We start from the raw sequence: 55,126 nt of genomic DNA on the forward strand, positions 1-55,126 counted from the left end.
AGGCCGGGGTATAAAATTGGCATTGAACATAGTGCACGCTGTTGAGTTCTCAAGAATCGGACACATCCCGCCTCCACACCAGAACGGTGCTTCACAACGAAAGTGATCGAAAATGTTGTTGCTTGCGTCATACGCGTCTTCTCGGTAGACTAGAAGAAGTTTCTTTCTCCCTGTCGCCGTGGCAACTTGTATAACTTAGCACATCCGCAGGCCGTGTCAAATCCGGCTTCTTCGCGATGCCGTCACGCTCGTAGGCGCTCCGACGTTGCTCGGTTCAGGACCTGAGTCCTGCGCCGGGCGGCGAAGTTGCTGGATCCGAGGGATCCTGCGAAGGCTTTACATCCGTGCGGCAGACCTGCTCCGAAAAGCTGTCTTGCCGAGTGGATGGTCCCGATTGAGGCCGGGACGTAGGAGCTGCTGCTCTTTCCGTTTCCCTGCGGCCTTTGTGGCGACTCGGAATAAGTTACGCAGCGATCGCGGTGCTGTCAAACGACGGGCCGAAATCGCACATCCCGGGCGTGTCGGGATCGGGGGTCCTCCCCGTCGGCGCCCGGTTCCGCGGGCGGATCCGGGGTCCGAGCCGGCTGCACCGGACCGAGGCGGGCACCCGCGCGCGGGATCCGACTCCACCGAGTGGAAGGACCCTCCCCGGAAACGACGAGGAGCGCGCGGCCCGGATCGCTCCGGTACCGCGCGCTCCTCGAGGGGATGCCGGGACTACGCCCCGATGCCGACCGCCTCGGGGGAGACGTCCGCACCGGGAGCCGAGGGCTCGAGCGCCTCGGCGACGCGCTGCGAGAGCGACGAGTCGACGTTCGCCCAGTACTGGAGCACGCGCTGCCGCAGCTCCGGACGGGTGACCTTCGACACGTGGCCGGCGATGTTCGCGACCAGGCGGGCGCGCGCGTCGTCGTCGAGGACCTCGCGGTAGAGCGTCCCCGCCTGACCGAAGTCGTCGTCCTCCCGGTGGAGGGTCGCCGCGGCGCGCGTCAGCTCGCCGTCGGTCTCCCAGCCGGCCGACTCCGCCGCCCGGGCGGGATCGGCGTGGGTGCCGCCCATCGTGTTCGGCGCGTAGACGGGCACCTCGGACTTCTGGAAGTCGAACCGCATGGGGCCGTCCTTCGAGTACGAGTGCACCGGCGACTTCGGCGCGTTCACCGGCAGCTGCGCGTGGTTGGTCCCCACGCGGTAGCGGTGCGCGTCGGCGTAGCTGAAGATGCGCGCGAGGAGCATCTTGTCGGGGCTTGCCGCGATCCCGGGCACGAAGTTCGAGGGGGCGAACGCCGCCTGCTCGATCTGCGCGAAGTAGTTCTCGGGGTTCCTGTCGAGCGTCATGGTGCCGACCTGGATCAGCGGGTAGTCCGCGTGGGGCCAGACCTTGGTGAGGTCGAACGGGTTGAACCGGTAGCTCTTCGCGTCCTCGTACGGCATGACCTGCACGGACAGCGTCCACGAGGGGAAGTCGCCGCGGTCGATCGCGGAGGACAGGTCGCGGATGTGGAAGTCCGCGTCCTCACCGGCGATCTGGTCGGCCTGCTCCTGGCTCAGGATCTCGACGCCCTGGTCGGTCTTGAAGTGGTACTTGACCCAGAAGCGCTCGCCGGCGGCGTTGATCCACTGGTAGGTGTGCGAGCCGAAGCCGTCCATGTGCCGCCACGAGGAGGGGAGGCCGCGGTCGCCCATGAGCCACGTGACCTGGTGGGCCGACTCGGGCGAGAGGGTCCAGAAGTCCCACTGCATGTCGTGGTCGCGCAGGTGGCTGCCGGGCAGGCGCTTCTGCGAGCGGATGAAGTCGGGGAACTTGATGCCGTCGCGGATGAAGAAGACGGGGGTGTTGTTGCCGACGAGGTCGTAGTTGCCCTCGCTCGTGTAGAACTTCAGCGCGAAGCCGCGGGGGTCGCGCCAGGTGTCGGGCGAGCCCTGCTCGCCGGCGACAGTGGAGAACCGCGCGAGCATCTCGGTCTCGACTCCGGGCTGGAAGAGCGCGGCACGCGTGTAGGCGCTGACGTCGGCGGTGGTGGTGAAGCGTCCGAAGGCTCCGCCGCCCTTGGCGTGGACGACCCGCTCCGGGATGCGCTCACGGTTGAACTGGGCCAGCTTCTCGACGAGGTAGTGGTCGTGGAGCGCGAGGGGTCCGTCGGCTCCGACGCTCAGGGAGTGGTCGTCGCGCGCGACCGGTGCTCCGGAGTTCGTGGTGGTGAATCGTTCCTCGGTCATGTTCCTCCTGTCGGCGAGGGGCACGGGGCCCGCCGCTGCGGTGTAGCGGATGTCGGTCAGTGGGCCAGGGCCAGGCAGTCGGGGCAGGTGCCCCAGAACGTGACGTCGGCGGTGTCCACGGCGAAGCCGCTCGCGGTCTGCGGATGCAGGCACGGCGCCTCCCCGACGACGCAGTCGACGTCGGCCACGGCCCCGCAGCGCCGGCACACCACGTGGTGGTGGTTGTCGCCGACCCGCAGCTCGAACCGGCGGGGATGGCCCTCCGGCTCGATGCGGCGGACGATCCCGGCGTCGGTGAACGCCGAGAGCACTCCGTAGACGGCCTGGGCCGAGGCCTCGGGGAGGCCCTCGCGCACTCGGGCCAGGACCGCGTCGACCCCGGAGTGCGGGTTCTCCTCGAGAGCGAGGAGCACCGCGCGCCGGGTGGCGGTGACCTTGAGCCCGCAGGCTCGGAGCCGCTCGTCCACTGTCGTCATGCCGAGGACACTACCCGAGTTGTCTTGAGCGGATCAAAACAACGGGCGGCGTGGCGCGCTCGTCCGGGTGAACGGCCGGGAACGCTCCGGCGGCCCCGCGGAGGCTCCGATCAGGCGACCGGACCCTCGACCAGCACGACCTGGGCGGAGCGGGCGGCGCCCGCGGAGTCGGTCCACGAGATCGTCACCGACTCCCCGGGCTCGCGCTGCGCGAGCGAGGCGGACAGCTGGTCGGCCGAGGCGACGGCGACCCCGTCGACCGCGGTGACGACGTCCCCCGCCTCGAGGCCCGCCTGCGCGGCCGGCCCGCCCTCGACGACTCCGCCGATCACGGCGCCGGACGCGGTGGTCGCGAGCGCGCGCGAAGTCGGCGACGCGGTGCCGGAGGAGAGGGAGACGCCGAGGAAGGCCGGGTAGCCGATCTCGACGGTGGCCGTGTCGGCGCCCGCGTCGATGGTGGTGACGATGTCCAGGGCCTTCGAGATCGGGATCGCGAAGCCGGTGATGTCGGCCGTCCCGCTGGAGGCGGCGGTGTCCATCCCCACGACGCGGCCGGCGGAGTCGACGAGCGGGCCGCCGGAGTCGCCGGAGACGATGTCGGCGTCGGTCTGGATCAGCCCGGTCAGCGTCTCGGCGGAGATCCCCGACTCGGAGCGGGTGGTGATCTGCTGATCGAGACCCGTGACCGTGCCGGTGGCGGCGACCAGGTCGCCCGTCCCTCCCGCGTTGCCGACGGCGGTCACGGTGTCGCCCACAGCGACCCCGTCCGTGTCGAGCGAGGCGGGGGTGAGGCCGGAGGCGTCCTCCAGCTGCAGGACGGCGACGTCGTTCGTCGCGTCGGTGCCGACGACGCGGGCGGTGTAGCTGCGGCCCGTCGACTCCACCGTGACCGAGATCGCGGTGGCGCCCTCGACGACGTGGTTGTTGGTGAGGATCATGCCGTCGGAGGTGAGGATCATGCCGGTGCCGGCCGAGCGGGCGCCCTGGTAGGTGAGCTCGGAGGTGATCGTGACCACCCCGGCGGTCTGCGCGGTGCTCGCGGCCACGGCGTCGGTCGCGCCGGTGGCCGGCTCGGAGGCGGAGGAGCCGCCCTGCGACGAGCCGAATTGCGTCGATCCGCCCCAGGAGGGGACGATCACGTACCCGCCGCCGAAGGATCCGCGCGAGCCGCCGGGGTAGACGATCGTGGCGGCGCCGGCCGAGGCGGAGGAGGCCGCCTCGGTGCGGCCGGCGGTGGCGACTCCGCCTGCTGTCACTCCGATCAGCACGGCGAGGCCGAGGCCGCCGGCGATCAGCGCCCGACGACGACGACGGCGGTCGTCCGCGCGCAGCGCGCGCACCTCGTCGGCGCCCGTCGCCTCGGTGATGGCGGGCTGGTCGGTGAGCTCTCGCTCGTCGGATTCGTGTCGCTCGTTCATGGTGTCGTCCTCGTGCCGGGGCCGCCCCTGACGGCGACCGGTTCCCATTCCACGCCCGGCCTCCCCGCGTCGCCTGGACGCTGCTTATGCGGTTCCTATGAGCGCTCGCCCCTCTGAATGGTTGTAGCGTCAACCAAAAGCGGGTAGCGTCTCCGCCGTGACCACCTCCTCCCCCGACCTGCTCGCTCCCGACACCGCGATGGGCGCGGTGACCCTCCGCGTCGCCGACCTCGACGGGATGATCGCCTACTACCGCGACGCCGTGACGCTCGAGCTGCTCTCGCACGACGGACCGGTCGCGGTGCTCGGCCGCGGCGGAGTGCCGGCCGTGATCCTCCAGCACGCGCCCGAGCTGGTGCACGCCTCGCCGCGCAGCGCCGGCCTCTTCCACACGGCGATCCTCTTCGAATCGGAGGCGGCGCTCGCCGCGGCCGTGTACAGCGTCGCGACCCGGCACCCCGGCTCCTTCACCGGCAGCTCCGACCACCTGGTCAGCAAGGCCTTCTACTTCGACGACCCCGAGCACAACGGCGTCGAGCTCTACTGGGACCGCGACCGCACGCAGTGGTCGTGGACGCACGGGCGGATCGAGATGAGCACGCTCTTCCTCGACCCGAACGCGTTCCTGCAGGAGCACCTCACCGAGGAGTCGATCGCGCAGCCGCGCCTCGGCGGCGCCTCCGTCGGCCACGTGCACCTGAGCGTGGGCGACGTCGCCACCGCGAAGGAGTTCTACGTCGACCGGCTCGGCTTCGAGACGACGATCGCGTACAGCGGGCAGGCGCTCTTCGTCTCGGCGGGCGGCTACCACCACCACATGGCGATGAACACCTGGAACTCGGCGGGCGCCGGACGCCGGCAGCAGGCCCTCGGCCTCGGACAGGTCGAGATCGTGGTGCCCGGCGCCGACGACCTCGGCGCGCTCGGCGAGCGGCTGGCCCGCTCCGGAGTCGCCACCCGCGACGACGGCCGCACCCTCGCCTTCGAGGACCCCTGGGCGAACGCGATCCGCGTCACGACCTCCTGAGCGCCGCCGACCGCGGGGACCCCCGCGGGTACGATGGTCGCGCGGAAGACCGCACTCCCCCGAGACTCCGGAGAACACGGTGCCCACGATCGTCGTTGAAGTCATGCCCAAGGCCGAGCTGCTCGACCCGCAGGGGAAGGCCGTCGCCGGCGCGCTCGCGCGGCTGGGCCACTCCGCCCTCCACGGCGTGCGGGTGGGCAAGCGCTTCGAGATCACCGTCGACGAGGTGACCGACGAGGTGCGCGCCTCGGTGCAGCGCATCGCCGACGAGATGCTCTCGAACTCGGTGATCGAGGACGTCGTCGGGATCCACTACCCGGCGGAGGCCGCCCGATGAGGATCGGCGTCATCACCTTCCCCGGCTCGCTCGACGACCGCGACGCCCAGCGCGCCGTCCGGTTCGCGGGTGCGGAGCCGGTCGCGCTGTGGCACGGCGACCACGACCTCGACGGCGTCGACGCGATCGTCCTGCCCGGCGGCTTCTCCTACGGCGACTACCTGCGCTGCGGCGCCATCGCCTCCCACTCCCCGATCATGCGCGAGGTCGTCGACGCGGCGAACGCCGGGACCCCGGTCCTCGGCATCTGCAACGGCTTCCAGATGCTCACCGAGGCGCACCTGCTGCCCGGCGGCCTGATCGCGAACGACATCGGATCCTTCGTCTGCCGCGACCAGCGCCTGATGGTCGCGAGCACCGAGACCGCCTGGACGAACGGCTTCGAGCCCGGCCAGGAGATCACGATCCCGCTGAAGAACGGCGAGGGCGGCTACATCGCCTCGGCCGACACGCTGCTCGAGCTCGAGGCGGAGGGACGCGTCGTCGTCCGCTACCTCGGCCACAACCCGAACGGCTCCATGAACGACATCGCCGGCATCAGCAACCGCCGCGGCAACGTGGTGGGGCTCATGCCGCACCCGGAGCACGCCGTCGAGGAGGGCTTCGGGCCCGACACGGCCGCCGCGATGCGCTCCGGAGTCGACGGACTGACCTTCTTCACGTCCGCGCTGCGCTCGCTGCTCGCCTCCGCCTGACGTATCCGGCCCGGGTCCTCCCGGGGCACGACGAGCGAGACCCCCGGCTCCAGCGGCCGGGGGTCTCGTTCGTCTCGAGCGGCCTGCGCGGCCGCCCGGCTCAGGCCGCGACGAGCTTCGCCAGGTACGTCGCGGGCTTGAGGGACAGGCGGGGCTCCGCCTGACGGAAGGCGTGAATGGCGGCCACCTGCTTCCTGGGCTCGATCCCGCGCTCGGCGAGGACGCCACGACCCCAGTCGACCGCTGACGCGACGGCCGCGGGGGTGGTCGATGCCCCGTCTCCGAAGAGGGAGACGAGCTCCTCGGTCGGGTCGGCGTGGTCTCCGAGGAGACCGCTGAGGGGAGATGCCATGGTGAGTTCCCTTCTCTCGTCGTGAGGTGCGCGACGCGGAAGACCGCACGCGTCCTCATCTTCGCCCGCGGGTCCGCGGACCGCCATGGGACGGACGTGCCGTTCTGAGCCGGCGGCCTCGTCCCGGAGGACTAGGACGTGCCTGGGTGGTGGTGCGCAGGAGTGTCTTGATTCTCTCAGGTTCGCGGTGGGCCCCTTGGCTAGGGTGGCAGCCGGTCGGGGGTCCCTCCGCCCGAGACGCTTCCGGGGGGTGGCAGAGATCCGACGAGACACGATCCGGGTGAGCCTCGTCGGCGACGAGATCGTAGTCGCCGGTCTGCAGCGCCTGATCGCCGCCGAGGAGGACCTCGAGCTCCTCGATCACGGCGACGGGCGAGCGGACGTGTGCGACGCCGACGTGGTCGTCGTCTCGATCGACGAGCCGAGCGGCGAGCCCGCGGTGCGGGGACTCGCCGGGAACGAGGCCTGCGCGGTGCTCGTCCTCTCGGCACTCGACGACGACGCGCTCGCGGCGCGCGTGCTCGCCGCCGGCGCCAGCGGCTACGTCCTCCGCGATTCGGGGGCCACCGCGGTCGTCAACGCGATCAGGGCGGTCGCGACCGGGAGCGTCCTCGTGCCCCGTCGGCTGGCCGGCCGCGGCGCACTCGCGCTCACGCTCGACGACCCGGCGGAGGACCGCGGGGCCGCCGAGCGGATCGAGCAGACCCTGGCCGTGCTGAGCGATCGGGAGCGCGACGTCGTCCGCCTGGTCGCGGACGGCCGCTCGAACGGCGAGATCGCGCAGGCCCTTCACCTCTCGGAATCGACGGTGAAGACCCACCTGTCGAACTCCTACGCCAAGCTCGAGATCTCCGGCCGCGTCGCCCTCGCTCTGCTGATCACCGACCTGCACCGCGGAGCCTGACCCGTGGGTCAGTACCCGCGCTGAGCGCGTCGCTCCTGGATCGTCTCGAGGCGCCGACCCGACTGGCGGCGGGCCATCGCGCCCAGGGCGCGCGGTGCCAGGATCATCCCGAGGACTCCCCAGGCGAGCGGGACGACGACCGCCAGGACGAGCCGCCCGCCCTCGAGCACGAACCCGGGCAGGAGGACCGCGCGGGCGAGCTCGCCCAGCCAGTAGACGGGGAAGACCGAGACGACGGCGCGGAGCCACTCGGGGAGGAGCTCGACCGGGAAGAAGACGCCCGAGACCAGCATCAGGCCGTAGGCGACCAGCGAGAGGGGCAGGACCGCGAAGGGCGAGGACACGAGGCTGCCGAGGGTCGCCCCGAGCGGGACGGTGCAGGCGAGGGTGAGCACCGCGAGTCCCGCCACTCCGATCCATCCCACCGGGTCGCGGGGCAGGACGCCTCCGATGACGAGGTCGGAGCTGATCAGGATGAGGACGAGCGCGACGAGGTTCGTGACGCTCAGCGCGATCAGCTTGCCCGAGAGGTAGGAGGCCATCCCGAACGGGAGGGTCTTGGCCCGCAGGACCGATCCGTCCTCCTGCTCCGTCACCAGCTCGCTCGCGATGCCGACCATGCCGCCGACGAACATCGACGCGGCGGCGAAGCCGGCCAGCACGGAGCGCACGCCGTCCGCGCCTCCGAACAGGTCCAGATCGAGGAAGCGGAAGACGAGGAACAGGACGACGGGAGGCACCAGGAAGGAGACGGCGGTCCAGCGGAGGAACCGGCGGCGGAGCTCGATCCTGGCCTGGACGGCGGCGACACGGGCGATGCCCCGGGCCGCGCGGGCGCGACTGCTCCGAGGCGCGGCGGACGTGGTCGTGGTGGCGGTGCTCACGGGCGGGTCTCCTTCTCGGTGGATGCGAGCTCGGGCGCGGCGTCGACGGCCTCCGAGCCGGCGACGATCGCGAGGTAGGCGTCCTCGAGGGAGGCGCGACGGACCTCGAGTCCGGAGAGGTCGACGCCCTGCGCCGACAGCCGGGCGAGCACCGGAGCCGGATCACCGACGTGCTCGGTGTGCAGGCCGCCGTCGGCGCGCCAGCGGACGGTGGTCCCGGAGGCGAAGCGGTCGCGGAGCTCCTCCGGGGAGCCGTCGGCCTCGACGGAGCCTCGGGCGAGGATGACGATCCGGTCGCACATCGCCTCGGCCTCGTGGAGGTCGTGCGTCGCCCAGAGGACGGTCGTCTCCGGCGTCAGAGCACGGATGAGCTCGTGGAAGGCGGCGCGGATCTCGGGATCGAACCCGGTGGTCGGCTCGTCGAGGAAGACCAGCTCCGGGCGCCCGATCAGCGCGGCGGCCACGTCGACGCGACGCCGCTGGCCCCCGGAGAGTGTCGCGAGGCGCCGGTCCGCGAGGTCCTCGAGCCCCACGGAGCGCAGCATCTCGCCGACGGGCAGCGCGACGCCCGGACGGGCGGCGTCGTGAGACGCGGCCACGAGCTCGAGGAGCTCGCGGACCCGCCAGGTCCCGTGATCGCGCCACGCCTGGAGGACGATCCCGATCCGGGAGCGCCAGACCGAGGGCGCGTCCAGAGGGTCGGCGTCCAGGACGCGGACGCGTCCGGCCGACGGGCGCCGGAATCCCTCGAGGATCTCGATCATGGTGCTCTTGCCCGCGCCGTTGGGGCCGAGCACGGCGATGCGCTGGCCCCGCTCGACGTCGAGCGTCACGCCCGCGAGGACGTCCTTGGCGCCGTAGCGCATGCGGAGACCCTCGACGCTGATGGCCGGCGAGTGCTGCGAGGTCTTCATGGTCACCTCCGGTGGGTAGTGGTCTGGGGGATGGAGTGGTCGACGGGCCTGCGGTCGAGCAGCCAGGCGAGGAACGCCAGATCGGTCGACGCGGGGAGGGAGCCGTGGGTCTCGTGGAAGTCCCACTGGTGCAGGGCGAAGCGCAGAGCGACCACGGCGTCGAGGAGGCTCGGATCGAGCGGCCCGCCGCCCGCCTCCGCGTAGCCGCGGTCGAAGGACTCCGCCGCTCGGGCGAAGGGCGCGTCGGACTCCCCCGCCGCGGCCGCGGCCAGCGAGAGCTCGGTGAGCTCGCCGCGGAGCCAGCCCGCATCGAGCTCGGGGGGCCCGAACCCGCTCTCCGGTCCGGCGACGACGACGACGTCTCCGCACGGGTCGACGAACACGGAGCCGAGGCCGAACGCCCCGTGCACGCGGACCCCCTCGGACGGGACGGCGTCGAGGAGCGACGCGAGCCGCGCGGAGCGGTCCGGACCGAGCGCGGTCGTGATCGCGCGGCCGACGGGCGACGAAGCGGCGTCGCGGAGGTCCTGCTCGAGACGGCGCAGCGGCAGGGGCACGGGTCCCGCGCCGCGCTCGCCGGCGTGCAGGGCCGCGAGCACGGCGCCGAGACGCTCGGCGGTCGCCGCGAACGCCTCGCGTCCCGAGGCCGGCGAGCCGGGGAGGAGATCCGCCGCGACGGGGCCCGCTGCTCCGATCCGCGCGGCCCATGTGCCGGAAGCGTCGAGCGCAGCGGGCACGACGGCGGCGTGCGCCGTCCGCACGGCCTCGGCGGGAGGCCGCCCGGCGGGGGCCGCGGCGTACTCGCGGCGGAGGAGGTACCCCTCGTCGAGCGCCTCGATGCTCTGGCGCCACACGCGGGTGCGGACGCTCCAGACGGTGCCGGCGCTCATGCGGCCTCCTGCTGCAGGAGCTCGCCGAGGGCCGCGGCCGCGACGGGGAAGAGCTGCGGGGGCGCTCCGACGCGCTCGGGCGCCGCGACGCTGACGCCGTCCATCGGAGGCAGGAGGACGGTGCGCGCGCGTGCCGACATCCGCTCGGCGTAGAGCGGCCAGCTCGGGCCGGACGTGAATCCGGGCGGTGCGGCGGCGGCCACGACGAGCGGGCTGACGGTGCCCTGGAGGGCGAGCAGCAGCGGGGAGTCGCACAGCCCCAGGCTGAGCCGCGAGAGGAAGTCCATCGAGGCCGGGTGCACGAGGTAGCCCTCGGCCCACTGCTCGAGCCCGACGTGGACGGGGTCGTCGTGCCGGTCGCCCCACTCGTCGATGATCGGCCGCTCGCCCGTCAGCGCCGTGACCGCCGAGACGCCGACGAAGGCCCGGGCGCGCGGAGTCAGCACGACTCGGAACCGGGTGCTCGGGCACACCTCCTGCATCCAGCCGATCCAGCTCGGGAGGAAGGCGGTGCCGAGCGCCCCGGTCGCGGCGATCACGATCCTGCGGTCCGCGAGACCGCTCAGGCGTCGGGCCTGCTCGTCGACGGCGCTCACGCGAGCACGTCCTCGGCACCGGCGAGGAACGAGTCGAGCGCCTCGGTGCGCGCCCGCTCCCGGGCGATGCGGCGTTCCGTGAGCACGGCGAGGACCTCCTCGAGATCCGCGAGGGCGGCCGCCTCGCCGTGCGATGCGAGGACCCCGAAGACGTTGACGACGACCTCGTCGGCACCGTCCGCGTGGAGGAGCTCGAGGCCGTCGGCGATCTCCTCGGGCGATCCGAAGAGGTAGACCCCCTGGTCGACGACGGCCCGCGCGGCGCCCCGACCGTCGTCGGGCAGGTCGATCCCGGCCCGGCGCAGCATGTCGCGGTAGTGCGGTGCGGCGAGATGCGCGTGGACGGCGGAGTCCACGAGCGAGACCGGATCGCGCCCCGGGCGCCGGACTCCCACGTGCACGACGGCCTCGAGGTGCGGGACGGGGCGCTCCGAGGAGGCGGCGCCGCGCGCCAGTGCGGGAGCGATCGAGTCGCGGATCCAGGAGCCCGGGGTGAGCCAGGTGATCGCGTGGGAGGCCGCGCGGCCCGCTGCCTCCGCCATCGCCGGCCGGAGCACTCCGAAGCCGAGCTGGACAGCGGCGGGCGAGTGCTCGGTGACCGCGAGGACCTGGCGGGCGAAGCGCTCCGTCTCGGCGACCGGGCGGGCGAGGGGCGCGCCGAGTGCCGACTCCTGGAAGCGCGCCCCGCCGGGGCCGATGCCGAGCACGACGGAGGCGCCGCTCAGGCGCGAGATCGACAGCGCCTGGCGTGCGAGCGCGCTCGGCGACCACAGCGGGTGGAGGGTGACGGCCGTCCCGAGGGGGATCGCGGCACCCCGTCCGGCGAGCGCCGCCATCATCGTGAGCGAGTCGACCGCATCGGAGTGGCCGAACCAGAGCCGGCCGCCGTGACGGCGGGCGAGGTCGGCGTAGGGGAGCACGCCGCCCAGCGTCGTGGGCATCTTGGGGTACATCACGCCGACGTCCATGGTCGGCTCCCTTCTTCCGGGGTCGGAACGAGCATCAGGGCCGGTGTCTCGAGGACAGCGCGGCAGAGGAGGAGGAACTGGCGGCGGACGAGGTCGGCGTCGACCGCGGGGGCGTGGCGCTCGAGCAGGCCCCAGGGGTCGCTCCCGTCGTGGCGGGCCGCGAAGCCGAGGTGCGCGGTGAGCGGGGAGTCCGCGTCGACGAGCCGGCGTCCCCGGGCGTACCGCAGTGCCCAGGCCACGACGCCGTCGTCCGGCGGCGACACCGACTGCTCCGTGAGGACGTCGCGGATCAGCCCGTCCGCCCGCTCCGCCGCGCCCGCGGCGACCGGCGCCTCCACCGCGAAGTACTCGCCCTGCGGCAGACGGGTCAGCGCACTGCCGGGGCTGTAGCTGAGCGCGTGGTCGTCCCGGAGGCGCCGGGCGAGGGGGCCGGCGGCGGTACCGCCCAGGATCAGCGCGGCGAGGGAGCGGGCGAGAGCCTCGCTCGCCTCGCTCGCGCCCGGGAGCGGAGCGAGGATCCGGACGAGGGAGGAGCGGATCCCGGGGACCGGGACAACGCCCGACTCCGTCACCGGTCCGGCCGTGCTCGGCGGCGGGGGCGGGTGGCCCTCGCACCGGCGGCCGGCCGCCTCGATCAGCTCCTCGAGCCTCTGCCCGAGATCGAGCGGCAGGAGGCCGGAGCCGGCGGAGAGGGCGACCGCGACCGGTCGGCGCGAGAACTCGCCCGGCGTCGGCGACTCGCCCGCATCGCCGAGCGCGAGCGCCAGGCCGAGCTCGCCGAGGGAGCGGGGCACAGCAGGGGTCTCGGGCGCGGGATCGGCGCCGACGAGCTCGCGCCAGCTCCCGAGGCGTCCGAGGAGGCGGTCCCAGTCCTCGGGGGTCGCCTCGGCGAGCGGGAGGATCGCGCTCACGCCGGAAGGACCCGGACGGACGTCGATCTCAGCGCTCGCCGGCTCGAGGGCGCGCCGGAGCAGGCTCGCGGCCCGCAGCCGGCCCTGCCAGGAGAGCGGTCCGGTCTCGACGACGAGCGCCACGACGGCGCCGCGCCCTCCGCCGAGGACGCGGAGTCCGTCGGCGTGGCGATCGAGCGCCTCCGGGGCGGGAGTCGTCGCCGTCACGCGGCCTCTCCTCCCCCGTGCTCCCAGACCAGGAAGCCCGGCTCGTCGCGGCGCAGGTGGTCGAAGGCCTCCGCCACGTCCACGGAGCGCACCGCCGTCAGCTCCGCCGCCGTGCGCCGTGTGTCGAGGCCGAAGAGCCTGTCGCGAGCCAGGAGGGAACTCGCCGTGGCGGTTCCGGAGAGCCTGCGCTGCAGGCTGTGGAGCTCGGCCCGCCGCCACGCGTCGAGCCGGTCGAGGTCCAGCCGGTCGGGGAGGGTGGTGGCCGGTCGGTCGGGCGCGGGCCCGGCGACGCTGGACGACCCGATGAGGAGGGCGGTCTCCGGGCCCTCGTGCACGCCGAAGAGCCCGGCGCGCCAGTGCGCTCCCGTGGACGCGGCGTCCACCGCCCGGGCGAGCACGGCCGCGACGGCGCGCTCGCGCTCGCGCGGACCGTGCTCCGGCAGGAGGCGCGTCTCGGCGGTCGCGGACATTCCGCGGGGCAGGACCCGCCGGCGCACCGTCCGGACCGCTCCGAGCCGCGATCTCCAGTCCGGAACGGGGCTCCGCGGGGACAGGAGCGCGACGACCGGGGCGACGACCTCCTCGACGAGGTGCGGGTCGAGCGCCGACGCGACACCGAGAGCGACCTCGCGCGTGGAGTGCAGACGGCGGAGGAAGCCCAGGAGCTCGTCCGGTGCGAGGACCGGAGTGGTGAAGGAGTCGTCGGTCCGCTGCCTCCCCCGTGTCGCCAGGGCGCCGTTCCACGGGAAGGTCGCGAGCGCGCCGTCCGTGCGCCGCTCCTCGATCTCGCGGGCGATCACCGAGCGCTCCCGCTCGATCGCCGCGACCGGCACCTCGGTCAGGGAGGCCCGGGCCAGCGCCACGTCGGCGGCCTCGCCGAGGACCGCCAGGGGGTCGTCCTCGACCGGGAGGACGACCGAGTACTCCGTGTGGAACGGGTAGCTCTGAGCGTTGCTGACTCCGCCGCGGTGCAGGACCGACTGCTCGGCGAGCCGGCCGGTCTCGAGGCGCGCCTCGCTGTAGAGGAGGTGCTCCGCCAGATGCGCCGCGCCCGCCTCGCCCGGTCGCTCGTCGACCGAGCCCGCGCCGACGGCGAGCGTGACGGCCACGCTCCGAGCTCCCGGGACCTCGGCGATCGAGGTCCGCGGTCCGCTGCTCCCGGCACTGGTCAGTGCGGATCCGATCATGGTCTCCTCCAGAGGTGGAGGGCCCGGGGACCGGAGCCCCCGGGCCCGGGTCGTCAGCAGCCCGCGGCGAGGGTGGTGGTGGTTCCGCCCGCGGTGACGCCGACCGAGACGAGCGCGCACTCGGGGGAGGACGCGGTCACGAAGACCGAGACGGCCGAGATCGGCGACGGAGTCGCGCCGGGAGCGGACTCGAGCGAGGTGGAGACGAGCTCCTCGGCGCTCGCGTAGCTCGCGAAGCCGGCGATGAGGGTCTGGTTCGAGGTCATGGCATGTCCTTCTTTCCGAGAGGTTCCGACGAGAGGTGGGGGTGCGGCGTCAGCAGCCCGCGTTGACCGTGGTTCCGACGACGGAGCCGCCGACGACGCTGATCGCCGTTCCGCAGGCGACCGTGGAGGCGGCGATGAAGCTGAGGACGCCCGGGGTCGCTGCCGGCGCCGCCTCGGTGATGCCGGAGAGGTCGGGCGCCTGGACCGCATAGGAGCGGTATCCCGCGATGAGGGATTCGGCTGTCGTGCTGCTCATGTCGTTCTCGCTTTCTGTGATCGTGTTTCCTGTGCCGTGTCGGCTCGACGTCCGCGTCGGCGGCCGTCGACCTGCTCGCTCAGCCCGGGAGCTGCGGCGAGTCGAGGTTCTCGTGCACCCGCAGGGGGTGGATGTTGGCCGCGAGGAGCGCCAGGCGGACGCGATCGGCGGTCGACTCCCCGCCGGGCTCGACGAGCGCCTTCGCGATGGTCTCGGCCCGGTGCTCGCCGAAGCTCAGGGTGCGCCGGGACCGGGCCGGATCGTCGGGCTCCCAGGCGTATCCGACTCCCGGAGCGAGGCGACCGGCGAGCACGGAGGCGCCCGCCCGGGGGTCGTCGCTCGCCAGCAGATCGGCGAACTCCCGCACGCGCCCCCAGGACTCCTGGGGGAGGTAGAGGACGATCGCGTCCGTGCGCGGATAGGCCTCGCTCGACGAGAGGATCTTCGCCCGAGCGGGCACGTGCGCCGACTCCAGCCGCTCCGTCAGCCGCCCCCACGCGTCGAGGGCGTCGTCGGCGTCGGCGGCGGCGCGGTAGAGGCGGAGCGGACGGGATCCGCTGCCCGCTCCCGCGCTCGAGGTGAAGAACGAGAAGCCCACCGAGAGGCGCGTCGCGAGGGAGTTGAGCGCGATGTGCGCCGTCGCCGACGTGCGGTCCAGGACGCGGGAGTCCGGGACGAACACGCGCAGTCCCTGATGCAGGACGACGACACCGTTGTACTGGGGCACCGTCTCGAGCAGCGGGACCCGGGCGGCCCTCGCCCGCCGCGCGGTCGCGGAGGCGATCCGCTCCTCCATGATCCGGTCCTCGCTGGTGAGGCTGCCGCCCGGGGCGTCGTCCCGCAGGCCGATCCCCGCGTGCGCGAACTGGTAGATGCGCCGAGCGAGGACCTGGCCGAGCTCGGACGCGGAGGCGGTCTCGATCTCCGTGCCGAAGGCGCGGGCCGAGCGCTGGTCGTCCCCGATCTCGATGCGCGAGAGGATCCAGGAGACCCCGCTCGCGAGCCCCTGCTCGGTCGCAGCGAGGGTCGGCGCGCTCATTCCGCCCCCAGCCCGAGGACGTCGGTGTACCGGGTGGCGTTGACGATCGCCTCGCGGCCGATCCCGGCGAGGGCTCGGTCCATCGCGGACATCCGCCCGTAGTAGGTGGCCGAGGCGAGAGCCCTGTCGAACAGCTGCCACCCGAGGAAACCGACCGCTCGCGCAGCGAAGCCCTCCTCCACGGCACGGGCGCGGGTGTACGCCCTCCAGAAGGTGCGGAGGGAGGGGACGGCCTCGTCGACCATGCGGCCGCCGTGGGCGATGATCGACGCGTCGGTCACCTCCTCGCCCTCGGCGACGATGGAGTGCACCAGACGGCGCGCCCGGTGGTAGAACAGCTCGCCGAGAAGGCCGCCGACGTCGCGAGCGGGGTCTCCGAGCCGGAAGTCCTCCCAGTCGAGCATCCAGCAGGTGGCGCCGTCGAGGAGGATCTGGTCGGAGCGCAGGTCCCCGTGGATCGGAGAGGCGTCGTCGCCGCTCGGCGCGGAGCGCACCAGCGCGTCCAGCCGGTCCCGGAGGACGGGGTCGCCCTGCAGGAGCCGCCACATCTCGAGCTGTCCCATCGTCGATCCCTCGAACAGGTCGATGGGCATCGCGTCGAGCCCGTGCGGAGGAAGCGACGGCGGCCGGTTCTCGACTCTGCTCGCGTCCGAGGGAGTCGCGCCGTGCACCGCGGCGAGCGCGCCGGCGACCAGCTCGAGCTCCTCCGAGCTCACGGTGCTCTCGCGCACCCGCTCGGCGAAGGTGCTCTCGGCGTCGACCACGGTCTGCGCCAGCACCAGTCCGGCGTCGTCACGGGCGAGGAGGTCCGGGGTGCGGAGGGGGAGCCCGGTGAGGTCCATCACGTCGTGGAAGGTGGTGACCCGCTGGTACCGGCCCGCGGCGCCGAGGCCGCGGACGGCCTTCACGAAGACGTCGTCGCCGTCGGAGAAACGGAGGCGGGCGTTGAGGTTGCGGCCCAGGAGCACCGGCGCGTCCTCGATCTCGTCCCGGGTCCGGCCGAGCCGGGCCAGGAGGGGAGCGATGCGGTCCAGCAGGTGCTTCTGCTCGGCGGACGCGATCACTCCGCGCTCCGTCGATAGGCGGAGATGAAGCGCTCGGACGCCGCGGTGACCGGAGCGCCCTGCCAGTCGGCCATGCGGCCGAGCGGCTCGAGGCCGGCGAGACGCGCGGCGGAGTCGAGCTCGGCGGGGAAGACGTAGCGCAGGACCTGCGTGTAGGTGCTCCGCTTCTCGCCGACGAAGACGAGGTTCTGCGAGACCAGCAGCTGGAGCGACGGCTCGACGGTGTACTGCTCGATGACGACGTCGCCGTCGCCCAGGTCCCTCAGCGACATCGCGGGTGCCGTCAGCCCGTGGTAGCGCGAGGGGGTGAAGCACTCGACGAGGAGCACGCCGCCCGGAGCGAGGCACCGGCGGGCGTTCCGGAGCACCGCGAGCTGCTGCTCGGCCGTGGTGGCGACGAGGAGCGTGTTGAGCAGCAGGGTGACGGCGTCGTACTCGCCCTCCAGCTCGTCGTCGATGAAGCTGGCGCGGCGCGCCGTGATGCGCTTCTCCGTGTCGCGCTCGGCGAGGAGCCGGAGCATGTCCGACGAGATCTCCACACCGGAGACGTCGAGGCCCGCTTCGGCCAGGGGCAGCGCCGCCCGGCCCGAGCCGATGCCGAACTCCATCACCCGAGGCCCGGGGGCGACGCGCTGGAGACAGGCGATGAGCTGTGCGATGTCGCCCAGGGCGTCCGGGTACATGCGGTCGTGCAGCTCCGCCACCAGACCCGTGTAGGTCCCGTTCCCCTCGGTCGCGGTCGTCACAGCGCCTCCTCCCCCGTCCGCGATCGGCCTCCCGGGGCGGGAGGCCCTCTCGCAGGACCACGACGCCCATGCTGCCGAGCGGCGCGCCTCCGCCGGATCGGCTCGGAGGACCGCGGTGCTGGATCGTCGGAGGACGAGGAGGTGGACGTCGGAGGACGAGGAGGTGGACGGCGGAGGACGAGGAGGTCGAGGTCCGGGACGATCCGGCCGAGTCCCGCCTGGACCGTGCTCGGCCGATCAGGCCGGCGGACAGGTCCTCACGGACGATGTCCTCCGCACCTGCGGAGGACATCGTCGACGGCCGGACGCCTCCCGCGACTCGGGCGGGGACGGACTCAGGGACCGGTGAGCACCTCGGGCTCGGGGGTCATCGAGATGGTGGGGATCGAGGCGGTGATCACGGTGCCGTCGGAGCGGCGGGTGCCCTCGATGTCGGACGTGGTCGGCGCTCCGTGCAGGCGGCGGCCCTGGTGCGTGAGCGGGACGCGCACGGGGCTGCCGGCGGCGACGTGCACGCGCTCGTCGCGGACGGTGATCGCGGCGGAGTCGCCGGTCTCGACCGTCAGCAGGACCTCGGTCTGCGTCACCTCGACGCGCACGCGCGTGCCGTGGAGGGTGATGCGGAAGGCGAGACGGTCCCAGTCGTCGGGCAGGCGCGGGTCGAGCGTGATCCGGCCGCCGTGGTCGCGCATCCCGCCGAAGCCGTAGACGAGGGCGCTCCAGACGCCGCCCGTCGAGGCGACGTGGATGCCGTCCGCGGTGTTGCGGTGCAGGTCCGCGAGGTCGACGAACAGCGCCGACAGGAAGTAGTGGCGGGCCAGGTCGCTGTAGCCGACCTCGGCGGCGATGATCGACTGCACGACGGCCGAGAGGGTCGAGTCGCCGGTGGTCAGCGCGTCGTAGTACTCGAAGTCGGCGCGCTTCTGCTCGGCGGTGAACTCGTTGCCCTGCAGCAGCAGCGCGAGCACGACGTCGGCCTGCTTGAGCACCTGGAAGCGGTAGATCACCAGCGGGTGGAAGTGCAGCAGCAGCGGGCGCTTGCTCGCGGGGGTGTTCTCGAGGTCCCACAGCTCCTTCTCGAGGAAGGCCGCGTCCTGCGGGTGGATGCCCGCCCGCGCGTCGAAGGGGATGTGCATCTTCTCGGCGGCGCGCGCCCACTCGAGCACCTCGCCCTCGTCGAGAGCGAGGCGGTCGGCCATCCGCTCGTACGCGGCGGGCTCGACGGCCTTCAGCAGCTCGACGGCCCGGGCGGCCGAGCGGAGGTTCGCCCGGGCCATGACGTTCGTGTACAGGTTGTCGTTGACGACGGTCGTGTACTCGTCCGGCCCCGTCACTCCGTGGATGTGGAAGTGGTCGTCGCCGTTGCTGCGCCAGAAGCCCAGATCGGCCCACATCCGCGCGGTCTCGACGAGGATGTCGATCGCTCCGCGGGCGAGGAAGTCGTCGTCGCCCGTGGCACCCACGTACTGCATGAGCGCGTAGGAGATGTCGGCGTCGATGTGGTACTGCGCGGTGCCGGCGGCGTAGTAGGCCGACGACTCCTGCCCGTTGATGGTGCGCCAGGGGAACAGCGCGCCGCGCTGGTTGAGCTCGGAGGCGCGCGAGCGGGCCGCCTCGAGCATGTTCTGCCGGAAGCGCAGGGCGTTCCGGGCGACGAGGGGCGCCGTGTAGCTGAGGAACGGGAGGACGTAGACCTCGGTGTCCCAGAAGTAGTGGCCGCCGTAGCCGGAGCCCGAGACGCCCTTGGCCGCGACTCCGCCGCCGTCGGTGCGGGCGGTGGACTGGGCGAGCTGGAAGAGGTTCCAGCGGGTGGCCTGCTGGATGGCAGGCTGGCCGTCCAGCTGCACGTCGGAGCGGGTCCAGAAGTCGTCGAGCCACTCGCGCTGCTTGACGAACTGCTCCTCGACCGGCGTCTCGCGGGCGCGGTCGAGCGTGCGGTCGCAGCGGTCGGCGAGCTCGCGCACGGGCACGCCGCGGGAGGTGTGGTAGGTCAGCGTCTTGACCAGGCGGACCGGCCGGCCGGCCTTGGCCTTCACGCGGTAGACGTGCTTGGCGAGGTCGTCGTCGATCTGGGAGGTCTGGTCCCACTCGTTCTCGGTCTCGAGCTGGTGCTCGGCGCCGCAGGCGACGGTCATCTGGGAGTTGGTGGTCCGGTAGCCGAGGAGGTAGCGGGTGCCGCTGACGCGCTTGAGGCGCGGCTGGAGCACGCGGTCCTCGAACGACTCCGCCTTGCGCGGGTCGAAGCCGGCGCCCTCGCTGCCGGAGGGGGCGTGGTACTCGTCCACGCCGTCCTGGCGGTTGAGGATCTGGCTCGAGATCAGCACGGACGCGTCGTGGTCGAGCATCTCGACCTCGTAGTCGAGGATCGCGAGGTGCCGGTCGGTGAACGAGACCAGGCGGCGCGAGCGGATCAGGACGCGCTTGCCGGAGGGGGTGCGCCACTCCAGCTCGCGGGTGAGCACGCCGTTCGCGAAGTCGAGGCGGCGCGAGTAGGCGAGGACGTCGGCCTCGCTCAGCACGAAGGGCTCGTCGTCGACGTAGAGGCGGATGATCTTGGCGTCCGGCACGTTGACGATGGTCTGGCCGACGCGGGCGAAGCCGAACGCCTCCTCCGCGTGGCGGATGGGCCAGGTCTCGTGGAACCCGTTGATGAAGGTGCCGTAGGCGTAGCCGTCGCGCCCCTCCTCCACGTTGCCGCGGAGGCCGAGGTAGCCGTTGCCGGTGGCGAAGAGCGTCTCGGTGCGGCCCTGCAGCTCGGAGGCGAACTCGGTCTCGACGAGGGCCCACTCGTCGATCGGGAAGCGGTTCCGGTCGAGCGGGTCGGAGGTGATGGGGTTCATGCGGCGTCCTCGGGGGCGGGAGCGGTGGGGAGGAAGGGGAGCAGCTCGGCCAGGTCGTCCACGACCAGGTCGGCGCCGTGCTCGAGCAGGGTGTCGGCCCCGACTCCGCGGTCGACGCCGACGACGAGGCCGAAGCCGCCCGCGCGGCCTGCCGCGACTCCGGAGTGCGCGTCCTCGAGGACGGCGCACTCGGCGGCCGGGAGGCCGAGGAGCTCGGCCGCGTAGAGGTAGGTGTCGGGCGCGGGCTTGCCGGCGATCGAGCGCTCGGCGGCGAGGAGCCCGTCCACGACGACCTCGAAGCGGTCGCGGAGGCCGGCCGCCTCGAGCACCGGCACGCCGTTGCGGGAGGAGGTGACGACGGCGACCTGCACGCCCGCGGCGATCGCGGCGTCGACGAAGCGGAGCGAGCCCGGGTAGGGAGCGACGCCGGTCTCGGCGAGGGTGCGGTTGAAGGCGTCGTTCTTGCGGTTGCCGAGCCCGCAGACGGTCTCGAGCGACGGGTCGTCCTCGGGCGCGCCCTCGGGGAGGGTGATGCCGCGCGAGGCGAGGAGCGCCCGGACGCCGTCGTACCGCGGGCGTCCGTCGATGTACCGGAAGTAGTCGGCGTCGGTGTAGCCCTCGGCGATCCCGCGCGAGGAGAGGTACTCCGTGAACAGCCGCGACCAGGCCTGCATGTGGACGTCGGCGGTCGGCGTGAGCACGCCGTCGAGGTCGAACAGGAGCGCGCGGACGCCGCGGAGGGCGGAGGCGTCGGGGCGCGTCGGGGATGCAGTCACGGCGGGGAGGACCTCTGATCGGGGGCAGGCGTTCGGCGGTTCCGCCGATGACGGTCGTCCGCCGCGGACTGCAGGTATCGTATACGCCCCCCGGCCGCCGTGTGGAACCGTTTACACGTCCGTCATCTGCGCGCCGCCGGGGGCGTCGATCCGCTCGGGGGCGAGGCGGTGCCGCCCGAGGGGGAGCATCAGCGGGGTGCCCGAGGTCGGGTCGGTGATGATGCGGCTGTCGAGACCGAACACGGCGAGCACCGTCTCCTCGGTGAGCACCGCGGCCGGGGTGCCGGAGGCGTGCACCGCGCCGTGCGCGATGGCCACGAGGTGGTCGGCGTAGCGGGCGGCCATGTTGAGGTCGTGCAGCACCATCACCACCGTCGTCCCGCGGGTGCGGTTGAGGTCGACGAGCAGGTCGAGCACCTCGATCTGGTGGCTGACGTCGAGGAAGGTGGTCGGCTCGTCCAGCAGCAGCACGTCGGTCTCCTGCGCGAGGGCCATCGCGATCCAGACGCGCTGGCGCTGCCCGCCGCTGAGCTCGTCGACGGAGCGGTCGGCCAGGGCGGCGGTGTCGGTCGCGTCGAGCGCGGTCGCGACGGCCTCGTCGTCGTGGGCGCTCCAGCGGCTCAGCATCCCCTGGTGCGGATGGCGGCCGCGGCCGACGAGATCCGCGACGGTGATGCCCTCCGGGGCCGTCGGCGACTGCGGGAGAAGGCCGAGCGTGCGGGCGAGCTGCTTCGCCGGCGTCCGGTGCACGGCCCTGCCGTCGAGCAGCACGGCGCCGGAGCGGGGCGCGAGCAGGCGCGACATCGAGCGCAGGAGCGTCGACTTGCCGCAGGCGTTCGCTCCGACGATCGCGGTGATGCGGCCGGGCGGGACGACGAGGTCGAGGCCGTCGACGACGGTCCGGTCGCCGTAGCCGAGGGTGACCCCCTCGGCCGTCAGGGTGTGCGCGGTGGTCACAGTGAGCCTCCCGCTCTGTTGCTGCGGACGATGAGGTAGACGAGGTAGGGCGCCCCGAGGACGCCGGTGACCACTCCGACCGGGTAGCGCAGGCCCAGCCCGAACTGCCCGACGAAGTCGGCGACGAGCACGAGCAGCGCGCCGACGAGGGCCGAGGGGATGAGGAGCGACGCGCCGGGCCCGATCAGGCGGGCGGCGATCGGGCCGGAGAGGAAGGCCACGAACGCGATCGGGCCGGCGGCGGCCGTCGCGAAGGCGATCAGCCCGACCGCGGCGACGATCACGACGAGGCGGGTGGCGTTCACGCGGATGCCGAGCGCGGAAGCGGTGTCGTCGCCGAGCTGCGTGGCGGAGAGGTCGCGCGAGCGCGAGAGCAGGACGGGGGTGAGGACGACGACCGCGGCGAGGACCGGCACGACCTCGCTCCAGCTCGCGCCGTTGAGGCTCCCGGTGAGCCAGCGGGACGCCTCCTGCAGGTCCCACGCGGCGGCCTGCGAGAGCACGTAGGCGGTGAGGGAGTCGAGCATCGCGGCGACCCCGATGCCGATCAGGATCAGCCGGGTGCCGGCGACTCCGCTGCGGTAGGACAGGGCGTAGACGAGCAGGGCGACCACGAGTCCCGCGACGATCGCGAGGGCCGAGACCTGCGCGGCCCCGAGCGAGAGCGTCACGATGGCGAAGGCCGCGGCGGCGCTCGCCCCGGCGCTGATCCCGATGATGTCGGGGCTGGCGAGCGGGTTGCGGAGCATGGTCTGGAAGCTCACTCCGCCGAGCCCGAAGCACAGGCCCACCAGGAGGGCGAGGACGGCGCGCGGGAGGCGGAGGCGCCCGACGGTGAAGCTCGCCCCGGGGACCTGCTCGCCGAGGATCACGCGCAGCACCTCGTCGGGCGAGTAGACGGTCTGGCCGACCAGCAGGGAGACGGCGAGGACGGCCGCGATCAGGACAGCGAGGACGGCGACGACGATCCGGCGGCGGGCCCCGCGGCGGCGGCGGCCGGCCGCGACGGCGCGGGCGGTGGCGGAGGGCGCCTCGACCAGCGCGGTCACAGCTCGCGCACCTTCTGGCGGCGGACGATCGCGATGAACACCGGGGCGCCGACCAGCGCGGTGACGATGCCCACATCGATCTCGCTCGGGCGCGCGACGACGCGGCCGACGATGTCGGCGGCGATCAGGAGCACGGCGCCGGTCACCGCCGAGAACGGCAGCAGCCAGCGGTGGTCCACACCGACGAGGAGGCGGCAGGCGTGCGGGACGACCAGGCCGACGAAGCCGATGGGCCCCGTGACCGCGGTCGTCGCTCCGCAGAGCACGACCGCGCCCAGGGCGGCCCCGCCGCGCGCGAGGGCGACCCGCTCCCCCAGGCCCGCGGCGAGCTCGTCGCCGAGCGCGAGGGTGTTGAGGCTCTTGGCCGAGAGCACGCAGAGGACGAGGCCGGCCAGGAGGAAGGGGAGCACCTGCGCGATGCTCGCGGACGTCGCGCCGCCCACTCCGCCGATCTGCCAGGAGCGGATGCCGCCCGCGATGTCGGCGCGCGGCAGGACGATCGCGCTGATGACCGAGACCAGCGCGGCCGAGGTGGCGGCGCCGGCCAGGGCGAGCTTGAGCGGAGTCGCGCCGCCGCGCCCGAGCGACCCGACCGTGTAGACGAAGACCGCGGCGACCGCGGCCCCGCCGATCGCGACCCAGACGTAGGCGGCGGAGCTCGTCAGCCCGAAGAAGACGATGCCCGTCACGACCGCGAGCGAGGCTCCGGTGTTCACCCCGAGGATGCCGGGGTCGGCCAGCGGATTGCGGGTCACCCCCTGCATCAGCACGCCGGCGACGCCGAGGGCCGCGCCCGCGATCGCGGCGAGCACGGTGCGCGGGATGCGCTTGGCGACCGCGGCCTGCGCGAACCCGTCCGTGGACCCGCCGAACGCGGCGACCACGTCGCTCCACGCCACCTCCCGCGACCCCACCAGCACCGACACCACGGCGGCGGCGAGCAGCACGGCCACGGCCGCGAGCAGCCAGAGGGCGCGCAGCCGCCTCGGGCGGCGCACGGCGGCGACGCCCGAGGCGGCGGGAGGAGCGGCGAGGGTCACGCGGGTCGGGTCCCGGCTCAGGCGGCCGGAGTGCTCTGCGCGGCCTTGGCGGCGGCCTCGTCGAGCAGGTCCAGGTAGTCGTCGAGGACCCACGAGATCGAGAGCGGCGTCGGGTTGGCGGCGGTGCCGAGCGGGGTGGAGGGCAGGCGCACGATGGCGTCGTCGGCGACCGCGGGGATCTGCGAGAGCAGCGGGTCGGCCTTGAGGGTGCTCACGAGCTCGTCGTCGCCGTAGGTGACGATCACGTCGACGTCGCTGAAGGCGTCGGCCTGCTCGGCGCTCTGCGTGAGCGAGAACTTGTCGGTCGCGGCGGAGGCGGTGGCGATGCTGCCCGGGGTGGCCATGCCGAGGTCCTCGAAGAACGCGGGGCGGGTGTCGTGCGAGGTGTAGAAGCTGACCTGGCTGAGGTCCGTCGGGTCGACGTGGGTGAGGAACATCGCCGAGGTGCCGGCCAGCTGCGGGTGCGCGGCGACCTTCTCCTCGATCTCGCCCTCGAGCTCGGTGATCAGGGCGGCGCCCTCGTCGGCCCTGCCCATCGCCCCGCTGTTCAGCGTGATCATGTCGCGCCAGGAGGTGCCCCAGGCGGTCTCGGGGTAGGCGACGACCGGGGCGATCTCGCTCAGGGTGTCGTAGTCCTCCTGCGTGAGGCCGGAGTAGGCGGCGAGGATGACGTCCGGGTCGGTGTCCGAGACGGCCTCGAAGTCGATGCCGTCGGTCTCGTCGAAGAGGACGGGGGTCTCGGCGCCGAGCTCGTCGAGCTTCTCGCTCACCCAGGGGAGGAGCCCGTCGCCGTCGTCGTCGCCGAAGTTGGCGGCGGCCATGCCCACGGGGACCACGCCCAGCGCGAGCGGGACCTCATGGTTGGCCCAGTTGACGGTCGCCACGCGCTCGGGCGCCGACTCGATGGTGGTGGTGCCGAGAGCGTGCTCGATCGTGATCGGCGCGAAGCCGCTGTCGGCGGCGGCGTCGTCTCCGGCGGCCGAGCCGCTGCAGCCGGCGAGGCCGATCGTCAGCGCGGTGGCGGCGAGCAGGGCGAGGGGCGTGGTGGCGCGGGGCATGGGTCCCTTTCGAGAGGCTGTGCGGGAGGCGGCGCAGGGTCCGAGCGGACCGGCACTAAGGACAGCCTAACCAAAGAATGTGCGTGCTCTCAGCCCCGATTCCTCGCCTCCCGAGGTCGGAGGCGCCCCGAGGTGCCGCTCGCGGAGCCCGGAGGCGGCCCCGCCACGGCCGCGGACGTCACGCCGTCGCGAGCCTCTCGACGGTGCGCAGGTTCCGGGTCGTCGTGGTGGAGCGGTAGGCGGATCGGGCGAGGATCCGTGCGACCGGCGTGTCCGTCGAGGAGCCGCGCGGGCAGCGCCAGTAGAGGACACCGGCGCCCCGGGCGACGAGCTCGACCGCCGGATCCGGCTCGCCGATCGCGGCCTGCGCGGCGTCGAGCGCCTCCTCGTCCGAGCCGAAGACGACGTACGGATGCGCCTCCTCGTCGATCCGCGGGAACGGGTAGGCGGCGAGCACCGCGGCGAGCGCCTCCTGCGTCACGAGCACGATCCAGGCGTCGTAGCCGAACCGCTCGGCGAGCGCCGCCTCGAGCACGGGCTTCAGCTCGGCGGCCGGGCTGTCGGAGTCGAAGGCCGCGTTGCCGCTCGCGAGGACCGTCCGCACCCGGTCGACGCCGATCCCGGCGACCGTCTCGGCGAGCTCGGCGCTGCGGACGGTGCGGCCGTTGACGTTCACTCCGCGGAGGAGGGCGAGGAACCGGGTCATGCGGCCGACGGTAGCGTGACGGCATGGCGCGCGGAAGCGGACGACGACGACCCCGGCGGACCCTCGAGGAGGAGATCCTGCGGGCGAGCGAGCGCGGACCCGGGGCGAGGACGCGGGCGGAGACCGTCCCTCCGTCCGGACGCCGGCTGGTGGCGCCGCCCGCCTCGGGCACCCTGCTCCACGTCGACGTGGACGCGCTGGTGGCGCTCGCCGCGCGGGAGGACCTGCTGATCGCGCTGGAGCGGCGGATCGGCGAGCACGCGGTGGCCGCGACTCCGGTGCTCTCGTGGTGGTCGGCGACTCCGTCGGTCCCGGGCGAGGAGGAGGAGCGCCGGCTCGACGCGCTCGTGCTGCGGACGGTGGAGCTCGGGGCGGGGCCGGCCGAGGACGTGGACTCGCGGCTGCAGGAGCTGGCGCACGAGGGCGATCTGGACGAGCTGGGCGCCGCACTGGCGCTGCTCGCGCGGGTCCCGGATCCGCCGGCGGCGTTCCAGGATCCGGGCGGGTTCCTGCGCGTGACGGTCCCGGAGTCGCCGTTCGAGCGGCGGCTCGAGGTCCTCGCGGAGGCGCAGGGCCGGGCGGGCGAGCTGCTGGTGCTGCTGCGCGACTGCGCGTTCACCGCGACCCTGCCGCGGCGGCGCTCGGCGATCGCAGCGATGAGCGGGCGGATCAGGGCGGCCGCGGACCCGGGGCGCCTCGACTCCCGGCGGCTGGACGAGCTCGCGGAGGCGGTGGACGCGGCGCTCGAGAAGCGGTGGACCGTGCTCTGACGGCGGTCCGCGTTACGGGCGCGCCCGTCGCGGTGACCGTTCGCGCACCGGTTCAGCCCCCGCGCACCCCGGGTGAATAGGCTGGACGGATGCCTCTCACCGGTCTCGACCTCCGCCGCTTCCCCGCCGCCCTGAACGACGAGGGCGGTCCCGACGCCGCCACCGCCGCGTGGGCCACCGCGATCAACGCGGGCTTCCACGAGAAGGAGTTCACGCCGGAGAAGCTGCGCGACTGGGCCGAGCACATGGTCGCCGACCAGCGCGTGCTCACCGCGGTCGTCGACTCCTCCGCCCCCGAGGGGCTCGACGGCGCGGGCGTGCCGGTCGGCACCTACGCGGCGTTCCCCGGGGCCCTGCAGGTCGGCGGCGGACGCGAGCTGCCGGCGCACCTGGTGTCGCAGGTGACCGTGCGGCCCACGCACCGGCGCCGCGGCATCCTGCGCGCGATGATCACCGAGGACCTGCGCCTGGCGAAGGAGGCCGGCACCCCGGTCGCCGCGCTCACGGCGAGCGAAGCCTCCATCTACCGCCGGTTCGGCTTCGGCCGCTCGGCCTTCACCCGCTCCATCCGCGTCGACACCGGGCCGCGCTTCGGCCTGCAGACCGAGCCCGCCGGCCGCGTCGAGGTGGTCGCGACGAGCTGGCTGCAGCCGTGCATCCCCGCGGTGTTCGCCGCGTTCCAGGCGTCGACCCCCGGCTCGCTGACCCGCCAGTCGCGCTACGAGGCGAACTCCGTCGGCACCGCGTCCGGCGAGACCACGCCCGGCCTCGACGTCCGCTCGGCCGTCCACCTCGACGAGGAGGGGACGCTCGACGGCTTCGTGACCTACCGCGCGGTCGGGCCCGAGGACGACAAGACCCTCGAGATCGTCGACCTCGTCGCCCCCGGCGCCGACGCCTACCTCGCGCTCTGGGGCTACCTCGGCGCGGTCGACCTCGCCTCCGCGGTGACCTGGGACATGGCGCCGGTGGACGATCCGCTGACCTGGGCGCTCCGCGACGCGCGCGTGGTGCAGGTGAGCCACGTGGGCGACCTGATCTGGCTGCGGATCCTCGACGTCGCCGCCGCGTTCTCGGCCCGGCCGTGGACCGCTGACGGCTCGGTCGTGGTCGAGGTGGCCGACGGGCTCGGGCTCGCCGACGGCCGCTACCGCCTCACCGCCTCGGGCGGCTCCGCCACCGTGGAGCGCACCGGGGACGAGGCCGAGCTCGCGCTGGACGTGGCCGACCTGGGCTCGCTGCTGCTGGGCTCGGTGCGGCCGTCGATCCTGGCGAAGGCCGGGCTGGCGCGCGTCACGGGCGAGGCGGGGCGGATGGACCGCCTGTTCGCGCCGATCGCGACGCCGTACTGCATCTCGTTCTTCTAGGGGGCACCGCCCTCCCGGCGGCACCGCCCTCTCGGCGGCAGCGCGCGGCCGGCGGTGTCCGGCTCCCGCGCCGCCGCCGCCGCCCCCGCGCATCCGCGGCCGCCGCGGACTGCCAGCCGCCTCCGGGCGTCCGCGCATCCCGCGTCGGTCATGCTGGAGGACCCGTCCCCGACACCGGCAGGAGTTCCGCGTGGGTGCATCCGTGATCGTCGACGTCATCGTCGTGCTGAGCCTCATCGGCGCGCTCGTCGACGGTCTGCGGCGCGGCCTGCTCCGGACCCTCGGCGGTCTCGCCGGGATCGTCGCAGGCGCGATCGGCGCCTCGTTCGCCGTGCCCGCCGTCTCGTCGTGGACGGCCGGCAGCGAGTGGCGCCTGCTCGCCGTGATCGGCACCGCCGTGCTGCTGCTGGGCGTCGGCTACGCGATCGGAGCGACGCTCGGCGCGGTCATCGGCCGCGGAGCCGACCGCGTGAAGCTCGGCCTGCTCGACCGGCTCGCGGGCGGCGTCGCCGGCGTCGCGATCTCCGGCCTGGTCTGGATCGCCGTCACCTCGGCCGTCTCCCTCCTCGGCGTCCCCCTCGTCACGACCTCGGTCGCCGGCTCGACGGTCATCCGCACGATCGACGACCTCACCCCCTCCCCCGTCCGCGCCTTCCTCGCCCAGCTGCAGTCGACCGTGGTCGACGAGGGCACGTCGTGGGTCGTCGAGGCGCTCGACGCTCCCACCCAGGCGCCCGCGATCCCGGACGTCTCGACCGACGACCCGGAGGTCGCCGCCGCCACCCGCTCGGTCGTGCGCGTGTCCGGCACGGCCTGGGCCTGCGACGTCGGAGTGACGGGCAGCGGCTTCGTCGTCTCGGACGACCGCGTGATCACCAACGCGCACGTGGTCGGCGGAGTCTCGCAGCCGGTCGTCGAGGCGCCGGGCGAGGCCCCGCGCACCGGCCGAGTCGTCTACCTGGACCCGGCCGCCGACCTCGCCGTGATCGCCGTCGACGGGCTCGACGCCTCCCCGCTCCCGCTCGACGACGCCGTCGCCGCCGGGGACGACGCCGTGGTCGCGGGCTACCCCTTCGGCGGCCCGCTGACCCTCGGCTCGGCCGAGATCTCCTCCGACGCCACGGTCTCGCTGATGGTCGACGGCGCACCGACCTCACGGGAGGTGCTGACCCTCGCCGCCGTCGTCAACCAGGGCAACTCGGGCGGCCCGCTGCTCTCCCTCGAGGGCACCGTGTCGGGCGTCGTCTTCGGCAAGGCCGCCTCCGTCGACAACGTCGGCTACGCCATCCCGCTCTCGGTCCTCACTCCCGTGGTCGAGCAGGCCGCCTCGCTGACGGACGCCGTCGATCCGGGGGCCTGCCGCTCGAAGTGAGCGGTCACGGCAGCGGTCCGTCGACCAGCACGAGGGTGAGGTCGTCGAGCCGCACCGTCTCGGGCCGCGCCGACTCGAGGTAGGCGGACACGCGCGGATCGACGGGGAAGCGCGCCGACCGCTCGATCGCGATGGCGACGATCCCGGCGGACGACGGATCGGTCGTCACCCGGTCGCCGATGTAGGGCACGTAGACGCCCGAGGACATGCCCTGCGCGAGGACCAGGCCGCCGTCGAGGCCGCGCTCGCGCAGCACGTCGGCCACCCGCGCGATCCCGGTCGGCCGCTCCTGGGCGATCCCCGCCGTGGTGGCGATCGCGATCACGAGGGAGGCGGCCACGAGCACCGCGCCGGCGCCGCGGGCGAGGGGCGCGGGCAGCACGATCCCGCCGCGCAGCGCCTCCGCGATGCCGATGCCCGCCAGCGCGCAGAGGAGCCACGCCCACGCCGCGTAGTAGTGCGGCAGCGCGACCGAGCTGATCGCCAGGTGGAACACGAGGAGGAGCAGCGTCGCGGCGCCCAGGTAGAGCACCAGCGCGCGGCGCCGCGGAGCGAACAGGGCCAGCAGGGTCCCGAGGAGCAGCACGGCGAGCGCCGCCGGCCCGATGCCGACGACCATGAACCAGAGGTTCGCCCACCACGGAGGGAAGACGTACGCGGTCCCGGCGACCTCGATCAGGTGGCCGTCGGCGTTGTGCTCGGACTGGAACTCGAGCAGGTACCGGATCGCCTCGACCGGGTGCACCGGCAGGTAGGCGAGCACCCCGGTGACGACGAACGCGACGGAGAGGGCGAGGCCGCCCCGCAGAGCCCGGGCCCTGCTCCCCGACCACAGCAGCGGCAGCAGGAGCACGGGCGCGAGGACCGCGGTGGTCAGCTTCGAGGTGATCGACAGCGCCAGCAGCGCACCGGCCAGCGCGATCAGCCAGCCGCTCCGCCTGCCCGGCGAGGCGCGCGACCAGGTCCACGCCGCCGCCATCGCCGCGACGGCGAAGAGCACCATGAACGGCTCCAGGAGCGCGAGGCGGTCGATCCGGGTGCCGGCGCCCACGGCGGTGCGCGGGAGGAGGAGGAACAGGCCGGCCGGGACGAGCGCGAGCGTCGGGCCGAGCTCGCGCCGGAACCAGAGCCAGAGCACCACCCCGGTGAGGAACGCGGCCGCGCCGGCGGCGATCCTGCCCGCGAGCAGCCCCTCGCCGAGCAGCACCTGCGCGAGCCCGATCAGGTACTTCGCCGTCGGCGGATGCTCGAGGTTCGCGCTCACGTCGCCGTGCAGGTAGTCCCACCCCGCGGCGAGGTACACGGGCTCGTCCGACGAGATGTTCGCCGCTCCGAGGTTCCCGAAGCACTGGTAGAGCCCCCACAGCACGGTCCCGATCAGAGCCGCCCGCTTCACCCGCCCGATCCTAGGCGCCGGTGCCCGCACCGCTCCACCGGAGGGCCCGGGCCGCGGCGACCGCGGCGGGTAGGATCGACGCGCATCCCGTCCCCCTCCCCTGGAGCCTCCAGCACATGGCAGACAGCCGCACCGCCGTTCCCGACACCACTGCGAACGCGGAGGCGACGCCCGAGCGGGAGCAGCCCTACGCGGCCCTCGGACTCAAGCCCGACGAGTACGCGAGCATCCGCGAGATCCTCGGCCGCCGCCCCACGAGCGGCGAGCTCGCGATGTACTCGGTGATGTGGAGCGAGCACTGCTCCTACAAGTCGTCGAAGATGTACCTCCGCCAGTTCGGGCAGAAGGTCTCCCCCGCCATGAAGAAGAACCTCATGGTCGGCATGGGCGAGAACGCCGGAGTGGTCGACGTCGGCGAGGGCTGGGCCGTCACCTTCAAGATCGAGAGCCACAACCACCCGAGCTACATCGAGCCCTTCCAGGGTGCGGCGACGGGGGTCGGCGGCATCGTCCGCGACATCATCTCGATGGGCGCCCGGCCGGTCGCGGTCATGGACGCGCTGCGCTTCGGGGCGATCGACGACCCCGACACCGCGCGCGTGGTGCACGGCGTCGTGGCCGGCATCTCCTTCTACGGCAACTGCCTCGGCCTGCCGAACATCGGCGGCGAGACCTACTTCGACTCCGTCTACCAGGGCAACCCGCTCGTCAACGCGCTGGCCGTCGGCGTCCTCCGCCACGAGGACCTGCACCTCGCGAACGCCCGCGGCGTCGGCAACAAGGTCGTGCTCTTCGGGGCGCGCACCGGAGGCGACGGCATCGGCGGCGCGTCGATCCTCGCCTCCGACACCTTCGCCGACGGCGGACCGACCAAGCGCCCCGCGGTGCAGGTCGGCGACCCGTTCGCCGAGAAGGTGCTCATCGAGTGCTGCCTCGAGCTGTTCCGCAAGGACCTCGTCGAGGGCATCCAGGACCTGGGCGCCGCGGGCATCTCGTGCGCCACCTCGGAGCTGGCCTCCAACGGCGACGGCGGCATGTTCATCGAGCTCGACTCGGTGCTGCTGCGCGACCCCTCGCTCACGGCGGAGGAGATCCTCATGTCGGAGTCGCAGGAGCGGATGATGGCCGTCGTCACGCCCGAGAAGCTCGACGCGTTCCTCGAGGTCGTCGGCAAGTGGGACGTCGAGACCAGCGTGCTCGGCGAGGTCACCGACTCCGGCCGCCTCATCATCAACTGGCACGGCGAGGAGATCGTCAACGTCGACCCGCGCACCGTCGCGGTCGACGGCCCGGTCTACGAGCGCCCGATCGAGTACCCCTCCTGGCTCGACGCGCTGCAGGCCGACTCCTCCTCCCGACTGCCCCGCTCGACCGGCGGCGACGCGCTGCGCGCCGAGACCCTGGCGCTCCTGGGCTCGGCGAACCTCGCCGACAAGAGCTGGATCACCTCGCAGTACGACCGCTACGTGCTCGGCAACACCGCGCTCAGCTACCCCGACGACGGCGGCATGGTCCGCGTCGACGAGGAGTCGGGCCTCGGCTTCGCGGTCGCGACCGACGCGAACGGGCGCTGGTGCCAGCTCGACCCGGCGCAGGGCGCCCGCCTGGCGCTGGCGGAGGCGTTCCGCAACGTCGCCGTCACCGGAGCGACCCCGGTCGCCGTCTCGGACTGCCTCAACTTCGGCAGCCCCGAGAACCCCGAGGTGATGTGGCAGTTCCGCGAGGCCGTGGGCGCGCTCGCCGACGCCTGCCTCGAGCTCGAGATCCCCGTCACCGGCGGCAACGTCTCGTTCTACAACCAGACCGGCGACGTGCCGATCTTCCCGACCCCCGTCGTCGGCGTCCTCGGCGTGATCGACGACGTCGCGCGCCGCATCCCCTCCGGCTGGCAGGACGAGGGCGACAACCTCTACCTCCTCGGCACCACCCGCGACGAGCTCGACGGCTCCGCGTGGGCCGGCACGATCCACGACCACCTCGGCGGGCTGCCCCCGCAGCTCGACCTGGCCGCCGAGCGCGCGCTGGCCGAGCTGATCTCGGCGGGCGCGAAGGAGTCGCTCATCGCCTCCGCTCACGACCTCGCCGACGGCGGGCTCGTGGTGGCGCTGGCCGAGTCGGCGCTGCGCTTCGGCGTCGGGGCGCGCATCTGGCTCGACGAGCTGATGGAGCGCGACGGCGTCGACGCGACGGCCGCGCTGTTCTCGGAGTCGACCGGCCGCGTGCTCGTGTCGGTGCCGCGCGAGGACGACGTGAAGTTCCGCGGGCTCTGCGAGGGCCGGGGCTACCCGGTGCTGCGCATCGGCGTGACCGACGCGGCGACCCCCGCGGTCGAGGTGCAGGGCCTCTTCACGCTGCCGCTGGACGAGCTGCGCTCGGTGAACGGCGCCGTGCTGCCGCGCCACTTCGGCTGAGCCTCCGGGCGATCCGAGTCCGCAGGAGTCGCGGTGGTCGAGCTGGACCACCGCGTCTTCTGCGGTACCGGCTCCGCTCCGGAGTTCCGTGATTACGGAATTTTTGCAATAGTGGAGGCATGACCTCCTCCCGAGACCTCGCCGGCGAGGTCGACGAGCTCCGAGCGCGGCTGGACCGCCTCGAGTGCGCCGACACCCCCGCCGCGCCCGCCGCAGACGATCCGCTCTGGGCCCTGACCGCTCTCCGCGAGCGCCTGCCCTCTCCCGGCGGAGTCGTCTTCGCCGGCTCGGTCGCCACTCCGGCCGGCCCCGTCGAGTGGCAGTACGGCCTCAGCACCGACGCGTTCTTCGAGCGCGACTGGGGAGCGAGCCCCGGGCCGACCGCGCTCGCCGCGCTGGGCAGCCCCGTGCGCCTGCGGTTCCTGCAGGCGGTGGCCGGCGGAGTCGAGACCGTCGCGCAGCTCGCCGAGAGCGAGGGCGCGGGTACCACCGGACAGATCTACCACCACGTCAACCAGCTGGTCGCCGCCGGCTGGCTGGAGGCGCGCGGCCGCGGCCGCTACGGCGTTCCGCCGGAGCGGCTCGTCCCCCTGCTCGTGATCCTGCTCGCCTCCGGAGGACCCCGATGACCCGCCGCCGCCTCGCCCTCGCCGCCGCCTCCGCCGCGGCCGTCGTCCTGCTCGGCGGAGTGCTGCTCCGCCCCTCCGCTCCCACCCTCTCGACCGAGGCGACGGGCGACGCCGAGATCGCCGAGTGGCTCCGGACCGACGTCGGAGACGGGGCGCGGAACCACCTCGTCGCCGCCGTGGTCACGCCCGACGGCGTGCGCTACGGCGGACTCGGAGCCGACGAGCGGACCGAGGTCGAGATCGGATCGGTCACGAAGACGATGACCGCGCTCCTCCTCGCCCGGAGCGCCGCCGAGGGGACGGTCGGGCTCGAGGACCCCGCCGCGGAGCACGCCGACGTCGGCGGCTTCACCGGGACGCTCGAGGAGCTGGCGACCCACCGCTCCGGCCTGCCGCGCCTCCCCACCGGTGTCGGCGACCTCGCCTCGACGCTGTTCGCCCAGCTGCGCGGCACGGACCCCTACGCGGGCTGGTCGGCCGACGACGTCCTCCGGCAGGCCGCCGAGGCGGACCAGGGCGAGCACGTGCACGCCTACTCGAACCTCGGTGCGGCGGTGCTGGGCCAGACGCTCGCCCGCGCCGAGGGCCGCGACTACGCCGACCTCCTCCGCGAGCGCGTCCTCGATCCGCTCGGGATGACCGCGACCTCCGTCCCGGAGACCGCGGACGCCCTCCCCGCCGACGCGCCGACCGGCTTCTCGGCGAGCGGGCGGTCCGTCGACGCGTGGACGATGGCGGGCTACGCGCCGGCGGGCGGCGTCCGCTCCACGGCGGCTGACATGGCCCGCTACGCGCAGGCCCTCCTCACCGACGATCCCGCGCTGGGGGTGCCCGCGGCGAGCGTCCTGGATCCGCGGTTCGATGCCGACGGGGCGCGGATCGGCCTCGGCTGGTTCACCTCGGAGTCGGAGGACGGCGGATCCGTCACCTGGCACAACGGAGGGACCTCCGGCTACTCGACGATGCTCGCGATGGACCGGGAGCGCGGCGTGGCCGTGTTCGTCAACGGGGACACGGCGAGCTCGGTCGACGAGCTCGGCCTGCGCCTGCTGGAGCGCGCCGGGGAGGAGTCGTGATGATCGCCTCGATCCTCGTCCTGCTCGTCGTCGCCTTCACCGTCGGCCGCTTCGCCCTGGGGAGCGTCCCCCGGCGCCGGGCGGCCGGGCTCCTCGACCGCGACCGCGTCCGGACGCTCGCCCGCGGCGTCGAGGCCGTCGCCGTGCTGCTGCTCGGGCGGGCGCTCGTCGACTGGTCGGCGCTGACGCTGCTCCCCTGGGCCGCGCTGGTGGCTCTCACCGCGGCCGGGGCGGCCGGCGCCGTGCTGCGCTGGGGCGGGCTGCCGTGGTTCGAGGATCCGGCGCGCCGCCGCTCGCGGACGACCGGGCTCGCGGCGACCGTCGCCGTGTCCGCTGTCCTGATCGGCGTCCTGGGCTGAGTGCCGCGCACGTGCCGTCGGATCCGCGCCTTCCGCGGTGGTCGCGTGCTGCTGCGAGGCGGGAGGAGTGGCGGCGGGCGTCGGCGGCGTCAGCCGGTCTGCGCGGGGAGGTCGTCGGGCTCGGCGTTGTCGAGGACGCGGCCGTTCTGGTCGCCGACGCTCAGGACGGTCGCCGGGCGGAGGTTGAGGGTGTCGCCGCCGTAGAGGCTGTCGATGTCGACGCCGTCGCGGCGCACCGAGTTCAGCGCGGAGAGGTAGTCGGAGCTGATGCAGAACCGGTCCGCGATCCGCTCGCTGATGTCGCCCGCTGCCACCAGGTAGGAGGCCGGGGCGCCGTCGGAGGCGGTGCTCGCCGTCCCGGTCGCGCCGACGCGGGTGCCGCGGTCGCGCACGCGCTCGAGGTCGACGCCGTCGAGCGTCCCCTCGTCGAGCGCCTGGACGACGCACTCGCCCGAGACGTCCTCGACGGGTGCGGGAGTGGTCGAGACGCTCGGCACCGGCCGCGGCGTGGACTCGGCTCCGGCGGCGGGCGGTGCGGTCGAGGCGGTCGAGGCGGTCGGCTCGGCGGGTGCGGCGGCGGGGCTCGTCGCCTCCGCCGTGCAGCCGGCGAGCAGGACCACGGCGGAGAGGGCGATCACGAGGCGCTGCGTCGTCCGGACCATTCCGCGACTCTAACCCGGCACCCGGGCGGCCGGGCGCCACCGCGCCCAGCGGGCTGCGGGCGATCCGGTCGAGGCCGCTGGACCCGGCCGACGCGCAGGCCCGACCGAGGCGGGGCTCGGGCGGCCCCTGGACGGCGCGCCCCCGATTGACCTCCCCCGTCGATCGCACCCATGCCGAGCGCCTGTTGGACACGCGGCCCGAACCGGAGTCGACTGGGACCATGCAGTACACGCACCTCGGCCGCACCGGCCTGTCCGTCTCCCGCACCGTCCTCGGCACCATGAACTTCGGCATGCAGACCGAGGAGAACGACTCGTTCGCGATCATGGACCGCGCGCACGAGCTCGGCGTCAACTTCTTCGACACCGCCAACGTCTACGGAGGCGAGGCCGGCCGCGGCGCCACCGAGGAGATCGTGGGCCGCTGGTTCGCGCAGGGCGGCGAGCGCCGCGAGCGCACCGTCCTCGCGACCAAGGTCTTCGGCGACATGGGCGAGTTCGCCGCTCCCGGAGCCGAGCGCGGCCGCGACTCCTGGCCCAACGGCGGCCGCCTCTCGGCGCTCACCCTGCGCCGCGCGCTCGACGAGAGCCTCCGCCGCCTGCAGACGGACCACATCGACCTCTACCAGTTCCACCACGTCGACCGGACGACGCCCTGGGACGAGATCTGGCAGGCGATGGAGGTCGCCGTCCAGCAGGGCAAGGTCCTCTACGTCGGCTCCAGCAACTTCGCCGGCTGGCACCTCGCCCAGGCGCAGGAGGCGGCGCGCGCCCGCCACTTCACCGGCCTCGCCTCCGAGCAGTCGATCTACAACCTGCTCGTCCGCGACGTCGAGCGCGAGGTCCTGCCCGCCGCGCTGCACTACGGGCTCGGCGTCATCCCCTGGTCGCCGCTGCAGGGCGGGCTGCTGGGCGGCGTCCTCGAGAAGACCGCGGAGGGCGGGCGCCGCTCCTCCGAGCGCACCCTCGCCGCGATCGAGGAGCACCGCCCCGCGCTGGAGCAGTGGGAGGCGTTCGCCCGCGAGCGCGGCGAGGCGCCCGGCGAGCTGGCGCTGGCGTGGCTCCTCCACCAGCCCGCCGTCACCGGTCCGATCACCGGGCCGCGGACGCTCGAGCAGCTCGAGAGCGCCGTCGCCGCCGTCGACATCACCCTCGACGCCGAGGCCCTCGCGCGCCTCGACGAGATCTTCCCCGGTCACCGGACAGCCCCCGAGGACTACGCCTGGTGACCACCCACCCCACTGCGAAGGAGCATTCATGAAGCAGCGCACTCTCGGCGACGTCCAGGTCGGCGCGATCGGACTCGGCGGCATGCCGATGTCGATCGAGGGCCGCCCGGACCGCGAGCGCTCGATCGCCACGATCCACGCCGCCCTCGGCGCCGGCGTGACCCTGATCGACACGGCCGACGCCTACCACCTCGCCACCCAGGACGACCTCGGCCACAACGAGCTGCTGATCGCGGAGGCGCTGCGCAGCTACGGCGGCGACACCTCCGCCGTGCTCGTCGCCACCAAGGGCGGCCACCTGCGGCGCGAGCCCGGCCCCTGGGACCAGGACGGCCGCCCCGAGTACCTCAAGGAGGCGGCCCGCGCGTCCGCGAAGCGCCTCGGCGTCGACGCGATCGGCCTCTACCAGTACCACCGGCCCGACCCGGCGGTCCCCTACGCCGACTCGATCGGAGCGCTGGCCGATCTGCTCGACGAGGGCGTCGTCCTCCGCGCGGGCATCTCGAACGCCGACCCGGACCAGATCCGCGAGGCGCACGGCATCCTCGGCGAGCGCCTGGTCTCGGTGCAGAACCAGTTCTCGCCGTCGTTCCGCTCCAGCGAGCCGGAGCTCGAGCTCTGCGCCGAGCTGGGACTTGCGTTCCTGCCGTGGAGCCCGCTCGGCGGCATCTCCTCGGCGGGCGAGCTCGGCTCGCGCTACTCCGCGTTCGCGGCGGTCGCCGAGGCCCGCGGCGTGACGCCGCAGGTCGTCTGCCTCGCCTGGGAGCTGGCGAAGGCCCCGGTCGTGCTGCCGATCCCGGGCGCCTCCCGCCCCGAGAGCATCCGCGACTCCGCCACGGCGGCCGACCTGGAGCTCACGCCCGAGGAGTTGGCCTCGCTCGACTGAGCCCGTTCATGACGGAGGAGGGATCCGGTCGAGGCACCGGTCCGACGCGGATCGCGGGATCTCGGCGCTGGTCCCTCCTCCGTTGCGAGCACGATCCGGCTCAGACCGCGTCCTGCAGCGGCTGCGGGAGGGCCGAGACGAACGCGCGGGCCGCGGCGCTCGGCCGTTCCGGCACCGCCACCATCGTCCGCCACACCAGGAGCGGATCGGCGAGCGCCACCGCCCGCAGCCCGGCCGGGCGCTTCTCGGCGAAGTGCGCCGGCACGACCGCGATCCCCATGCCGTACTCGACCAGGTCGAGCAGGGTGTGCACGTCGTTCACCTCGAGCTCGACCGCGAACGCGAGGCCGTGCGCCGCGAACGCCCGCGCCGCGAGGTGACTCGCCGCCCAGTGCTCCTGCAGACCCACGATCGTCTCGCCCGCCAGGTCCGGGATGCGGCAGCCGACGCGGCTCGCGAGCGGGTGACCCGGGCGCACGAGCACCGCGAAGCCCTCGCTCGCCAGCGGCATCGTCCGCACGCCGCCCGGCACGGCTCCGATGTCGGCGACCAGCGCCAGGTCGAGGCGGCCGGCGGCGACGGAGTCGAGCAGCGTGCCGGACCCCTCGTGGATCAGCCGGAGCGCGACTCCCGGGTGCTGCTCGCGGAAGGTCGCGAGCTCGCGCGGCAGGTGCACGCCGCCGAGGCACTCCTCCGTGCCGACCGCGAGGCTCCCGCGGAGCACCCCCTGCACGGCGAGAACCGCGTCGCGGGCGGCGAGCGCGCTGGCGACCGAGCGCTCCGACTCCGCGAGCATCGCCCGACCGGCCGGCGTCAGCTCGACCCGGCGCGTGCTGCGGGTGAAGAGGGGGCTGCCCAGCTCGCTCTCGAGCGCGCGGATCGACGCCGAGAGGCCCGACTGCGAGATCTGCAGGGCGCTCGCGGCGCGGGTGAAGTGCTGCTCCTTCGCGACGGCGAGGAAGTGTTCGAGCTGACGCAGTTCCATGGGTCCATCCTCGTCGCGCGGGCGGAGGAGCGGGGACCGGACCCGGCACTCCCCAGCGGCCGCTCGGCCGCCGGGTGCGGAGCCGGCCGGCGGGTACGGCGGCGGCGGCCGCGAGAGCCGACCCGGCTCAGGCGTCGGCGGACGAGATCGCGAGGACGATCGCCGTCAGCGTCGCCCGCAGGCGCTCGAGCGACGCGGGCTCCGACTCGTCCTCGAGGATCGACTGCTTGACCGCGTCGTCGTAGCCCGCCACCAGCAGGCGCACGGCGGTCGTGGGCTCGAGGGAGAACTCGCGGCGCACCTGGCGCAGCGCCCCGTGCACGATCTGCACGAGCGAGGCGTCGAAGCCGGCGCGGAAGTCGCGGTACTGCGGAGCGATCCGCGGGTCGCGGAGCGCGAGCAGCTCGAACTCCGACTCGACCACGCACCAGCGGCGGTTGTCGGTGGCAGGACCCTGGAGGAAGTCGAGGATGACCACGGCCAGCGTCTCGGCCGTCAGCGGCTCGTCGGCCGAGACGACGCGCGGGATCGTGCGGTCCATCTGCTCGACGAGGGCCGTCACCCGGGCGCCGTTCTCCCGCTCCATGAGCGCGAAGAACAGCTCCTCCTTGCTGGAGAAGTTGGAGTAGAAGGCGCCGCGCGAGAACCCGGCGCGCTCGCAGATCTGCTCGACGGACGCGCTGTGCACGCCGGTCTCGGCGAAGACGTCGTAGGCCGCGTCGAGCAGGCGCTCGCGGGTGCGGCCGCGGCGGGAGGTCTCGGGAGGGGTGGAGTCGATCGCCGTCATCACCAGCCTCCTGCCCGCCCTGTCAACACCTTCGACGCCGTTCACCTTATCCGATACATTCACGTATCGAATACGGTCCTGTATCGGATACGCTCGTGTATCGGAGCCCGGCTCCGCCCTGGTACAGAGACGTATCGCCACCCTCCCCACCCATCGTCAGGAGACCGCGTGTCGTCGCTGCTCTACCGTCTCGGTCGTCGCGTGTACCGCGCCCACCGCCTCGTCGCCGTCCTGTGGCTGCTGATCGTGGTGGCGGGCGGAGGAGGAGCGCTGCTGCTCAACCAGGGCACCGACAACACGTTCTCCATCCCGGGCACGCAGTCGCAGACCGCCCTCGACCAGCTCGAGCGCACCTTCCCCCAGGTCAGCGGCACGTCCGCGCGGTACGTGGTCGTCGCGCCCGACGGGGGCAGCGTCCAGGACGCCGACGTGAAGGGCCCCGTCAGCGACGCGGTCGCCGCGCTCGGCGACGTCGACGAGGTCGCAGCCGTCACGGACCCCTACTCCGACAGCGTGTCCGGCACGATCTCCGACGCCGGGAACGCCCTCGTCATCACCGCGCAGATGGACGGCTCCGCCACCACCACGAGCCCCGAGAGCCGCGACGCGCTGAAGGCCGAGGCGACGACCCTCCAGGACGCGCTGCCCGCCGGCTCCGTGGTCTCGCTCGGCGGCGACCTCTTCGCCCAGAACCTCCCCGGCGTGACCATCACGGAGGCGATCGGCCTCGTGGTCGCCCTCGTCGTCCTCGTGCTCACCTTCGGCTCGTTCCTGGCCGCCGGCATGCCGCTGGTCACCGCGCTGCTCGGCGTCGCCCTCTCGATGTCGGCCATCTTCATCGCCACCCGCTTCGCCTCGATCTCCTCGACCACGCCGCTCCTGGCGCTGATGCTGGGCCTGGCGGTCGGCATCGACTACGCCCTCTTCATCATCAGCCGCCACCAGGACCAGCTGAAGCAGGGCATGGACCCGGAGGAGTCGACCGCGCGGGCGACCGCGACCGCGGGCTCCGCCGTCGTCTTCGCGGGCCTGACCGTGATCATCGCGCTCGTCGGCCTCTCGGTCGCGGGCATCCCGTTCCTCACCACGATGGGCGTCGCAGCGGCGGGCGGAGTCGCGATCGCCGTGGTCATCGCGCTCACCCTGACCCCCGCCCTCCTCGGCTTCGCCGGCGCGCGGCTGCGCCCGAAGGAGCGCCGCGCGAAGAAGAAGGCCGCGAAGGCCGCCGCCGCCGCGGGCACCCACGTCGACACCGAGGCGCACGAGGAGGCGGCGACCGCCTCCCCCGGCGGCCACGTGCACGCCGAGGTCCCGCGCGGGTTCTTCCGCGGCTGGGTCCGGGTCGTCACGCGCTTCCCGATCGTGACGATCATCGCGGTGATCGGCGTGCTGGGCGTCGCGAGCATCCCGGCGCTCAGCCTCCGCCTCGCCCTGCCGGACGCCGGCTACCAGGCCGAGGGCACTCCCGCGCGCACCACCTACGACCTGCTCGCCGAGAACTTCGGCGCCGGCTACAACGGCCCGCTCATCGTCACCGGCACGATCATCGGCTCGACCGATCCGCTCGGCCTGATGGACGACCTCAAGGGCGAGATCGAGAAGCTCGACGGAGTCGCCTCGGTGCCGCTCGCGACGCCCAACGAGACCGCCGACACCGGCATCATCCAGGTCATTCCCGAGGGCGGCCCCGACTCCGAGGCCACCAAGGCGCTGGTCGCCGAGATCCGCGACAAGCACGACTACTTCCAGCAGGAGTACGGCGTCGACCTCGCAGTGACCGGCCAGACCGCGGTCGGGATCGACATCTCGGACACTCTCGCCAAGGCCCTGCTGCCGTTCGGCCTGCTCGTCGTGGGCCTGTCGCTGGTGCTGCTGACGATGGTGTTCCGCTCGCTCTGGGTGCCGATCAAGGCGACGCTGGGCTACCTGCTGTCGGTCGGTGCGTCCTTCGGCGCCGTGGCGGCGGTGTTCGAATGGGGATGGTTCTCGGACGCTCTGCACGTCGACAAGACGGGCCCGATCATCAGCTTCATGCCGATCATCCTGATGGGCGTGCTCTTCGGCCTCGCGATGGACTACGAGGTGTTCCTGGTCTCGCGGATGCGCGAGGACTACGTGCACGGGAGGCCGGCGCGCGCCGCTGTCGAGTCGGGCTTCGTCGGCTCGGCCAAGGTGGTCACGGCCGCCGCGGTCATCATGTTCTCGGTCTTCGCCGCCTTCGTGCCGGAGGGGGACACCAACATCAAGCCGATCGCGCTCGGGCTCGCCGTGGGCGTCTTCGTCGACGCGTTCATCGTGCGGATGACGCTGGTGCCCGCCGTGCTGCACCTGCTCGGCGACCGCGCCTGGCACATGCCGCGCTGGCTCGACCGCATCCTCCCGTCCTTCGACGTCGAGGGCGAGGGCCTCACGAAGGAGCTCGCGCTGGCCGACTGGCCGGAGCCCGGATCCACGGACGTGATCGCGGCCGAGGACCTCCGCCTCGACGGACCCGACGGTCCCGTCTACAGCGGCGTCTCGCTGCGGGTCGCTCCCGGCTCCTCCCTCGTGGTCCACGGGCCGCACCGCTCCGGCCGCACCGCGCTGCTGCTGAGCATCGCCGGTCGGCTCGCCCCCGACTCCGGGCGCCTGAAGGTCGCGGGCCTGGTCGTGCCGATCCGCTCCGCCGCCGTGCGCGGCCGGGTCGGGCTGGTGCGCCTCGCCGGAGCCGCCGACCCCGTCGCCGACGTCCGATCGGCCCTGGAGTCGGCCCCGCCGATCCTGGTGCTCGACGACCTCGACACGGTCACCGACCCGCAGCTGCGCGGCGCGATCCGGGCCGAGCTCGACGCCGCCCGCGCCGCCGACGACGCGTTCACCGTGGTCGCCTCCTCCGTCGACGCCGAGGCGCTCGACGACCTCCTCCCCTCCGACCGCGGCGTGCTCGCGGTCTCGCCCGCGGCCGAGCGCCGCGCGATCGCAAAGGTCCTCTGACAGATGGCTCTCCTCTCCCTCGAACGCCCCCGCGGCGTCAAGAAGGTGTCCTGGCTGACCCTTCTCGGGATCGTCCTGGTCCCCCTCGTCATCGGCGGCCTCCTGGTGTGGGCGCTCTGGAACCCGACCGAGCGCCTCGACACGATCACGGCCGCCGTGGTCAACGAGGACACCCCGGTCGAGATCAACGGGCAGACCGTGCCGCTCGGGCGCCAGCTCGCGGCCGGCCTGGTGACCGGCGGCTCCGACTCCGCGAGCTCGGACGCCCCCTCCTCCACCCCCTCGGCGAGCGCGACGCCGTCCGCGAGCACGACCCCGGTGCCCAACGTCTCCGGCTCGGACTCGACGGGCAACTTCACCTGGGTCCTCACGGACAAGGACGACGCCGCGAAGGGCCTCGCCGACGGCAGCTACGCGACCGTCGTGACGATCCCCTCCTCCTTCTCCGCCGCCGCCACCTCGTACTCGGGCGACGCCGCGGAGGCGACGAAGGCGACCATCGACATCGCCACCAGCGAGAAGGCCAAGCTCGTCGACGACGCCATCTCGGCCACGGTGACCAGCACCGCCACCTCGCTGCTCAACACGCAGCTGACCACGGCCTACCTCGAGAACGTCTACGTCGGCTTCAACACCCTCAACGAGCAGATCGGCCAGGCGGCCGAGGGCGCGGGCACGCTCGCCGACGGCGCCGACCAGCTCGGCACCGGCGCCTCCACCCTCGCCGACGGCACCAGCAGCCTCGCCGACGGGATCGACGAGCTCGCCACCGGCGCCTCCTCGCTCTCGGACGGCGTCGGGCAGATCGGCACCGGAGCCTCGTCCCTCGCCGACGGCGTGGGGCAGCTGGGCACCGGAGCCTCCGACCTCTCCGGCGGAGTCGCGCAGCTGGCCACCGGTGCGCGCGGCCTCTCCGGCGGAGTGGGACAGCTCGCGACGGGCGCCCGCGACTCGGCGACCGGGGCGACCGCGCTGCAGGGCGGCGCCTCCGACCTGGCCGACGGGCTCGACCAGCTGAGGGAGGGAGTGGTGAGGACCGGCGACGGGACCCAGCAGGTCGCCGCCCTCAGCGCCGGCGCCGCCGCCGCCACCGCGGGGACCTTCGAGGCGCTCAGCGCCGCGCTCGAGGGCTGCGAGACGACGCAGTGCCTCGCCGCGCGCGCCGTCATCGCCTCGGCCGACGGACCCACCGGCGCGACCACCCTCGCCACGACGACCGCGGGAGCCGTCGCCGGGATCGACGCGGGCATCCGCCTCGGCGGCGACGGGCAGCCCTCGCTGATCGACGCGGTCGGGCAGTCCGCCACCGGCGCGCGCACTCTCTCGGGAGGCATCGGACAGCTGTCCGGCGGCCTGACGCAGCTCGCCGACGGCGCGGACGACGCCGCGGGCGGAGCCTCCCAGCTCGCCGACGGCCTCGACACCACGGCGGCCGGGTCCGCGCAGCTCGCGACCGGCGCCACCACCGCCGCGGCCGGCGCCCGCGACCTCGCGACCGGCGCGACCACGGCCGCGGGCGGCGCCGCCGACCTCGCGACGGGAGCCTCCTCCGCCGCCGACGGAGCCGACCAGCTCGCCGACGGCGCGAGCGGGGTCTCGGACGGCGCCGTGCAGCTCGCCGACGGCACCCGCACGCTCGCGACCGGCCTCGACGCCGCCGTCGCGCAGCTCCCGACCTACACCGAGTCGGAGTCGACGAACCTCGCCGACGTCGTCTCGGACCCGGTCGAGAACGCGAGCAGCGCGACCGACCTGTTCGGAGCCTCCAGCGTCCCGTTCTTCGCGACGATCGCCCTCTGGCTGGGCGCCCTCGCGACGTTCCTGGTGCTCGCGGCGTTCTCGCACCGTGCACTCTCCTCGACCCGCTCCTCCGCGGCGCTCGCCCTCTCCTCCTACGTGCCGGCGCTCGTGATCGGCGTGGTGCAGGGACTCGCGGTCGCGATCGTGATGAGCGGGGTCGCGGGCCTGGAGCCGGGCCGCTGGGTCGGCTTCGCCCTCCTGGCGATGCTCACCGGCGCCTCGTTCGCCGCGGTGAACCAGGGGCTGGTCGCCCTGCTCGGAGGGATCGGCCGCTTCCTCGCGATGGTCGCGGCGGTGATCGCGCTCGGCGCGGGCATCATCTCGACGGTCCCCGGGCTGTTCGACGACGTGCTCGGGTTCCTGCCGCTCTCGGCGGCGCAGAACGCGCTGTCCGGAGTGGTCGAGGGCACCGACGGCACGGCCGGCGCCGTCGTCGGCCTGGTGATCTGGCTGCTGTTCGGCCTGCTGCTCACCGTCGCCGCGATCGCCCGCCGCCGGGTCGTCTCGGTCCGCGCCCTGCACCGCACCGCGCAGGCGTAGGCCGCGCCTCGCGCCACTCCTCCCCCGAACCGGGGACGGGTGGCGCGAGGATCGCGCCACCGCCGCGCCTCTCCGGGCGACCGGCCCCGGCCGGGGCTAGCCTGACGCGATGGAGTCGGAACCGATGGCGATCCGGACGCGACGGGTGTACGGCCCATCGGTCCTGCGGCGCCTCCGCGCCCTCCTCCTGCGGCTCCTCGGCGCCGGCCTCGCGGCCGTGCTCATCCCGTTCGCCGTACTCGCGGACCGCCGCGGGGTCCTCGACGAGTCGGTGCTCGCGCTCGGGCTCCTCGCCCTCACCGTCGTCATCGGACTGGCCTCGGCGGTCTCGCTCTTCGTCGTCTCCCCCACCCGCGTGATGACGACCGAGACGCAGGTCGTGCTGATGCGCGGCCGCCGCCGCCGCGAGCAGTGGCCCCGCCGGTCGGTCCGCTTCCTCGAGTCCGCCGACGGCGACGGCTTCGTCGCCTGGTGCCGCGGCGACGGAGTCGAGGTCCGCTGCGCGCATTTCCGCCCGGAGGACCTCGCCGCCCTGCTCGCCGACCTCGGCGCCGCCGCCCGCGTCCGCGACGCCCTGCCGCCCGCTCTGGCCGGGCCCGCCTCGGCCGTCCGCTTCCGGCCGCACCGCGCTCCGCTCCAGCGCCGGGCGGTCGCCCTGGTCGTCGTCGCCACGGAGGCGTTCGCCGCCGGCGTCCTGGCCGTCGCCCTCGCGGGATCCCCGTCGGGAGACCGCGCGCAGATCGCGCTGGGGGCGGTCGTCGTGGCGCTCTCCCTCCCGCTCGGGCTGGTCGCGGCGCGGCTGGCGCTGCGGCCCGGGCTGCCGGGCTCGATCGTGGTGTCGGAGTCGGCCATCCAGATCGACGGGCTGATCTTCCCGCTCGAGGCCCTGCGCTCGGTCGTCGCCTCGAGCCCGACGGGGAGCCGGAGCCTCCGCCTGACCCTCACCGAGACGAACGGCCGCATCACGGAGGTCCCCCTCGGGCTGCGGGTGCCGACGCTGCGGCGCGACCAGCTCTTCCCCGACTATCCGCTGCTGCTCGGCGTGCTGCGCGAGCGCACGGCGGGGCTGCTGCGGATCGAGGGCTGAGGCTCAGTCCTCGGCGCCGTCGGCGATGCGCTGGTGGTGGTGGATGACCTCGGCGACGATGAACCCGAGGAACTTCTCGGCGAACGCCGGGTCGAGGTGCGACTCCTCGGCGAGCGCCCGCAGCCGCGCGATCTGGCGGGCCTCGCGCTCGAGGTCCGCGGCGGGCAGCCCGTGCGCGGCCTTCAGCCGGCCGACCTTCTGCGTGAACTTGAAGCGCTCGGCGAGCAGGTGGATCAGCGCCGCGTCGATGTTGTCGATGCTCTGACGGATCTGCACGAGCTCGGCCCGCGCCAGGGACTCCTCGTGCGACGGCTCCTCGTGCGACAGCTCCTCGGTCATGCCCCGACCCTAACGGACCGCCCCCGGACACGACGACGGCCCCTGCCCGGAGTCCGGGAGGGGCCGTCGAGAGGGCCCGGTCAGTCGACCAGGTTGATCTGCACGGGGATGTTGCCGCGGGTGGCGTTGGAGTACGGGCAGAGCTGATGCGCCGCGTCGGCGACCTTCTGCGCGTCCTCGGAGCTCGCCTTCGGCACGTAGACGTCGAGCTCGACCGAGAGGCCGAAGCCGTCGGAGTCGTTCTTCCCGATCGAGACGCTGGCCGAGACGGCCGCGTCGGTCGTGTCGATCTTCAGCTGGCGACCGGCTCCGTGCAGGGCGCTGAGGAAGCAGGCGGAGTAGCCGGCCGCGAACAGCTGCTCGGGGTTGGTCCCCTCGCCGGAGCCGCCGAGCTCCTGCGGGGCGCGGGTGTCGAGGTCGAGACGGTCGTCCTCGGTGCGGACGTGGCCGTCGCGTCCTCCACCGGAGGCGTGGGCGATGGCGGTGTAGAGAGCATCCATCCCCCCATCCCACCACTCGGCCGCCGTGAGTCGGGTGAACGCGGGATGCACGTCCGTGCGTTCTCCCGGGAATCCCCCTCGGGAACGCTCCGGGGAGCGTCAAGCCCCTCCCCCTCGGCGCCCTCCGGGTGTGCGGTGGAGGGACACCGACCCCGACCGGCGCGAGCCGGAGAACGGACACGAGCATGCGAGCACTCACCTGGCAGGGCATCGAGAAGGTCTCGGTCGAGACCGTCCCCGACCCCCGCATCCAGCAGCCGACCGACGCGATCGTCCGGATCACCTCGACCGCGATCTGCGGCTCCGACCTGCACCTCTACCGCCTCCTCGGGCCCTACATCGACCGCGGGGACGTGCTCGGCCACGAGCCCATGGGCGTCGTCGAGGAGGTGGGCTCCGGAGTCACCACCCTGAAGCCCGGCGACCGGGTCGTCGTGCCCTTCAACATCGCCTGCGGCGAGTGCTTCATGTGCCGCCGAGGGCTGCAGTCGCAGTGCGAGACGACGCAGGTCACCGAGTACGGCTCGGGGGCGGCGCTCTTCGGCTACACGAAGATGTACGGCCAGGTCCCCGGAGGGCAGGCCGAGCTGCTCCGCGTGCCGCTGGCCGACTACAACACGATCGTCGTCGGCACGGACCTGCCGGACGAGCGCTACCTCTTCCTCAGCGACATCGTGCCCACCGCATGGCAGGGCGTGGAGTACGCGCAGGTGCCCGACGGCGGGACCCTGGTCGTCTTCGGACTCGGCCCTGTCGGCCAGTTCGCGGCGCGGATCGGCGCCCACCGCGGCTACCGCGTCCTCGCCGTGGAGCCCGTCGCCGAGCGGCGCGCGATGGCCGAGCGGTACGGCGTGGAGACGTTCGACCTGTCCGACGACATCGCCGCCCAGCTGCGCGACCTCACGGACGGGCGCGGCCCCGACTCCGTCGTCGACGCAGTCGGCATGGAGGCGCACGGCTCGCCGGTCGGCTCGTTCGCGCAGTCGATGGCGGGGCTCCTGCCCGACCCGATCGCCCGCAAGGCGATGGACACGGTCGGCGTCGACCGCCTCGCCGCAGTGCACGCCTCCCTCGACCTGGTGCGCCGCGGCGGCACCGTGTCGCTGAGCGGGGTCTACGGCGGAGAGGCCGACCCGATGCCGCTGAAGTCGATGTTCGACAAGCAGGTGACGGTGCGGATGGGCCAGTGCAACGTGAAGCGCTGGATCGACGACCTGCTGCCGCTGGTGGAGGACTCCTCCGATCCGCTCGGCGTGATGGACCTCGTGACCCACCGGGCACCGCTCGAGGACGCTCCGGCCCTCTACGAGACCTTCCAGAAGAAGGAGGACGGCTGCATCAAGGTCGTCCTGCACCCCTAGCCGGGGAACAGCGAAGGCGGCGCCCCCCGAGGGGAGCGCCGCCTTCGCGGTACTGCCGAGACCTACTTGAAGACGTCCTTGACGTCCTCGCCGGCCTTCTTGGCCGAGGCCGCGGCCTGGTCCTTCTGGCCTTCGGCCTTCAGGCTGTCGTCGTTCTTGTGGTCGCCCAGGGCTTCCTTCGCCTTGCCGGCGATGTCCTGAGCGGCGTTCTTGATCTTGTCATCGAGCCCCATGGTGGTGCCTCCTTCGCTGATCGTTGGCACGACCGTAGGACCGGGAACTGCCCGCTTCCTGGGAGCGGGAAGGGGCTTGCCCGGGCGCCCGCTGGACTGCGATGATTCGCGCCCTCGACCGGTGCCGGCCGGTCGAGGGCGCGGGATCAGGTCGCCGGGGTGGCGGACTCGGACGGAGCGGACTGCGAGGGCGCATTCGTGGGCGTCTGCGACGATCCGTCGTCGGCGCTGGTGGGCACCGCGCTCCCCGACTGGTTCGGCGTCTGGGCGTCGCCGGTGCAGCCGGCCAGCAGGCCGATCGTCAGGGCGGAGGCGCCGAGCGCCCCGAGGATCCGTGCGGCGCTCACTTGCCCGTCACCGCGTCCTTGACGGCCCCCACTGCCTTCTCGACGATGTTCGGCTTCGGGTCGGTGCCGTAGAGGCGCTCGTCCGGCTGCGTGGGCGGGGGCATCGGGACGTTGCCGCCGGGCTCCGCGACGCGGTAGCTGAACTCTCCCTTGCCGTCCGGGGTCGGGCCCGAGGCCCAGCTGCCCTCGGAGGCCGCTGCTCCGTCCGAGAAGTTGATGTACTCGTACGACACCGAGCGCTCCTCCTTCGAGATCGGGAAGTTCGAGGGCACGGGCAGGTCCTCCCGGCCCTCCGCGCGCAGCTCGGCGGCCGCCGCGATCCACTGGTTCTGGTGCATGGTGTCGCGGGCCAGGAGGAACGACAGGAGGTCGCGCACGCCGTGGTCGTCGGTCATGTGGTAGAGCCGGGCGACCTGGAGCCGGCCCTGCATCTCCGCGTTCGCGTTGGCGGTGAAGTCGGCCAGCAGGTTGCCGCTGGCGGTGATGTAGGAGCCCTGCCACGGGTTGCCCATGCTGTCGACGGGGCGCGCGCCGGCGCCGGCCACGATGGCGTGCTGCACGTCGGAGCCGCCGATGACCGCCGCGAGCACGGGGTCCTTCTTCATCGCGTCCTCGGACTGCTCGACCGGGGCCTTCTCGAGCAGCTGGGCGATCATCACGGCGATCATCTCGACGTGGCCGAACTCCTCGGCGCCGATGCCGAAGAGCAGGTCCCGGTACTTGCCCGGGTCGTGGGCGTTCCAGGCCTGGAAGCCGTACTGCATCGCCACGGTGATCTCGCCGTACTGGCCGCCGAGCACCTCCTGGAAGCGGCGGGCGAAGACCGCGTCGGGCTTCGAGGGCGTGGACTTGAATTGGAGTTCCTGACGGTGGAAGAACATGACTGGTTGCCTTTCCGGGGTAGCCGGGCGGATCCGGGTGCGGACGTCCGATGTCTGTCCTCTCGACGGTAGGGAGCCCTGTTCGCGGGTCAGAAGGGGCTTGACGCGGCGGCGGAGCAGTCGATTCACGGGCTCTCGGGACCCGCCCTCGTGGGCGCGGGATGGTAGCCCCAACAGGGGGTCAGCCGCTATGCCCTTCCCGGTACTCGAGGGCCCGAACAGACTGGCGACGCCGGCACGCATTCATTCCCCACTCGATCCTGGAAGGGACAGACGATGTCGAACATCGATCCCGCTTCACCTCCGTTCGGAGACGGCGCCGCGAACTTCGGCGCGACCGAGACCCCCATCGACAGCGGGGCGCACGTCGCCTCCACGGACACCTCCTCCGGCTCCTCCTCGGGCGGCACGGCCGACTCCGCGAAGGAGAAGGCGAGCGCCGCCGCGGGCACCGCCAAGGACCAGGCCGGCGCCGTCGCCGGCGACGCCAAGCAGGCCGCGAGCGAAGTGCTCTCGACCGGCAAGGACGAGGCCGCCAACGTGGTCCAGGAGGCCAAGGTCCAGGTCAAGGACCTCTACGACCAGAGCCGCACCCAGCTCACCGAGCAGGCCCACGCCCAGAAGGAGAACGCCGCCAAGGGCGCCCGCGCCTTCAGCGACGACCTGACCGCGCTGGCCAACGGCGAGGGCGGCAGCGACAACGCCGCGGCGAAGCTCGTCTCCCAGGCGGCCACCCGCGTGCAGGGTGTGGCCTCGTGGCTCGAGAACCGCGACCCGTCCGAGCTCCTCGACGACGTCCGCGCGTTCGCCCGCCGCCGCCCGGGTGCCTTCATCCTGATCGCCGCGGCGACGGGACTCGTCGGCGGGCGCCTCATCCGCGCCCTGACCGCCGAGGCGAAGGACGAGAAGGAGGCGACGAGCACCCGCACCGACGGGCCCGAGTTCGACGCCCCCGTCTCGACCACCGCGTACTCCGACGCCTCCGCGTACGACGCGCCCGTCGCGTCCGCCTACGGCACCGTCGGCTCGAGCTCCCTCGAGCGCGACTACGCGCCGACCGAGCCCGTCGCCGACCCGCTCGACGGCGGCTTCCCGAACGGCGGCCGGCTGTGACCGACCCGACGGGCGTCCACCGCTCGACGGAGACGCCCGACCAGCGGGCCGGGTCGACGTCGCTGGGCGATCTGCTCGGCGAGGTCTCGCGCGACCTCTCCACGCTGATCCGCCAGGAGATGGCCCTCGCCAAGGCCGAGCTCAAGGAGTCCGCCGGCAAAGCGGGCAAGGGAGCGGGGCTCCTCGGCGGGGCGGGCTACGCCGCGCTGATGGCCGTGCTCTTCCTCTCGATCGCCCTCTGGTGGGGCCTGGGCACTCTGATCGGCAACGGCTGGTCCGGAGTGGTCGTGGCCGTCATCTGGGCGATCGTGGCCGCGATCCTCTACGCGGTGGGCCGCAAGAGCCTGAAGCAGGTCGACGGCGCTCCCGAGACGGTCGACTCCCTCAAGAAGATTCCCGACACCCTCAAGCCGAACGGGGCAGGACGATGACGTACGACGCAGGACAGAACAAGACACCCGAGGAGATCCGGGCGGACATCGAGCGCACGCGCCTCGAGCTGGGCGGGGACGTCGACGCGCTGGCCGAGAAGGTCAGCCCGTCCGCCATCGCGCAGCGTCAGACCGACAAGGTCAAGTCGGCCGTGGGCTCCGTCCGCGACCGCGTGATGGGCTCGGCGCACGACGCCTCCGACTCGCTCTCGAGCGGTGCGGGCTCGGCGAAGGCCAAGGCCGAGGGCAACCCGTTCGCCGTGGGGCTCATCGCCCTCGGCGCCGGACTCCTCGTCGCCTCGCTCATCCCCGCCTCCAGCAAGGAGAAGGAGGCGGCGAGCCGCGTCAAGGAGCAGGCCCAGCCGGTCGTCGACAAGGTGACCGACGCGGCCAAGGAGGCGGCGAGCGAGCTCCGCGAGCCCGCGCAGCAGGCCTTCGCCTCCGTCAAGGAGACCGCGACCGACGCTGCGCAGAACGTCAAGGAGGCGGGCACCTCCGCCACCGACGACGTGAAGGACTCGGCCCGCGAGGCCAAGCACGCCGTCCAGGAGGACGTGCAGCACTGATCCGTCGGCGCTGACAGGGCGGTGGGCCTCCGGGCCCGCCGCCCTTCGTCGTGCCGCCGGGAATACACCGCCGCCCGCACTCCTTGCCCTCCGTATGCGATCGATCGTCTACTCCCGCACCGGTGACTCCTCCGTCCTCTCCCTCGTCGATCGGGAGGAGCGGGCGCCGGGCGCCGGCGAGGTCCGCGTCCGCGTCCTGGCGTCGGGCGTGAATCCGACCGACTGGAAGGCACGCGCCGACGGCGACCTCGCGTTCGACGAGGTCGTCCCGAACCAGGACGGCGCCGGTGTCGTCGAGGCGGTCGGCGAGGGCGTCGAGGGCCTGGCCGTCGGCGACCGGGTCTGGATGTACCTCTCCGCGCACCGCCGCCCCACCGGTACCGCGCAGGAGTCGGCGGTGCTCGCCGCCGAGCACGTCGTGCGCCTGCCCGAGGGCGTCGGCACCGACGTCGCCGCGAGCCTCGGCGTCCCCGCGATGACCGCCCACCGCGCCCTCACCGTGCACGAGCACGGCCCCTCCCGCCTCGCGCCCGGCGCCCTCGCCGGCCGCACCGTCCTGGTCCAGGGCGGCGCCGGAGCCGTCGGGCACGCCGCGATCCAGCTCGCGGTCTGGGCCGGGGCGACCGTCATCGCGACGGTGAGCAGCGACTCCAAGGAGCGGCTCGCCCGTGCGGCCGGCGCGCAGCACGTACTGCAGTACCCGGACGACGCGCTCGCCGACCGGATCCGCGAGCTCGCCCCCGAGGGCGTCCAGCACGTGGTCGAGGTCGCCCCGGCTCAGAACGCCGCGCTCGACGTCGAGGTGCTCGCCAACCACGGCAGCATCGGGTACTACGCGAACAACAACGGCGACGAGTTCACCGTGCCGATCGTCGCGAGCTTCGCGAAGAACGCCCGCTGGCAGGGCCTGCTGCTCTACACCGTGGGCGAGGAGGCGCTGCAGGCCGCGGCCGAGGACATCACCGCGGCGCTCGTCGACGGCGCGCTCCCGGTGGGCGAGGAGGCGGGCCTCCCGCTGACCTGGTTCCCGCTCGAGGAGACCGCGGCCGCCCACGACGCGGTCGAGCAGGGCGCGACGGGCAAGGTGCTCATCCGCGTCGCCGACTGACCGGGAGGGCTCGCCTCCGATCGACGACCGGCCGGATCATCCCCGGAGCGGGGGCGAGACCCGGACGGTCGAGCGGTCGGCCAGGCCGGCCACGAGCTCGGCGAGCGCCTCCTCCGCCGTGCGGGTCGGCGCCCAGCCGAGCTCGGCGCGGGCGCGCTCGGTCGACATCACCGGGACGTTGCCCGCGATGTCGAGCCAGCCCGCGTCGGTGCGCTGCAGGCGCAGGTGCCAGGTCGCGGTGACGACGGAGCGGAGCAGCCCGAACGGCACCGTGACCAGGCGGGCGCCGAAGGCGTGCGCCAGCCGCTCCGGCGTGAGGACCGGCTCGGCCGCGATGTTGAAGGCCCCGCCGGCGCGCCGGTCGAGCGCGCGCCAGAAGGCGTCGGCCACGTCGTCGGCGTGCACGCCCTGGAAGACGATGCTCCGCGGCAGCGGCAGGACCGGGATCCGGACCGCCTTCAGCCACCGCGTCGGGTAGTGGGGACCGGCGAAGAGCCCGGCGATCTCCGTCGCCGCTCCGCGCTGGAAGACGAGCCCCGGGCGCAGGCGTGCGACGACGATCTCGGGGTGCCGCTCCTCGAAGGCGTCGAGCTGCCGCTCGTTCGCGGCCTTGTGGCGGCTGTAGGTCGAGGTGTGCAGGCCGCCCGTGGGCCAGTCCTCGGTCACCCGGATCGACTTCGGCGCCGCGCTGTAGGCACCCACGGACGAGGCGACGGCGACCTGGCCGACTCCCGCGGCGGCGACCGCCTCGAGCACGGCCGCGGTGCCTCCGACGTCGACCAGCCGCTGGAACGGCTCGTCGTGGCTGGGCTGCAGCGCCCAGGCGAGGTGCACGACGGCGTCGACGCCGGCGAAGGCCTCGCGGAGCCGCCGCGGGGCGACGCTCGACGCGAGGTCGATCTCGACCCAGCGCACGTCGCGGTACTCCTCCGAGCGGAGCCGAGGGGCCCGGCGGGCGATGCCCACGATCTCCTCCACCCCGGCTTCGCCGTGCAGGCGCCGCAGCAGCGCCGTCCCCAGGTTGCCGGTCGCCCCGACGATCGCGATCCGCATGGCGTCATCCCTCCGGGAGCGGCGCACGCCGGCCCCCTCCTCCGAGGCTAGGCAGGGGTGCCGCCGCGGAGGAGCCGCTTGACAGCGGGGACGACGGGACGCTCGGCGGGGACCGCCGGCCGCCGGCGGGGTGGACGCTCCTCCCCAGGGCGGATGCGGCCTAGACCACGGCGGGAGCGGGCGCATCCCCCCGCGCGGCCGGCCGCCGATCCCTAGCCTGGGACGATGCTGCCGACACCGCCCCGCCGCGTCCTCCCCGTGCGACACGAGGTCGAGGGCGTCACGCTGCGGACGGTCGACACCGGTCCGGCCGGAGCGGGCGCGGTGTTCGTCCTGATCCACGGGATCGGGATGTCGCACCACACCTTCTCGCCGCTCGCCGCCCGCCTGAAGCGGCACGGCCGGGTGATCGGCGTCGACCTCGCCGGCTTCGGCGCGAACGCGCGCCCGCGGCGGAGGGTCGGCCTCGAGGACCACGCGCGGCAGGTCGAGCAGGTCCTCCGCGGACTGGGCGTCTCGCGCGCGGTCGTCGTCGGGCACTCGATGGGGTCGCAGGTGGCGGTCGAGCTGGGGCTGCGCGCGCCCGGCCTGGTCGGCGGTGCGGTGCTCATCGGGCCGGTGGTGGATCCGCAGCGGCCCGGAGCGGTCCGCCAGGGGCTCGCGCTGCTGCGGGACTGCCTCGGCGAGCCGGTGGGCGTCGACGCGATCCTGCTGGCCGACTACCTGCGCGGCGGCCTGCGCTGGTACCTGCGCCAGCTGCCCGAGATGCTGCGGCATCCGGTGCAGGAGCGCGTCGCCCGGCTGGAGGTGCCGGTCCTCGTCGCCCGCGGCCTCGACGATCCGATCGCCACCCGTGACTGGTGCGAGCGGCTCACGGCCCACGCGCGCGAGGGGCGGCTCGTCGAGTTCGCCGGCTCGCGCCACGTCGTCCCCCGCACCGAGCCCGGAGCGCTCGCCCGCGAGATCCTCCGCTTCGCCGCTGCGCTCGGCGAGAGGCCCGCCGCCCCGCTCCCCCTCCGGTCGGAGCCGGCCGCATGAGCCGGCTCCGGCGCCTGGTCCGCGACGCCGTCTGGTGGATCCGCGAC

General features: G+C 73.6%; 56 protein-coding genes (1 of these 56 cut by a window edge). 23 read left to right on the top strand and 33 right to left on the bottom strand.

Annotated features, from left to right (window positions below; translation table 11 throughout):
• Window positions 1–717: 717 nt before the first annotated feature.
• From C5D50_RS02995 to C5D50_RS16470, 3 genes are all read right to left on the bottom strand, one after another.
• Window positions 718–2,217 carry a catalase gene (locus C5D50_RS02995; protein WP_104282677.1) on the bottom strand — a complete coding sequence of 500 codons (1,500 nt, stop codon included), beginning with the start codon at window positions 2,215–2,217 and terminating at the stop codon, window positions 718–720.
• 56 nt (window positions 2,218–2,273) lie between these two features.
• Window positions 2,274–2,693, bottom strand: coding sequence for a Fur family transcriptional regulator (locus C5D50_RS03000; protein ID WP_104282678.1), 420 nt, complete (start codon window positions 2,691–2,693; stop codon window positions 2,274–2,276).
• A 110-nt stretch (window positions 2,694–2,803) separates the two neighbouring features.
• Complete coding sequence (locus tag C5D50_RS16470; RefSeq protein WP_181137277.1) at window positions 2,804–4,111, bottom strand: S1C family serine protease; 1,308 nt, start codon at window positions 4,109–4,111, stop codon at window positions 2,804–2,806.
• 199 nt (window positions 4,112–4,310) lie between these two features.
• On the opposite strand from C5D50_RS16470, the gene C5D50_RS03010 reads away from it, so the two are divergent.
• From C5D50_RS03010 to purQ, 3 genes are all read left to right on the top strand, one after another.
• Window positions 4,311–5,138, top strand: a complete 828-nt coding sequence (locus tag C5D50_RS03010) for a VOC family protein (RefSeq protein WP_104282717.1) — start codon at window positions 4,311–4,313, stop codon at window positions 5,136–5,138.
• Window positions 5,139–5,217: 79 nt separating this feature from the next.
• Window positions 5,218–5,475, top strand: coding sequence for a phosphoribosylformylglycinamidine synthase subunit PurS (gene purS, locus C5D50_RS03015; RefSeq protein WP_104222736.1), 258 nt, complete (start codon window positions 5,218–5,220; stop codon window positions 5,473–5,475).
• Complete coding sequence (gene purQ, locus C5D50_RS03020) at window positions 5,472–6,170, top strand: phosphoribosylformylglycinamidine synthase subunit PurQ (RefSeq protein ID WP_104234257.1); 699 nt, start codon at window positions 5,472–5,474, stop codon at window positions 6,168–6,170. Before purS ends, purQ begins: the two co-directional genes overlap by 4 nt.
• Before the next feature lie 100 nt (window positions 6,171–6,270).
• Here the strand turns inward: purQ and C5D50_RS03025 are convergent, their stop codons facing one another.
• Complete coding sequence (locus tag C5D50_RS03025) at window positions 6,271–6,522, bottom strand: hypothetical protein (protein WP_104282679.1); 252 nt, start codon at window positions 6,520–6,522, stop codon at window positions 6,271–6,273.
• A 250-nt stretch (window positions 6,523–6,772) separates the two neighbouring features.
• Here C5D50_RS03025 and C5D50_RS03030 point away from each other — a divergent pair, with 250 nt between their 5' ends.
• Window positions 6,773–7,426 (top strand): DNA-binding response regulator, encoded by a 654-nt coding sequence (locus tag C5D50_RS03030; RefSeq protein ID WP_160033155.1) that lies wholly within the window; start codon window positions 6,773–6,775, stop codon window positions 7,424–7,426.
• Between the two features lie 8 nt (window positions 7,427–7,434).
• Here the strand turns inward: C5D50_RS03030 and C5D50_RS03035 are convergent, their stop codons facing one another.
• From C5D50_RS03035 to C5D50_RS03125, 19 genes are all read right to left on the bottom strand, one after another.
• Complete coding sequence (locus tag C5D50_RS03035; RefSeq protein WP_160033153.1) at window positions 7,435–8,310, bottom strand: ABC transporter permease; 876 nt, start codon at window positions 8,308–8,310, stop codon at window positions 7,435–7,437.
• On the bottom strand, window positions 8,307–9,224 hold the full coding sequence (locus tag C5D50_RS03040; protein ID WP_104282682.1) for an ABC transporter ATP-binding protein: 918 nt from the start codon (window positions 9,222–9,224) through the stop codon (window positions 8,307–8,309). The genes C5D50_RS03035 and C5D50_RS03040 overlap by 4 nt, the downstream gene beginning before the upstream one ends.
• A gap of 2 nt (window positions 9,225–9,226) precedes the next feature.
• On the bottom strand, window positions 9,227–10,114 hold the full coding sequence (locus C5D50_RS03045) for a phosphotransferase (RefSeq protein WP_104282683.1): 888 nt from the start codon (window positions 10,112–10,114) through the stop codon (window positions 9,227–9,229).
• Window positions 10,111–10,710, bottom strand: coding sequence for a flavoprotein (locus tag C5D50_RS03050; protein WP_160033151.1), 600 nt, complete (start codon window positions 10,708–10,710; stop codon window positions 10,111–10,113). Before C5D50_RS03050 ends, C5D50_RS03045 begins: the two co-directional genes overlap by 4 nt.
• Complete coding sequence (locus C5D50_RS03055) at window positions 10,707–11,678, bottom strand: LLM class flavin-dependent oxidoreductase (protein WP_104282684.1); 972 nt, start codon at window positions 11,676–11,678, stop codon at window positions 10,707–10,709. The genes C5D50_RS03050 and C5D50_RS03055 overlap by 4 nt, the downstream gene beginning before the upstream one ends.
• Entirely contained in the window at window positions 11,663–12,796 is a 1,134-nt protein-coding gene (locus tag C5D50_RS03060; protein ID WP_104282685.1) for an insulinase family protein, read from the bottom strand. The genes C5D50_RS03055 and C5D50_RS03060 overlap by 16 nt, the downstream gene beginning before the upstream one ends.
• A complete protein-coding gene (locus tag C5D50_RS03065) occupies window positions 12,793–13,983 on the bottom strand; it encodes an insulinase family protein (protein WP_104282686.1) in 1,191 nt (396 codons plus the stop codon). Before C5D50_RS03065 ends, C5D50_RS03060 begins: the two co-directional genes overlap by 4 nt.
• 53 nt (window positions 13,984–14,036) lie before the next feature.
• On the bottom strand, window positions 14,037–14,249 hold the full coding sequence (locus C5D50_RS03070) for an LxmA leader domain family RiPP (RefSeq protein WP_104282687.1): 213 nt from the start codon (window positions 14,247–14,249) through the stop codon (window positions 14,037–14,039).
• A gap of 49 nt (window positions 14,250–14,298) precedes the next feature.
• On the bottom strand, window positions 14,299–14,505 hold the full coding sequence (locus tag C5D50_RS03075) for a hypothetical protein (protein WP_104282688.1): 207 nt from the start codon (window positions 14,503–14,505) through the stop codon (window positions 14,299–14,301).
• Between the two features lie 79 nt (window positions 14,506–14,584).
• A complete protein-coding gene (locus tag C5D50_RS03080) occupies window positions 14,585–15,544 on the bottom strand; it encodes a T3SS effector HopA1 family protein (protein ID WP_104282689.1) in 960 nt (319 codons plus the stop codon).
• Window positions 15,541–16,608: a phosphotransferase gene (locus C5D50_RS03085; protein WP_104282690.1), complete on the bottom strand. Its 1,068-nt coding sequence runs from the start codon at window positions 16,606–16,608 to the stop codon at window positions 15,541–15,543. Before C5D50_RS03085 ends, C5D50_RS03080 begins: the two co-directional genes overlap by 4 nt.
• Window positions 16,605–17,354, bottom strand: coding sequence for a bifunctional 2-polyprenyl-6-hydroxyphenol methylase/3-demethylubiquinol 3-O-methyltransferase UbiG (locus C5D50_RS03090; RefSeq protein WP_104282691.1), 750 nt, complete (start codon window positions 17,352–17,354; stop codon window positions 16,605–16,607). The genes C5D50_RS03085 and C5D50_RS03090 overlap by 4 nt, the downstream gene beginning before the upstream one ends.
• A gap of 335 nt (window positions 17,355–17,689) precedes the next feature.
• Window positions 17,690–20,194, bottom strand: coding sequence for a glycoside hydrolase family 65 protein (locus tag C5D50_RS03095; protein WP_104255974.1), 2,505 nt, complete (start codon window positions 20,192–20,194; stop codon window positions 17,690–17,692).
• Entirely contained in the window at window positions 20,191–20,970 is a 780-nt protein-coding gene (locus C5D50_RS03100) for an HAD family phosphatase (protein WP_104222739.1), read from the bottom strand. Before C5D50_RS03100 ends, C5D50_RS03095 begins: the two co-directional genes overlap by 4 nt.
• Window positions 20,971–21,081: 111 nt before the next feature.
• On the bottom strand, window positions 21,082–21,927 hold the full coding sequence (locus C5D50_RS03105) for an ABC transporter ATP-binding protein (RefSeq protein ID WP_104282692.1): 846 nt from the start codon (window positions 21,925–21,927) through the stop codon (window positions 21,082–21,084).
• Complete coding sequence (locus tag C5D50_RS03110) at window positions 21,924–22,976, bottom strand: iron chelate uptake ABC transporter family permease subunit (RefSeq protein ID WP_244230540.1); 1,053 nt, start codon at window positions 22,974–22,976, stop codon at window positions 21,924–21,926. Before C5D50_RS03110 ends, C5D50_RS03105 begins: the two co-directional genes overlap by 4 nt.
• Window positions 22,973–24,016, bottom strand: coding sequence for an iron ABC transporter permease (locus tag C5D50_RS03115; RefSeq protein ID WP_104222742.1), 1,044 nt, complete (start codon window positions 24,014–24,016; stop codon window positions 22,973–22,975). The genes C5D50_RS03110 and C5D50_RS03115 overlap by 4 nt, the downstream gene beginning before the upstream one ends.
• Window positions 24,017–24,033: 17 nt before the next feature.
• Window positions 24,034–25,074 carry an iron-siderophore ABC transporter substrate-binding protein gene (locus C5D50_RS03120; protein WP_104282693.1) on the bottom strand — a complete coding sequence of 347 codons (1,041 nt, stop codon included), beginning with the start codon at window positions 25,072–25,074 and terminating at the stop codon, window positions 24,034–24,036.
• A 178-nt stretch (window positions 25,075–25,252) separates the two neighbouring features.
• Entirely contained in the window at window positions 25,253–25,780 is a 528-nt protein-coding gene (locus tag C5D50_RS03125) for a DUF1697 domain-containing protein (protein ID WP_104282694.1), read from the bottom strand.
• Between the two features lie 23 nt (window positions 25,781–25,803).
• Here C5D50_RS03125 and C5D50_RS03130 point away from each other — a divergent pair, with 23 nt between their 5' ends.
• From C5D50_RS03130 to C5D50_RS03140, 3 genes are all read left to right on the top strand, one after another.
• Complete coding sequence (locus C5D50_RS03130; RefSeq protein ID WP_104282695.1) at window positions 25,804–26,550, top strand: DUF2254 family protein; 747 nt, start codon at window positions 25,804–25,806, stop codon at window positions 26,548–26,550.
• An 89-nt stretch (window positions 26,551–26,639) separates the two neighbouring features.
• Window positions 26,640–27,917, top strand: coding sequence for a GNAT family N-acetyltransferase (locus C5D50_RS03135; protein ID WP_104282696.1), 1,278 nt, complete (start codon window positions 26,640–26,642; stop codon window positions 27,915–27,917).
• Window positions 27,918–28,107: 190 nt separating this feature from the next.
• Window positions 28,108–29,289, top strand: coding sequence for a MarP family serine protease (locus C5D50_RS03140; protein WP_244230541.1), 1,182 nt, complete (start codon window positions 28,108–28,110; stop codon window positions 29,287–29,289).
• A 4-nt stretch (window positions 29,290–29,293) separates the two neighbouring features.
• On the opposite strand, the gene C5D50_RS03145 is transcribed toward C5D50_RS03140, so the two are convergent.
• Entirely contained in the window at window positions 29,294–30,685 is a 1,392-nt protein-coding gene (locus C5D50_RS03145; RefSeq protein WP_181137278.1) for a glycosyltransferase family 39 protein, read from the bottom strand.
• A gap of 116 nt (window positions 30,686–30,801) precedes the next feature.
• On the opposite strand from C5D50_RS03145, the gene purL reads away from it, so the two are divergent.
• The 4 genes from purL to C5D50_RS03165 all read left to right on the top strand — a co-directional run bounded on the left by purL (window position 30,802) and on the right by C5D50_RS03165 (window position 35,160).
• Window positions 30,802–33,096 (top strand): phosphoribosylformylglycinamidine synthase subunit PurL, encoded by a 2,295-nt coding sequence (gene purL / locus C5D50_RS03150; RefSeq protein ID WP_104234263.1) that lies wholly within the window; start codon window positions 30,802–30,804, stop codon window positions 33,094–33,096.
• A 119-nt stretch (window positions 33,097–33,215) separates the two neighbouring features.
• Window positions 33,216–33,725 carry a winged helix-turn-helix domain-containing protein gene (locus C5D50_RS03155; RefSeq protein WP_104282698.1) on the top strand — a complete coding sequence of 170 codons (510 nt, stop codon included), beginning with the start codon at window positions 33,216–33,218 and terminating at the stop codon, window positions 33,723–33,725.
• Complete coding sequence (locus C5D50_RS03160; RefSeq protein WP_104282699.1) at window positions 33,722–34,801, top strand: serine hydrolase; 1,080 nt, start codon at window positions 33,722–33,724, stop codon at window positions 34,799–34,801. Before C5D50_RS03155 ends, C5D50_RS03160 begins: the two co-directional genes overlap by 4 nt.
• Window positions 34,801–35,160 (top strand): hypothetical protein, encoded by a 360-nt coding sequence (locus tag C5D50_RS03165; RefSeq protein WP_104225688.1) that lies wholly within the window; start codon window positions 34,801–34,803, stop codon window positions 35,158–35,160. Before C5D50_RS03160 ends, C5D50_RS03165 begins: the two co-directional genes overlap by 1 nt.
• A gap of 89 nt (window positions 35,161–35,249) precedes the next feature.
• Here the strand turns inward: C5D50_RS03165 and C5D50_RS03170 are convergent, their stop codons facing one another.
• Window positions 35,250–35,822, bottom strand: coding sequence for a hypothetical protein (locus C5D50_RS03170; protein WP_104258059.1), 573 nt, complete (start codon window positions 35,820–35,822; stop codon window positions 35,250–35,252).
• Window positions 35,823–36,043: 221 nt separating this feature from the next.
• Between C5D50_RS03170 and C5D50_RS03175 the strand changes: the two genes are divergently transcribed.
• Both C5D50_RS03175 and C5D50_RS03180 read left to right on the top strand, forming a co-directional pair.
• Window positions 36,044–37,051: an aldo/keto reductase gene (locus C5D50_RS03175; protein ID WP_104225690.1), complete on the top strand. Its 1,008-nt coding sequence runs from the start codon at window positions 36,044–36,046 to the stop codon at window positions 37,049–37,051.
• A 28-nt stretch (window positions 37,052–37,079) separates the two neighbouring features.
• On the top strand, window positions 37,080–37,937 hold the full coding sequence (locus C5D50_RS03180) for an aldo/keto reductase (RefSeq protein ID WP_104282700.1): 858 nt from the start codon (window positions 37,080–37,082) through the stop codon (window positions 37,935–37,937).
• 100 nt (window positions 37,938–38,037) lie between these two features.
• On the opposite strand, the gene C5D50_RS03185 is transcribed toward C5D50_RS03180, so the two are convergent.
• Together C5D50_RS03185 and C5D50_RS03190 are read right to left on the bottom strand one after the other, a co-directional pair.
• Window positions 38,038–38,922, bottom strand: coding sequence for a LysR family transcriptional regulator (locus C5D50_RS03185; protein ID WP_104282701.1), 885 nt, complete (start codon window positions 38,920–38,922; stop codon window positions 38,038–38,040).
• 127 nt (window positions 38,923–39,049) lie between these two features.
• On the bottom strand, window positions 39,050–39,709 hold the full coding sequence (locus tag C5D50_RS03190; RefSeq protein ID WP_104234269.1) for a TetR/AcrR family transcriptional regulator: 660 nt from the start codon (window positions 39,707–39,709) through the stop codon (window positions 39,050–39,052).
• A gap of 168 nt (window positions 39,710–39,877) precedes the next feature.
• On the opposite strand from C5D50_RS03190, the gene C5D50_RS03195 reads away from it, so the two are divergent.
• The 3 genes from C5D50_RS03195 to C5D50_RS03205 all read left to right on the top strand — a co-directional run bounded on the left by C5D50_RS03195 (window position 39,878) and on the right by C5D50_RS03205 (window position 46,109).
• Window positions 39,878–42,682, top strand: a complete 2,805-nt coding sequence (locus C5D50_RS03195) for an MMPL family transporter (protein WP_104250664.1) — start codon at window positions 39,878–39,880, stop codon at window positions 42,680–42,682.
• 3 nt (window positions 42,683–42,685) lie between these two features.
• Complete coding sequence (locus C5D50_RS03200) at window positions 42,686–45,022, top strand: YhgE/Pip domain-containing protein (protein WP_104282702.1); 2,337 nt, start codon at window positions 42,686–42,688, stop codon at window positions 45,020–45,022.
• Window positions 45,023–45,131: 109 nt separating this feature from the next.
• The gene (locus C5D50_RS03205) at window positions 45,132–46,109 is read left to right on the top strand and encodes a hypothetical protein (RefSeq protein ID WP_146079605.1); all 978 of its coding nucleotides are present in this window, start codon (window positions 45,132–45,134) and stop codon (window positions 46,107–46,109) included.
• A 3-nt stretch (window positions 46,110–46,112) separates the two neighbouring features.
• Here the strand turns inward: C5D50_RS03205 and C5D50_RS03210 are convergent, their stop codons facing one another.
• Both C5D50_RS03210 and C5D50_RS03215 read right to left on the bottom strand, forming a co-directional pair.
• Window positions 46,113–46,448, bottom strand: a complete 336-nt coding sequence (locus C5D50_RS03210; protein ID WP_104222760.1) for a chorismate mutase — start codon at window positions 46,446–46,448, stop codon at window positions 46,113–46,115.
• A gap of 80 nt (window positions 46,449–46,528) precedes the next feature.
• Window positions 46,529–46,948, bottom strand: a complete 420-nt coding sequence (locus C5D50_RS03215; protein ID WP_104222761.1) for an organic hydroperoxide resistance protein — start codon at window positions 46,946–46,948, stop codon at window positions 46,529–46,531.
• Window positions 46,949–47,133: 185 nt separating this feature from the next.
• Here C5D50_RS03215 and C5D50_RS03220 point away from each other — a divergent pair, with 185 nt between their 5' ends.
• On the top strand, window positions 47,134–48,309 hold the full coding sequence (locus C5D50_RS03220; protein WP_104247475.1) for a zinc-dependent alcohol dehydrogenase: 1,176 nt from the start codon (window positions 47,134–47,136) through the stop codon (window positions 48,307–48,309).
• 62 nt (window positions 48,310–48,371) lie between these two features.
• Here C5D50_RS03220 and C5D50_RS03225 read toward each other — a convergent pair whose 3' ends face one another.
• The 3 genes from C5D50_RS03225 to C5D50_RS03235 all read right to left on the bottom strand — a co-directional run bounded on the left by C5D50_RS03225 (window position 48,372) and on the right by C5D50_RS03235 (window position 49,770).
• Entirely contained in the window at window positions 48,372–48,542 is a 171-nt protein-coding gene (locus C5D50_RS03225; RefSeq protein ID WP_104222763.1) for a CsbD family protein, read from the bottom strand.
• A 146-nt stretch (window positions 48,543–48,688) separates the two neighbouring features.
• A complete protein-coding gene (locus tag C5D50_RS03230; protein ID WP_104255990.1) occupies window positions 48,689–48,889 on the bottom strand; it encodes a hypothetical protein in 201 nt (66 codons plus the stop codon).
• On the bottom strand, window positions 48,886–49,770 hold the full coding sequence (locus C5D50_RS03235) for a manganese catalase family protein (protein ID WP_104282704.1): 885 nt from the start codon (window positions 49,768–49,770) through the stop codon (window positions 48,886–48,888). Before C5D50_RS03235 ends, C5D50_RS03230 begins: the two co-directional genes overlap by 4 nt.
• Window positions 49,771–50,046: 276 nt before the next feature.
• On the opposite strand from C5D50_RS03235, the gene C5D50_RS16795 reads away from it, so the two are divergent.
• The 4 genes from C5D50_RS16795 (at window position 50,047) to C5D50_RS03255 (ending at window position 52,988) form a co-directional block, all read left to right on the top strand.
• Entirely contained in the window at window positions 50,047–50,883 is an 837-nt protein-coding gene (locus C5D50_RS16795; protein ID WP_104282705.1) for a hypothetical protein, read from the top strand.
• Window positions 50,880–51,314 (top strand): phage holin family protein, encoded by a 435-nt coding sequence (locus tag C5D50_RS16800; protein ID WP_104222767.1) that lies wholly within the window; start codon window positions 50,880–50,882, stop codon window positions 51,312–51,314. Before C5D50_RS16795 ends, C5D50_RS16800 begins: the two co-directional genes overlap by 4 nt.
• Complete coding sequence (locus C5D50_RS03250) at window positions 51,311–51,880, top strand: DUF3618 domain-containing protein (protein WP_104222768.1); 570 nt, start codon at window positions 51,311–51,313, stop codon at window positions 51,878–51,880. The genes C5D50_RS16800 and C5D50_RS03250 overlap by 4 nt, the downstream gene beginning before the upstream one ends.
• 94 nt (window positions 51,881–51,974) lie before the next feature.
• Window positions 51,975–52,988, top strand: a complete 1,014-nt coding sequence (locus C5D50_RS03255; RefSeq protein WP_104282706.1) for an NADPH:quinone reductase — start codon at window positions 51,975–51,977, stop codon at window positions 52,986–52,988.
• 36 nt (window positions 52,989–53,024) lie between these two features.
• Here C5D50_RS03255 and C5D50_RS03260 read toward each other — a convergent pair whose 3' ends face one another.
• Complete coding sequence (locus C5D50_RS03260) at window positions 53,025–54,041, bottom strand: NAD-dependent epimerase/dehydratase family protein (RefSeq protein WP_104282707.1); 1,017 nt, start codon at window positions 54,039–54,041, stop codon at window positions 53,025–53,027.
• A 225-nt stretch (window positions 54,042–54,266) separates the two neighbouring features.
• Here C5D50_RS03260 and C5D50_RS03265 point away from each other — a divergent pair, with 225 nt between their 5' ends.
• Window positions 54,267–55,079: an alpha/beta fold hydrolase gene (locus tag C5D50_RS03265; RefSeq protein WP_104282708.1), complete on the top strand. Its 813-nt coding sequence runs from the start codon at window positions 54,267–54,269 to the stop codon at window positions 55,077–55,079.
• Window positions 55,076–55,126: the 5' portion of a triacylglycerol lipase gene (locus C5D50_RS03270; RefSeq protein ID WP_104239324.1), read on the top strand. The gene runs 657 nt beyond the window's last position; only the first 51 of its 708 coding nucleotides appear in the window; its start codon is at window positions 55,076–55,078; its stop codon lies off the right edge, out of view. The genes C5D50_RS03265 and C5D50_RS03270 overlap by 4 nt, the downstream gene beginning before the upstream one ends.

This window comes from Rathayibacter sp. RFBD1, assembly GCF_002932915.1.
Classification (GTDB): Bacteria; Actinomycetota; Actinomycetes; order Actinomycetales; family Microbacteriaceae; genus Rathayibacter.

Coding starts and splice junctions, on each gene's coding strand:
- C5D50_RS03200 (WP_104282702.1), top strand. CDS start 42,686: ATGGCTCTCCTCTCCCTCGAACGCCCCCGCGGCGTCAAGAAGGTGTCC.
- C5D50_RS16470 (WP_181137277.1), bottom strand. CDS start 4,111: ATGAACGAGCGACACGAATCCGACGAGCGAGAGCTCACCGACCAGCCC.
- C5D50_RS03080 (WP_104282689.1), bottom strand. CDS start 15,544: ATGAGCGCGCCGACCCTCGCTGCGACCGAGCAGGGGCTCGCGAGCGGG.
- C5D50_RS03215 (WP_104222761.1), bottom strand. CDS start 46,948: ATGGATGCTCTCTACACCGCCATCGCCCACGCCTCCGGTGGAGGACGC.
- C5D50_RS02995 (WP_104282677.1), bottom strand. CDS start 2,217: ATGACCGAGGAACGATTCACCACCACGAACTCCGGAGCACCGGTCGCG.
- C5D50_RS03125 (WP_104282694.1), bottom strand. CDS start 25,780: ATGACCCGGTTCCTCGCCCTCCTCCGCGGAGTGAACGTCAACGGCCGC.
- C5D50_RS03135 (WP_104282696.1), top strand. CDS start 26,640: ATGCCTCTCACCGGTCTCGACCTCCGCCGCTTCCCCGCCGCCCTGAAC.
- C5D50_RS03040 (WP_104282682.1), bottom strand. CDS start 9,224: ATGAAGACCTCGCAGCACTCGCCGGCCATCAGCGTCGAGGGTCTCCGC.
- C5D50_RS03180 (WP_104282700.1), top strand. CDS start 37,080: ATGAAGCAGCGCACTCTCGGCGACGTCCAGGTCGGCGCGATCGGACTC.
- C5D50_RS03225 (WP_104222763.1), bottom strand. CDS start 48,542: ATGGGGCTCGATGACAAGATCAAGAACGCCGCTCAGGACATCGCCGGC.
- C5D50_RS03055 (WP_104282684.1), bottom strand. CDS start 11,678: ATGGACGTCGGCGTGATGTACCCCAAGATGCCCACGACGCTGGGCGGC.
- purL (WP_104234263.1), top strand. CDS start 30,802: ATGGCAGACAGCCGCACCGCCGTTCCCGACACCACTGCGAACGCGGAG.
- C5D50_RS03095 (WP_104255974.1), bottom strand. CDS start 20,194: ATGAACCCCATCACCTCCGACCCGCTCGACCGGAACCGCTTCCCGATC.
- C5D50_RS03185 (WP_104282701.1), bottom strand. CDS start 38,922: ATGGAACTGCGTCAGCTCGAACACTTCCTCGCCGTCGCGAAGGAGCAG.
- C5D50_RS03235 (WP_104282704.1), bottom strand. CDS start 49,770: ATGTTCTTCCACCGTCAGGAACTCCAATTCAAGTCCACGCCCTCGAAG.
- C5D50_RS03000 (WP_104282678.1), bottom strand. CDS start 2,693: ATGACGACAGTGGACGAGCGGCTCCGAGCCTGCGGGCTCAAGGTCACC.
- C5D50_RS03075 (WP_104282688.1), bottom strand. CDS start 14,505: ATGAGCAGCACGACAGCCGAATCCCTCATCGCGGGATACCGCTCCTAT.
- C5D50_RS03065 (WP_104282686.1), bottom strand. CDS start 13,983: ATGATCGGATCCGCACTGACCAGTGCCGGGAGCAGCGGACCGCGGACC.
- C5D50_RS03120 (WP_104282693.1), bottom strand. CDS start 25,074: ATGCCCCGCGCCACCACGCCCCTCGCCCTGCTCGCCGCCACCGCGCTG.
- C5D50_RS03070 (WP_104282687.1), bottom strand. CDS start 14,249: ATGACCTCGAACCAGACCCTCATCGCCGGCTTCGCGAGCTACGCGAGC.
- C5D50_RS03250 (WP_104222768.1), top strand. CDS start 51,311: ATGACGTACGACGCAGGACAGAACAAGACACCCGAGGAGATCCGGGCG.
- C5D50_RS03045 (WP_104282683.1), bottom strand. CDS start 10,114: ATGAGCGCCGGCACCGTCTGGAGCGTCCGCACCCGCGTGTGGCGCCAG.
- C5D50_RS03130 (WP_104282695.1), top strand. CDS start 25,804: ATGGCGCGCGGAAGCGGACGACGACGACCCCGGCGGACCCTCGAGGAG.
- C5D50_RS03210 (WP_104222760.1), bottom strand. CDS start 46,448: ATGACCGAGGAGCTGTCGCACGAGGAGCCGTCGCACGAGGAGTCCCTG.
- C5D50_RS03260 (WP_104282707.1), bottom strand. CDS start 54,041: ATGCGGATCGCGATCGTCGGGGCGACCGGCAACCTGGGGACGGCGCTG.
- C5D50_RS03205 (WP_146079605.1), top strand. CDS start 45,132: ATGGAGTCGGAACCGATGGCGATCCGGACGCGACGGGTGTACGGCCCA.
- C5D50_RS03025 (WP_104282679.1), bottom strand. CDS start 6,522: ATGGCATCTCCCCTCAGCGGTCTCCTCGGAGACCACGCCGACCCGACC.
- C5D50_RS03255 (WP_104282706.1), top strand. CDS start 51,975: ATGCGATCGATCGTCTACTCCCGCACCGGTGACTCCTCCGTCCTCTCC.
- C5D50_RS03265 (WP_104282708.1), top strand. CDS start 54,267: ATGCTGCCGACACCGCCCCGCCGCGTCCTCCCCGTGCGACACGAGGTC.
- purQ (WP_104234257.1), top strand. CDS start 5,472: ATGAGGATCGGCGTCATCACCTTCCCCGGCTCGCTCGACGACCGCGAC.
- C5D50_RS03220 (WP_104247475.1), top strand. CDS start 47,134: ATGCGAGCACTCACCTGGCAGGGCATCGAGAAGGTCTCGGTCGAGACC.
- C5D50_RS03155 (WP_104282698.1), top strand. CDS start 33,216: ATGACCTCCTCCCGAGACCTCGCCGGCGAGGTCGACGAGCTCCGAGCG.
- C5D50_RS03170 (WP_104258059.1), bottom strand. CDS start 35,822: ATGGTCCGGACGACGCAGCGCCTCGTGATCGCCCTCTCCGCCGTGGTC.
- C5D50_RS03190 (WP_104234269.1), bottom strand. CDS start 39,709: ATGACGGCGATCGACTCCACCCCTCCCGAGACCTCCCGCCGCGGCCGC.
- C5D50_RS03160 (WP_104282699.1), top strand. CDS start 33,722: ATGACCCGCCGCCGCCTCGCCCTCGCCGCCGCCTCCGCCGCGGCCGTC.
- C5D50_RS03175 (WP_104225690.1), top strand. CDS start 36,044: ATGCAGTACACGCACCTCGGCCGCACCGGCCTGTCCGTCTCCCGCACC.
- C5D50_RS16795 (WP_104282705.1), top strand. CDS start 50,047: ATGTCGAACATCGATCCCGCTTCACCTCCGTTCGGAGACGGCGCCGCG.
- C5D50_RS03010 (WP_104282717.1), top strand. CDS start 4,311: ATGGGCGCGGTGACCCTCCGCGTCGCCGACCTCGACGGGATGATCGCC.
- C5D50_RS03165 (WP_104225688.1), top strand. CDS start 34,801: ATGATCGCCTCGATCCTCGTCCTGCTCGTCGTCGCCTTCACCGTCGGC.